The sequence below is a fragment of the Streptomyces sp. NPDC039424 genome (genome assembly GCF_055639495.1).
Genome location: NZ_JBVKAI010000013.1, coordinates 110,740 through 165,537, shown reverse-complemented (window position 1 = coordinate 165,537; position 54,798 = coordinate 110,740). Strand labels below are relative to the sequence as shown.

The following is a 54,798-nucleotide window of genomic DNA, read 5'->3' as shown; positions in this document are numbered from 1 at the left end:
GAGCGCGGGCCTCCGCATGACGGTGCGCGCCACCCGTCCCCACAGGGGTGCGCGGGCGGCGGAGCTCCGCGACTTCGTCCACGGCAGCCGCCCGCTGTTGACCCGGTGCCCCAGAACCTTCAGCAGGGCCGGCATCGCGAACAGGGTGCTCAGGGCCGCGATCGCGACGACGCCGACTCCGGCGAAGCCGAACGAGCGCAGGAAGTACTGCGGGAACACCAGGAGTGCCGCCAGGGCGGCCGCGACGGTCGCGGCGGAGAAGGCGACGGTGCGGCCCGCTGTGTGCACGGTGCGCCGGACGGCGTCGTCCACGCTCACCCCGGCCGCGAGTTGCTCCCGGAAGCGGCTGACCATCAGCAGGGCGTAGTCGATGCCCAGTCCCAGGCCCAGGGCGGTGGTGAGGTTGGTCGCGGTGTCGGCGACATCGGTGACGCTGCCGAGCAGGAAGAGCTGGGCGAACGATCCCATGATGGCGATCAGCGCGATGATCAGCGGCAGCAGGGCCGCGACCACACTGCCGAAGACGAACAGGAGCAGTACGAGAGTCAGCGGTATGGCGATCCCTTCGGCGAGGATCAGATCCTCGACCACCTGGTTCGACAGGTTTGCGCCCACGGCGGCACCCCCTCCGGCCTGGACGGTGAGGGTGTTCCTGTAGGTGCCGCTGTAGGTGTCGAGGATCCCCTTGGCGAATTCCCGCTGCTGGGTGGCGTCGCCTCTCACGTGGGCGAGCACCATGGCTTCGCGGCCGTCCTTGGAGAGCAGGTCGGGGCTGCTCGTTTCCCAGTACGAAACGACGTTGCTGAGCCGCTTGTCCTTCTTGAGCTCGGCCACCAGGGCTTGGCCGGTCTCTCGGGAGGCGGGGGTGTCGATGCGGCCGGCGGGGGAGCCGACCAGCAGAACGAGGTCGGTCTCGCCGCCGAACTTCTCGTCGATGACCTTCGATGCCCGGGTGGAGGGAGAGGCCGGGTCATCGAAGCCACCCCCCTTCAGCTTGTCGAAGGCGCCCGCTCCCACGACCCCCATAAGGGCCACGGCCAGGGCGGCGACGACCAGGACCAGCCGGGATCGGCGAATCGCCAATCCGGCCATACGTTCGAACACGGATAATCTCCTTCGAAGCTTCTTCTGGGCAAGACGAGGGGCTGGGCGGGCATGGGCCGACGCAGTGCGGCGCAGAGCTCCATCGCCCCGCCAGAGGGGGCACGGTGTCGCGCTCTTCATCGCCAGGAGACGACGCTACTCAGACGATCGGCTCTTGAGCAGGAGGAGATTTACCTGACACTGCTAGGTATTCAGAAAGTCGTAGGTTTCTGAGACCCCGTCGGATCGGCACCATAGGATCGCCGCATGTCCGCAGACGCGTCCGCGACGGTCCCGCCATCCCTGCGCCAGCGACGCCGGGCCGTCGCCACCCAGGAGATCGTGGCCGCCGCCGAGAAGCACCTCGCCGAGCACGGGCTGCACGCCCTGTCCCTGAGAGCGGTCGCCCGTAGCCTCGGTATGACCGTGCAGGGGCTCTACCACTATTTCCCGAACCGGGACGCCCTCGTCACGGTCCTCGTCGCCAAGGCGTACGAGGACCTGGCCGACGCCGTGACAGCGGCTGTCGACACGATGGCGGACGAACCGGCTGCTCTTCGGTTCATGGCCGCCGCCGAGGGCTACCGCCGATGGGCCGTTACCCACGCCGAGCGATTCCAGATGCTGTACGGGGCGCCGTTGCGGCACTACGAGGCACCGGCCGAGGGCCCGACCACTCAGGCGATGCGCCGGATGAGCGAGGTCTTCCAGCGCGAGATGTTCGGCGGGTTCACCACGTCACAACTGGCCGCGGCCGACACCCGGGTCCTCTCGTCAGCCCTCGAGGCGGATCTGGAACGCTTGTTTCCGCACGGCCCGGACACCCTGCCGCCTCCTGCGGCCGCCCTCCTCGTCAGCGCATGGGGGCACATGCACGGCATGGTCGTCCTGGAAGTCTTCGGACACACCACCTTTGTCGGCGAACACCAGGCCGAGATCTTCCACATGGCGATGCGGGACCTGTTCGAGGACGTTCATCGCCGGATCCCCGCACCGCCCCACGCCGAGCCTCGGTGAGAAACAGTCCCGGGCCTTGAGGAACCGCAGGAATCCCGCAATGACCTCGACCGGTACCCCGTCTTCGTCATGCAGCTCGACAACCGTCGAGCCGTCTTCCAGACTCCGCTGCTGTTCTGGCAGCGCGGCTACGCGGACTCCTTACTCGACGCCCCCGGGTCCGCCACCGGTCTCGGCCGCGGCTCCCTCTAGGGCACCTTCGGCACCAAGGACGCCCTGTTCCGCCAGTGCCTCGACCGCTACGCGGCGATCTACGGCGCACAGTACGCGCAGGCGCTGACGGCGCACCCTGGTGATCCGGTGCGCGCGGTCGAGGCATTCCTCGACGTCATCCATCTGTGGCAGGGCCTGTCGAAGCGGGCCGGGGATGTCGCTGCCGCTCACTGCGGCTGCTTGCCGACCGCAGTTCTCGAGCCCGAACCGGCCCTGCCGCCGGGTCCGGCGGCATCATCGACCAGGCCGGCCCAGCCCGCCGCCACGCGAAGAACCTCGTCGAGGCGGTGCACGCGGTGGCCGACTCCGGCCGCTCGCTCAACGCCGCGGCCGGCCAGCTGGGCCTGAACCGGTGCACCGTGGCAAGTACGCGCGGGCCGCCACCTGGCAGGAGTGCGTACGCCGGCCGCGGCCACGCAGGGCCTACGAGCCTCGATCCCAGCCTGGAGTCGGTGAGACCGTGGTCGGCTGGACCTGAGGGGATTTAAACCCCTGGCCCCCTCGAAGCGAACTACGGGCATGGTGGTCGCTGAGGTCTCCTGGGCTGGTGGGGCACCTGACTAGGGGCAAAGACGGTCAGCGCCGGTCGGTGGGGTTGCTGTACTTCGCTGCTGTACTCCGACGGTCCTGGGGGCGTCAACCAAGCCGTTTACGGGGGCCTCAGGTCCTAGGGCGTGTTTCGAAAGTGCTGGTCACAGCCATGCGTAGCGAAAGCACTGGTGCCAGCGCACCGGTTTCGACAAGCTGCGACACATGGACTGGACGCCCCTGCTCTCCACACTGACCGGTGCCGTCATCGGCATCGCAGCCACTCTGCTCGCCGATCGCAACCGGTGGCGGCGGGAGGAAGCCAGGCACGCTCTGGAAGTACGGCGCGAGGTCTACACGGAGTATGTTTCCGCCCTCAAAGCCGCGGGTGAGGAGATACGGGCCGTCGCCTTGGGCGATCACATGTCCGAGTCGGCACGCGACGCGGCGGTGCGGGAAGCCGTGCGCGGCACCGGCATCTACACGGCGAGCGAACGCCTCTGGCTCGTGGGCCCCCCGCAGGTCGTGGAGGCGGGGAACGAGGCGTTCCACCGCCTGCGCGCGATCCGCGACGCCTATGCCCGTGGAGTGGCTGTCGGCTCCGCGGACGACGCGCCCCTGATAGAGCGGCGGCGCAAGGCTATGGCGCAGATGCGTCGCCTCATGCGTGAGGACCTGGGCATCGGACCCCTCGGAATCGAGTGATGTGTCACCAGCCCCGAGCTCGTCCCAGCCTCGCGAGGTCCCCGCCACAGTGCAGGTCACAGCCATTCATTGATGGCCGCGACCAGCACGGTCGCCTCGTAGCGGCCGGTTGCAGCGACGTGGCCGACGGCTCGGGGGCCTCCGCGTCCTGCGGCGCTGATCAGGGATGGCACGGCTGTGGACAGGCCGAGGCCGAGCGCCATCCAGCCGATGAGGGCGGCCGGGGGTGAGTCGCTGAGGAGGCCGGCGCCGAGTCCTGTTGCTGCGAGTGCGGCACCTGCTCGGGCAACGACAGTGGGGCCGACGTGAGCGTTCAAGCGGTCACCGAAGAGGCGTCCTATGACCATGGCGGCGCTGTAGGCGGCGGAGGTTGCTTCGGAGGCGTGGAGGGTGCGGAGGTGGACCGCGGACCAGTCTGCTGCGGCGCCCTCGCCCAAGAGGCAGGCCGCGGTGCCGGGAACAGCGGCGATATCCCAGGCCGAGAGCGTGTCCGACGACGGCGACCGCGCCTCCATCAGCATCTGCTTGAACGTCTGCGTCCGGTGCGGTGCCAGCGCTCGCCAACGTAGCACCGCTCCCACAGATTGGTGCCCGTTCACCCAACGGCCGCCTCGACCCGCCGCTCGGAGTGCTCGGCGACGAGCTCGCCGTGTTGCAGAACCTAGCCCAAGCCCACGATTGTGGATCTGGACCGCCCGCCGACCTCCCGCGTCGGCACGTCGAAGCGCGTCACCTATCCCATCGCCGCTCCGCCCATGAGTCGGATGTGATCTGGCCCGGCACTGGCTTTGCCGTGCCAGCGCGCTCGCAGACAATGCCGTCGTCCTGCCCGCAGAGCTGGCTGGCGATCGCGGGCCGTAAGGCCAAGCGGAGCCGTCGGCCTGCCGGTTAGAGTCAGCGTTGCGGCTCAGGAAGCTCGCCAGGCTTGACCGGAACCAGCCGGACGTCGGTGTTCCCGCTGGCCTCGAGGGCTGCCTTGCGCCGCTCACCGCTGACCTTGTCATAGGCGATTGCGGAAGCCTGCGCCCTTCCGTCGACGTCTGTCCAGGTCAGCCCAAGATTCTGCATCGTCGTCATGTGCTCATCATCGTCGTTGGCACTGACAATGCCTGCGCGCGGTCCGGAGAGACCAAGCCGGATCGGGCTGACAGGCCCGACGGGTCGTGTGGGGGCAGGACCGGGGCGAGGCCGCCGCGTCGTGCCCGGCCGAGCGCGGCGCCCGGTGCCGGGAGGCGCCGGGGCAGCGGTTGTCGGCCGTGTCAGCGGGCCAGGGTGACGGTGACGGGCGCGTTGGGGCAGCCGGCGAGCACATCAGTGAGCGCCGCCTGCTCGGAGGAGTCGATGCTCAGGCCCCAGCGTGTCTTGTCGGCGACCCAGTCGGTGGCGTACTGGCAACGGTACCCGGGGGCCGGCGGGAGCCAAGTCGTTGGATCCTGGTCCGCCTTGGACCGGTTCGAGGCGGCAGACACAGCGATCAGGGCGCGGTCGTCGCCCGGGTCGTTGGCGTAGGCCTCCCGCTCCGATGGCTCCAATCGGAGGCGCCGGAGTCCCAGGTTCTCGGCGAGCGGGACCAGGTGGTCGATGTCCAACCCCGACGAGCCCTCGATATAGCGGTCGTCATAGGGCGAGTACCAGGAGCCGCCGCTCAGCGCACACCGCGCGCCCTGCACTGGTGCGCTCACCGCCTCGGCCTTGAGGACCTCGGCACGGGTGTTGCAGCCGTCCTTGTCGACATCAACCCAGTGCTTGAACGCGGTCCGCTCATACCCGGTGCGGTCCTCGGTGCGGACCGCAAGCTGATGGCGATCTTTGAAAACGGCCGCCCCTGCTCGCCCTCCCCACTTTGTTGCGGGCTTAACCAGGGCGGGTTGGCCAGCGAGGTTTGGGAGCGTCGCAGACTGTCAGGGGGTGGCCGTGGGCCATCGCGCGGCGATGCCTGACGAGCGACCTTGACGGGCGGCGTTCCCGCACCCTTGGGGGCGTTTCACGAGTGGCCTTCGCTTGCGGCGATGAAGCCCTGTGGAGATCACTTCCTGTGGGGGGCGTTCCCCGCGCGTGGGCGCGGGGAACGGGTGCGGGTCAGGGGGTGGCGGCGGCGTCCCACAGGTCGCATTTGTGTGCGGCCTCGGTCTCCGACGTTGCGGTATTGCCGCTCTGTGAGGCGGTCCGTAGCTGAAGCACTTCACCAGGCGTCGAGGTCTGGTCCGGCATGGCGGGCTGGCCGGGGGCGCTCGGGGCTGAACCGTGGATGAAGGAGCCCCAGTAGGCGGTCATCTGGTCGGCCAGGGTGCGCTGTTCGGTGTTGAGATGGGCGCTGATGCCGTATGGCTTGAACAGGTAGTTCAGTTCGGCCGCGTGCGTCGCGCCGAAGTCGAAGTCGGCGTTTTGCGGCAGGGAGGCGAACAGCGGGGAGGTGCGGTCGGCGAACTCGTACGCGTAGACCTGCCCGCGGCTGGCCAGGCGCGCGCTGGTACGCAGTGCAGGGCAGGCGAAGAGCTGGTCACCGAAGGCCGCGGCGTAGGCGTAGCCGGGGCGCTGGTAGGCACTGAGCGGGTAGCGCGCCAGGGCCTTGGCGCCGGTGGCGTCGCCGAAGGCGGACGTCAGAGCCTTGGGGTAGGAGTCGGAGGTCAGGGGGTTGCCCCAACGGTCGAAGCTGTCGTAGGAGAAGACCAAACCCTCGTGGCTGTTGGCGCCGTTGAGGACGGGAACGTGGGAGGCCCGGCCGGAGGTGAAGGCCTGCGCGGGCTGGAGGGGCAGTGCACGGCCGCCGACGGTGTAGTTCCAGGTCTCGAGGAATGTGCCGTTCTGTGCGTCGAGGATCGCCTTGGTCGGCTTGGCCCGCAGGCAATCGGTCACGGTCGCCGGGTCGATGCAGCCGAGCTTCTTGGCGAAGGTGATTCCGGTGGCGACGGCCTTCTCACGGGTGATGCCCGCGCAGTCGAAGTAGGCACCGCTCTGGATGATGGCCGCGCGGTACAGGCCCCGGCCGGCCGGGGAAGCGAGCTGGGCGCAGACCGCGCTGCCGCCGGCCGACTCGCCAGCCAGGGTGACCTGCCGTGGGTCACCACCGAAGGCTCCGATGTTCGACTGGACCCAGCGCAGCGCCTGCTGCTGGTCGAGCAGCGCGAAGTTTCCGGTGGTCCCGGGCAGGGTCAGGAAGCCGAGGGCGCCGAGCCGGTAGTTGACGGTGACCACGACGGAATTCGTTCGGCGGGCGAAGGTGTCGGGGACGATGTCGCGGGCGTCTCCGCCGATGTTGGCGCCGCCGTGGATCCAGACGAGAACAGGCAGCCGGGACGAGCGGGCGGCCGTGGGCGGCGTGTACACGTTCACGTCGAGGCAGTCCTCGGTGGTGTGCTGCTTTTCGTAGCCGGGCGCCCAGTAGGTGTTCTGCGCGCAGTAGTCGCCGTACTGGGTGGCATCCCGGACACCGCGCCAGTTCGCCGGGCGACGGGGGGCTTGCCAGCGCAGGTCGCCGATGGGCTTCGCGGCATAGGGGATGCCGAGGAACTGCCGCCCCCCGGCCGTGCTCTCCCCGCGGACCAGGCCCTGGTCGGTGCGGGCGAGGAGGGAGCGTTCGAAACCGGCCGTTGATCCGGCCCCGGTGGGCGTGCTCGCCAGAGCGGGGGCGCAGGTGAGCGCCAGGACGGTGGCGGTGAGCGTGATCAGGTTCCGGCGCAGTCGGCGCCAGGGTCTCAAGGTCTGGGGCATAGGGTCTCCCGGTGCGTGGGTGGCCCGGCGGGGACGGCTCGGGCACCGTGAGAGTAGGGGCAAAGTGGCATAGGTGACTAGTGCCATAGGTAAAAGGGGTGTAACCGCGAATGAAGCTGGAGCACGTGTTGCTGGGAATGGTGGCCATGCGTCCCTGCACGGGGTACGACCTGAAGCGTTGGCTGGACAGCGAGATGGGCCGGATGCTCCGCATCCGTACGCAGCAGAGCCAGGTGTACCGGACGCTGAACCGTATGTGCGCCGACGGCTGGGTCCGCTACGACGTGCAGCGCAATGAAGGTCGGCCGGATGCCAAGGTGTACTTGGCCACCGAAGCCGGCGTGCGGGAGCTGCGCGAGCGCCTTGCCATCCCGTACACGCCGTCACCCGATTTCGGCGACCCGGAGTTCTTGGTCCGCTACACCTTTGCGATCTTCCTCGACCGCGACGAACAGGTCCGCCTCGTGCAGACTGAACTCGACGCGCGCCTTGCACAGCTGGACAGGTTCCGGGCCCGGGAAATCCGCGATGAGCCCTGGCTGCCCGGCGTCGACCAGCCCCGCATGGCCCAGATCCTGGATCATGTCCACGACTACAAGGACCTCGCTCTGGACACGCACGTGCGCTGGCTTAAGCAGACACTGGCCGAGCTCACCGAGAAAGGGGGGTGACCTCGGCCGCCCGCAGGATCGGGACACTCGAGGAGAACCCTGCGTCGCGACACGGACCATCACCAGCAGCACGCTGCCTCTTGGGTGCCGGGCGGACCTGCCTCACGGAATCAGCCACGTCGCGCGGGTGGGGACCAAGAGCAGGTCTGGGGAGAGAGCCGAGCAAGGGTGGGGAATTTCAAGAATCGTCAACAAAGCCGGGCGAGGGCGTCGCGTACCGGCAGGGTGACCGCGTCGTCCGGCGCGGAGACGGCGGGGGCGGCGTGGGCAGTCGTGGGGAACAGCAGGGCGGCGAAGGCGGCAGCCGCAGCGGCGTAGTCCAGGCGCACGAGTGGACGTCCTCTCGAAGATCACTTGCAGTGCGTGATCTTCGTAGCGGCTCCGCCGCGCGGCACGCCCGAGGTTGGCTGTGCCTCACTCGATCAGACGGTCAGGCACACCCGCCCGCCTGGCTGTACAGGCCGGCATGAGCATCCTCGATACCTCCATAGCCGCGGCCTCACCAGCGTTCAGCGGCATCGCTGCCGGTGCGCAGCATGGAAGGCCTCCCGCGAGGCCAACAGGGCAGCCTGGAAGGCGAACGAAACAGCTGAATCCATCGCGCAGATCGAGCGGGACCGCTGGCACAAGGAACTGACACCCCAGCTCCGGATCAAACTCCAGGCCGAGCCTCATGAAGTGCTGTACGTGCGGTTCGACGGCCCGGCCAACCTCGGCGAGCTCCAGATCCAGCTGACCATCCGGGACGACACCGACCGTCCCCGACCCAACGACGACCGGCCGCACCTTGCCGGCACTCCGACGCCCGAGCAGATCGCGGAGGTCGTCTGGGGACCTTACCGATTTCGGCCCGGGATTGATCGCGCGGACGAGCTGGGCCGCTCGGTTTCGGCGTTTCCTCTTCTCCCCTGTGACCGCACTCGGTTGGCTCTCGCCCCCTCCCTGAGAGGTCGTTCTCTTTCCGAACCTCGTGTGTGACTTTTGCTGGTCAGACATGAGATCGCGGCTGTCGCGGAAGTCTCGGCTCGTTGCTGGCTGAGTCGTGGGGGTGGCGGATGCCGTCGATGCAGGCGGTGTTGGAAGCGCGGCAGAAGGCCGCGGCGGTGCGGGTGGAGGACCTCGGAGCCGAGCTGGAGCGGGTGCGGGTGGCTCTGGCGGAGGCAGAGGAGGTGCTCAGACGCCGGGTGATCGGTCTGGAGCAGTATCTGGAGGCGCTGGCCGAGGGGGATGCGCCCGCCGAGGCCGTCGTCGTGTCGCAGACGAAGCCGGTAGGCCCGCGCCGGGCGGTGCCACACCGCCAGGACGCGGCCGGAACCGAGGTGCTGTCGGTGGACTACCAAGCGTTGATGGCCGCCGCCAGGGAAGCGGGGGCCGATGTGCTGGGTGCCCGGCGGGGGCGGTGGTGCTGGGCTGGGACAGCGCCTCCGCCTCCCGTGTCGAGGGAGCGAGGGCCCGGCTGAAACGGCTCGTGGAACGGGGCTGGCTGGTCGAGGAGAAGCCAGGCAGGTTCACGCTGCCCGCGACGGAGCAAGACGCTGCTGGTGCTGGGCGGCCAGGCGGCGGCTCATGAGCATGGTCATCGACCACAGGACGACGGTCTCGCTGGTGTCGGCGCGCCGTTCGTAGTCACGAACCAGGCGCCGGCTGCGCAGGAGCCAGGCGAAAGATCTCTCGACGACCCAGCGGCGGGGCAGGACCTGAAATCCTTGGATGTCGTCGCTGCGGCGGACGATGTCGAGGGCGACTCCGAGGTATGGACGGTCCAGTCGGTGAGGTGGCCGGTGTAACCGCCGTCGGCCCAGACCCGCACCAGCCGCCGGAAATGCTTCTTCGCCGCAGGCAGCAGAATGCGGGCAGCGTCCCGGTCGGTCGTGGACGCCGGCGTGACCAGCACAGCCAGCAGAAGCCCGAGGGTGTCAGTGAGCAAGTGGCGCTTGCGCCCGTTGATCTTCTTCCCGGCGTCGAAGCCCCGCGAGGCGTGGGTAACGGTGGCGTCCGCCTTCACCGACTGCGAGTCCACGACGTCTGCGGTCGGCTCCGGACTTCGGCCCTCAGCGCCGCGGACGGCCTCGCGCAGCCGGTCATGCAGTTCGGCCATCAGCCCCGTGTCCCGCCAGCGGGCGAAGAAGGCGTGAGACGGGGGCGGGTTGCATGGGGCAGACCGCGGGGGATGAGGGACAAACAGCCAAGGACCGCGATCTGCTGTCGGCGTCGGCCGCTTTTGACGGCGACTCCTCCTGCATCGGCGCCGCGCGGCATCTGGCCACCACCTTCCTCACCAAGGTGCAGGCCGTGCACGGGCTGCCGGTATCGGAGCGGGCGATGGGCATGACGCAGCTGGTGGTCAGCGAACTGGTGACCAACGCGGTGAAGTACGCGCCGGGCCTGGTCATGCTCGATCTGCAGATCACCGAGGGCGCGGTGCGGGTGTCGGTGTGGGACAGCGATCCGGCCCTGCCGGACGTCGCCGCCACCGATCCGCAGCGGGTCGGCCGGCATGGTCCGGAGATCACCCTCGCCGTTAGCCAGGGCTATGGGGTCCACCGCGAGCCGGTCGGAAAACGCGTCACGGCGCTGCTCGCGCTGGCCGACGACCCCGGCGGAAGCATCGCCGGCCGCACTGCGCCATCGGGGGCCCGGAGGGGAGGCCAACCCGCATGACGGGCTCGATCCGGGGCAGGTGCACGGGATGGCGTCACCCCCGTCTGCACTCACCGCCCAGGTACGGCACGTCCTCAGCGAGGCCGGCTTCTAACCTGGTCGCGGAGACGGACGGCGGGATGCCGGGCCCGCGGGTGAGTGAGGTTCCCGAAGGGGTGCTGGTCCGGTGGGCGGCATCCGACGAATTCACCGCGCTGACCGCCAGCCAGCCGGGCCATGCATCGAACGACAGCATGCGGGCGGTGGTGCAGGCCGCGGTGTCGGGAATTCTCATGCAGCGGGGATACACCGTCACAGCAGCAGAAGAAGACGGCATTCTCGTTCTGTCATTCGCCGCGGCACCAACCCGGCAACGCTAGAAGCCATCCACAGACACGCAAGCAGGGCGTCTACACGGGCCGGGGAACGCTTGCTACGCGTTGGCCAGCCCCAAGTCAGGTGTCGGTGATGTGGTCGAAGCCGCGGAGTAGCGGTGTGACTTCCTGTGCGCACCGCACAAGGTGCACAGCCGCGTCGCCGGATTCTCCGCGACGTCCAGGGCGCGCATCCACTTGAGCGGCGGCGCGTCCTTCGGCGCTTCCTCACAGTCCCGCGCGTGCAGTACGCCCTGGGCGGGACCGCGCCCGCCGCGCCTTCTGCAGCACCCACCCCGAAGGCCGGCGCTCTCCGAGGACCTCGCGGACAGCCGACTGCGGGGACCGCTCCAGCCGCTCGCCGCTTGGCCGCGTCATCGGAGGGTGTGGTCACGACCCCACGGTAAGCACCGCCGCTGCCAGCTGATGGATGTCACCGCTCGGGCAGTTTGCGGCGCAGAAGGTCCATCGACTTCTTTACGTCTTCGAGCTGGCCACCGAGCACCCGCATACGCCAGTCCATGCGCTCCATCCGGGCAGCGACCGCCAGCGACGCGAACGCCTGCGCCAGCTGTGCCGCGCCCGCATCGCCCTCCATTGCCTTCTTGGCGTACCTAGCGGCGACCCCTTCGTACCGCTTCGCACGCTCCACCGCACCTTCGTGTTCGGTCATGCAACCCCTCCATCCCCGGGGGCCGGTATGTGACCGAGCACTGCGGCAGAGGGGCGGTTCGAGCGGAAGAAGCTTCCCGGCTTGGCACCTACCGTCGACTTCCTTCGAGCCCTTCTTCCGTGTCACTGCTGGGCGAGCTGTCAGCCGCTGACCGGTTCGCCCACGGCGGTGGGTTCTCGGTTCTCGTCGGCGGCGGCACTCTTCTTGCCGTAGCCGCGGTGGACGCAGAACAGTTGGTCTTTGCTGCCGTAGGGATCGCGGTAGACGATCAGGGCGGGGCCGGCGCCGCTGGCGTGTTTGGGGAATTCGGTGTCCGGGCTCCAGGTGGAGCCGTTGAAGGCCGTCCACCACAGGCTCTGGTCGTTGTTTCCGCGGTGAACGCAGTACAGCTTGCCCTTGAAGACGGCCAGGGCCGGTCCGGCGACGGTCGCCTTGCCCGGGATGAGGGTGTCCTGGCTCCAGTGGGTGCCGTCGAAAGTCGTGTACCACATGCTGGCGTCGCCGTTGCCCCGGTGGACGCAGTACAGCTTGTTGTTGTAGACGGCCAGCGCCGGGTTGGAGGACGTGGCGACGCGGGGAATCTCCTGGTCGGGGCTCCAGCTGGTGCCGTCGAAGCGGGTCCACCACACGCTGGCGCTGCCGTTGCCCTTGTGGACGCAGTACAGGTAGTCGCCGCAGACGGCCAGGGCAGGCCCGGTGTCGGTGCCGTGCCGCGGGAATTCCCGGTCGATTTCCCAGGCGCCGGTGGCGGTCCGGGGAGGTCCACCACAGGCTGTTGTTGCCGTTGCCCTTGTGGACGACGTACAGCTTGTCGCGGAACACCGCTGCCGCCGGCCCCGCGTCGCTGGCGTGCCGGGGGAAGGACTCGTCCGCGCTCCAGCCGTTGTTGGGCGTGTAGTTCGGCGGCGGGGCGGGGATGTAGAAGGTCTGCCACAGGCTCTTGTCGGAGCCGCCGCCGCGGTGGAGCGCCCACAGCTTGCCCCCGAGGATCGCCAGGGCCGGGTTGTCCTGGCTGGCGTGGAGGGGGAACCGCTGGTCCTCGCTCCACTCCTCCCCCGGCTTCCGCCCCTCCTCGAAGACCGTCCACCACGGACTGGTGTCCTCGTCAGGGGCTTTGGTGATCGGGCTGAGCATGCCCGGCGCGAACCACGGCGAGACGAGCCGGCAGCCGTACCCGGCGGAGACGGCCTTGATCAGCGCGGCCCGGACCTTGCAGTACAGCTCCACGATCTTGTTGAAGGGCGACGGCAGGATTTTGCCCGCGACATCACCGATCTGCTCACTGAATTCCGATGCCCTGTCGGCGGCCTCGGCGTTGAGGTGAAGCTCGAAACCCCACCAGTGCGTGTCCGGCCTGACCAGGGGCTCGCTGCTGGCCAGCTTCTTACGGGCGGCCAACTCCCTGAGGGCACGCTCGGCGCGCTCCAGGTCCTGCGCCGTCGGGACGGCGTGATCATGCCCCAGCCGGTGCTTCCTGCACCGAAACCGCTTCATCAGTGGCCATCTGCACTCCTGCCTGTCGATGCGATACGCACGCAAGGTGCCTGTGCTTGAGCGTTGCGGACCCCTGCGAAGCTGGTGAGCCCACCTCACCACACAGCGACATTAACTTAAAGTAGCTATTCGGATACCATCAGTGCCCGAAACGCGGGCCGAAACGCTTCAGCAGCCGGGCTACGCCCGGCCGCTCTGCCGCATGGCGATTTCCGCCCGCCCGCCTGGCGGAGGCGGGGGCAGGGTCATTTGCAGGCGGCCCGAGAAGCAGTGGTTCATCGACCTTTCCGGATGGACACCAGGTTTACGTGGCTTTGTAGGTGAGTTTCCGAACTCAGCAACATTGGTCACGAGGCAGGACCCTGAAGTGACTTCCAAAGTCGTCGACAAATGCATCCCGTACCCGCGTGCATAGCCAGGCGCTGCGCACCGACGACCCGATCGATGCGATCGGGGAGGAACGCGAGCTCGTCCTCGCGTCCCGCCGCTACGCGATGTTCGGCGACCATCGCGCCCTGCAGGGCACCGTCCTATGACCGCTGCTGATGAGCGCGGCCGGGGGACGCCGGCTACTGCCGCTGCCTGGCCAACTGGATCGCCTCAACCGCATCCTTGCCGTTTCTGATCGCAAGTACGTGTGGGACAACCACTCCGACACGGCCACCCTGCGCAACGACCACGACCGCTTCATCGACGACGCCTCCTGGGGCGGGCGCCACCACCACGGCGATGGCCGCCACCACTGACCCTGCTTCCCACACTCGCGGCACGAGAATCCACGGGATATGGCCCCGGCTGTTCGCCCGGCCGGGGCCATCCGGCGTTCAGAGCGCGTACTGGACGCCACGGACGCACCCCGGATCCATGCCGGCCCGGCATCATCCTCCGGTTCCTCGCCGGGCTGCGGGCTTTTGAGCTGGTTAGCCTCTTCTTCACTCTTCGTGCATCTGACGGGCCCGCAGGAACTGGTTACTCAGTGTGAGGTCTGGAGGGCTGCGCGGTTCCTGGCCTGCCGGTCTCGCGAACGCGTACGGTGATCCGCTTTGTGGTGGTGCTGCCATGCGGTGGGGGTTTGCGGGTCACCTCGCGTCTGTGCGGACCCCGCCGGGTTTGCTGCTGTCAGGTTTTGATGATGGCGGCGGGCAGGGTACCGGTGAGTATCGCTTCCTTCGGCAGGGTCAGACCGAACCGCTGTTCCAGGATCTCCATGGGGCGCCGCTTGTCGGCTTCCAGTGCGGCGACCAGCTCGGCGTTGTTCCCAAGGACATTGACGACTCCTACCCAGTCGTCGTTGTTGAGATCACACATCACTTCGTACACGCCATCGTGGTTGTAACGGAAATGCGGGGGAGGGACGTTCGGGTGCTCGGCCATGAAATAGAGCTCGTATGTATGCGCACCGCCGTGAGAGATCTCAGGAGTGTCGAATTGGCTGAGGGTCTCCTGCCAGGGGCCGTAGCCGATGGAGAAAGAAAGGTCACCGACCGATCCGTAGCGGACGCCCACGGTCGTGTCCACGGGCTTGCTGCGGTCGATCTGGAACAGGTCGGCTTCAAATGCTTCATGTGTGCGCAGGCCGATGAAGCGGGGCTCGGCATTAGGAACGAGCCGCCGTACGAGGTCTTCGGGATCGATACCGCGCGCGAATATGGTGCAGTAGCCGCCGGGGAGGGGAACCGGGTCTTCGAGCCACTGAAGGCCGTCGGTCATGAAGCAGCATCTCCTGTCAGGAAAGGAGCGGGGGCGGCGCCACCGTAGTCGATGCGCACCGCCCCCACAGGTTGTTCAGGTCACTTGACCGTGCACTTCACGGTCGCTGCGGTTGCGCTGCACCCGGAGAATTCGGGGGCGTAGTACCAGTAGGCGTCCTTTTCGAGCATCCGGTTCGGCTGCGTGAACTGCGACGGGAACGGCTGCATGGACTGCGTGTTCATCCAGTTCGACATGGTGGAGCGTCCGCAGACTTCCTTCCACGTTGGCGCAGCCTGGCGCATGTCGTCATAGAAGTGCCACACATCGGTCTGGGTGCGCTGTGAGTATGTCTGCACACACTGATTACCCGAAGAGACCGGGTTGAGTCCGTCGGGGGCCGGCATGCCGCCGCTGTTGTAGGTGGCGGCATAGGCGAACTCGTCGCACGACAGCGGGTCGTTCCCGCTGGGCGTGTTGCCCGGGAGGGTGGTCGTGTCGGGGTTGCCTGACTTTGCGGCCCAACTTGACGGACAGATCACGGCACGGTTCTGGGTCGGTGTACGCCCGGTGCTGGAGCCGCTGGCCGGCAAGTACAGCAGCGGCTTGCCAGCTGTCTGGCTTCCGGGGTGGTTGGGTAGCTTGGTCTGTGTCAGCCAGGCGTGTGCGACGGAAGCCGGGAACTTCTTGAAGTTCATGACCCAGGTCGGCTTGTAGGCGGAGAACACGCATCCCGGCGTAGCCGTGGCAACGGCATCGCAGCGGATGTCGAGATCAGGCACCGAGTTGCCGATGTCCCCGTCGGGGAAAGCGTCCGGCAGCTGATTGGGGACGGTGTTGTCCCATTTCCAGGTGAGCTGTACAGGAACGATGCCGCCGGCCTGTACACCGCTGACGGTGTGCGTGAACGTCGCGGTTGCCTCGTGGTAGTCAACGCCGGTCGTCGACCAGGTAGGAGGCGCCGACCACGTGGGGGCGCTCGTGGCGCACTGAGGGGCGCAGCTGAACTTGGGCCGCAAGGTGAGCGGTCCCCACTCCGAAGCCTCGCCGGCCGCGTCACGGAAGGACAGAGGCTTCAAGGTCCACTGCTGGGTGAACGTATTCGACTTGATGTCTGTCTTGATTTCGATCTGCGAGGCGAAAATAGCGCGACCCACCGGCCAGATCTCCCCGTTGGGAAGTTTGGAATAGATCGTGTTGGTGATTTCGTTCGCCTTTTTCACGCAGCCTTCGGTGCGCTTGATGTAGTCCTGGCCGACCGCCGCGCCGTCGCACCAGGAGACGAGGCTGGAGACACCGACGGTGCGCAGCCCCTTTGCCACCTGCGAACGCTCGTCAGGCGTCATGTCCGCAGGCCTGCCAACCGTGGCGCAGTAGATCCTGGCGCCTGTCTCCTTGCAGCCCTTGCCGAGTGGTGCCGGCAACTCGTCCCTGGTCAGCGAGCCGGGGTTGCCGGGGGATGAATTCACATGGTCGTTGGTGACCTGCGGCTTCTGATACTGGTCCAGGTCAACGGCCGGCGCGTCCTTGTTGGGCTCAGGCAAGGTGATGTCGACGGCGTGGCTGCGGATCGTGAACTTCGCCCACGGGGACCAGTCAGTCTCGTACAGGCCGCCATCGTAGGCGGAAGTACGGAACGCGTACGTCGAGCCGGGCTTGAGGTAGCCGTAGTCGATGGTGACGGAGGCTTTCTCACCGGACTTGACGTAGCCGGAGACGGGCATGCCGTACTGGTTCTTATCGGTGTCGAGGTGTGCCTTCGGCGAGCCGTCCGTGTTCACGGTCCACACGTCGAACGTCAGATCACTCTGGTCGCCATCTGGGTCGGTCACCGTGTTGCGCAGGGTCACGGTGGTGCGATCCACTTGCCATGTATCCCCCACCTTTTTCCATGCCGGGCCGGCCTCCGGGGTTTTGCCCGAGACGGGCCGCCCGCCGGCAGCCGCGAGGGCGTCGCCGTGGAGTTCGGGTCCTGCGGCCGGCGTCGCCGACGGCGGCAGATGCAGCCTGCTGGCCGTATTGGGCTCGATCGGGGCCGTCTCGGCAGAGGCCGGCATGACACCGGTCAGCGTCAGCAGCATCGCGCCTAAAGCCGCACGTAACCACCAGCGTTTATGTCGATGCACGAAGATTCGTGTCCTTCCCCGTAAGGGCTCAAACAGGTGTGCGATTGATCGCACAGGCGCAAGATCCTATGGAGGAAGATCATGGAAGTTGAAGACTATTTACAGTCACTTCATAGGCGACCCACAGAAGTCAGCTGCGATGTGCCGGCCACTCCCTCCGCGCACACAAGCTGACCGCAGGCAGCCGCCTCCGGGACGTTCGACCACTGCGCCGCCGATCCGCCACGCCGCCGCCGGCCGCATCGCGTCCTTTCCGGCGGGCAACTTGGCACCCTCCTGTTCACCGACCTGAACTGAATCGCCACCGTCCAGCCCTGTCTGGAGGACGCCCGGTTCATCAGGCGCACCCCACCCCTTGGATTGAGCTGCACCTCCGGGCGCGGACCCGCCAGGCATCCGGCCGCCACCGTGACTCCGGTACAAGGGAGGGTGTGCAGCTGACGATAGACACGCAGACCGATACCTACGAGCAGGCGATCGCGGCCGTGAAGGCCGCCTACGGCCTCAACCCCGCCGCCGTGGCGAGCAGTTGGCCCGATGCCCCCGCGGCGGTGCCCCGGCCGGGCCCGGAGACCCTGAGCGGTGAGGACCTGGGGCAGCGCTGGACGGAGCGGATGCTGTTCGACACCGTCGCCGCCGTGGTCCCCGGCGCCCGGGCCGTGCGTGACTGGGTGATCCCGTCCGCAAGCTGCCCCACCGTGTGAAGCACTCCCTGACCGAAGGCCGTGGGGGCGATGAGGACTCCGAAGGCCAGCCGAGGGGGTGGTGGACCTCGGGGATCCAGTCCAGTGGCCGGCACTCGTCGCCGCGGCGACGGGCATCTTGCAGGAAGGCGAGCCCGGTCTCCGTCACCGTCAGCGCATGCCCTGCCCGCAGCCGGGCCGCGGTGCGGTCCGCGATCAGCCTCGGCGGCCGCCGCTGGCGTAGCTCGGGCCATTCGGAGGCGACGTCCACGCCGTACTGCGTGGCGAACCACACCCGCGTCCGGCCGGCCTGCGGCAGAGTGACGCGGTCGATAAGCCCCTCGCCGCGCAGCTTGGCCAGGCGGCGCCGGGTCTGCTCGATCCGCACCTCGGGCGCGATCACCAGATGCATCTGTTCCGTCGTCGCCATCCGGTACTGCGCCAGTACGGCCAGCGCCAGCCGGTCCCCGCCGCCGGCGTCCACGTTCAGCATCGCCGCTGCTGCCCTTCATGTACGGAGCGGCGCCGGTCTTGTCCGGCGTCGCGCGTACCGTCCAGGCCAGCAGTCGGCCCCGACCACATGACCGACCACGAAGGCCCGACCAGCGTCACACTGTGATAACCCCGCCCCCGACCACGCCCGCAAGCCCTCCGGCATCCCCTCCCGCAACCCCACCGACAACTGTCCGCACACACCGGGCGCCTGACGGCATATCCGCAGGTCACTACGCCTTTCAGGCGTGGTCGGGTAGCCCGACATCCCCCTCTGCACCCCCACAACGACCCCCACCCAAGAAGGAAGAAGGAAGGGGAGGGCGGGGCGTGGTGAGGTGGAGCGGCCGGGGGATAGGGCGGTCCTCCAGGGGGTGTTGCGCGTCGGTGGGGCCTTCGCGCTCCGCGCCGGACGAGTTGGCGCACCGGAAGGATCCGGGCGTCAGGTGGGCGCAGCTGCCGGACAGACGTCAGGGCGAGGGCTGCGCCGCCTGCGGGGCTGGGCCTGTGTCGTCTTGGTCCTGGCCGTGCTCGTACAGGGCGCGGGCGTCGGTCACGGCGCGCTGCCGGCCGCGCTCGCCTGCCGGTGGTCGCCGCTGGCGGCGGCCGGTCGGTCAAGGCCCGGATCAGGAGACTGCCATCACGGCCCCTCGTAGGGGGCCGCGTGCCCGTGGGGGAGCGGATGTTCATGGCGCGGCACACCAAAAAGCACAGGAAGCACAGGAGCACGGCGTCCAGGAGGCGGCCCGCCTGTCCAAGGAGACGACCGGCCTGAGCCGTCCATGACTCGGACCGTATCTGACACGCTGGACGCGACTGGCGACAGACGGCCAGGGCTTGCGCCGCGTGGCAGCGAGCATGCGGCTGGGGATGCGGTGAGGGCCGGCGCTGGTGTGGCTGGGCTGGGGGTGCTCGGGGCGTATGCGGAGGTGTGCGATGCCCCGGACGATCTGGAGTGGTGCGATCAGCTTCGGTCTCGTGACCGTTCCCATCCACGTGGTGTCCGCTACCTAGGATCATTCGGTGCGCTTCCACCAGTTTCACCTTGCGGATATGTCGAGGGTCCGGGTGCGCAAGGTGTGCGAGCTGGAGGACCGCGAGGTCAGCCAGAGCGAGATCGGCAAGGGCTACGAGCTGACCAGGACGCAAGTCATCCCCATCACGGACGAGGAGCTGCGGAACCTGCCGCTGCCGACCGCGAAGGCGATCGAGATCGAGGCGTTCGTGCCGCTGGAGTCGGTGGACCCGCTGCGGATCGGCGAGGGCTACTACCTGCAGCCGGACGGCCAGGTCGCGGCGAAGCCCTACCAACTGCTCGTTCAGGCACTGGGCAGATCATCGAAGGTGGCGGTGACCAAGTACGCCTGGTCGGGCCGGGAGCGGCTGGGCCTGCTGCGGGTCCGCGAGCAAGTGCTGGTGCTGCATGCGATGCGCTGGCCGGACGAGATCCGCGATCCCTCGCAGCTGTACCCGCCGGCCGTCGACGTGGCCGAAGGGGAGATCGAGGGCGCGCTGGCGCTGATGGACACGATGTTCCGCGACGATCTGGCGGGTCCTGGGTTCCGTGACGAGTACACCGAGGCCCTGGAGAAGATCATCGAGGCGAAGCGGGCGGAGCAGCCGCTGCCCGAGACACCCCAGCAGGAGCCGCAGCCGGGCGCCGTACTCGACTTGATGTCAGCCCTGAAGGAGAGCGTCGCCAAAGCCGAGGCCTCCCGTAGCCGGGGTCCGGCGGAGGTGCACGAACTGCCAGAGACGAAGCCGCCCGCCAAGAAGCCCACGGCGAAGGCCAGCGCCGGCAAGACGGCCGCGAAGAAGGCGACGGCGCGCAAGCCCCGGCACAGCGCATAGCCGGACACTGGCGGGGCGATGATGGAGATGCGGGTCTCCGTCGTGGGATCCCCCGAGCTGGGACGGGGACCCGCGTCTGTCCAGCTGCCGCGCCGGCGCAGGTGGGCGGCAGCGCGTTCCTGTGCGGCTGGCGTCGCGTCTGACACGGAGGGTCGGTGACTGCCTTACGCTCGGATGCGAGCCAGTGTCACCTGGACCGGACGACTCAGCGACGGACGTGAATGCGCGCCCGGATCCTGGGCCCCCGGCCCTGCTGTTCAGGGACGGAGGGCTCACCTCTGGTCGGCGGTAGCCCGCGCCGGGGCGTCGGCTGCTCCGGTGGCCGGGGTTCTATCCGCAGTCGTTGCGGTTGATCTTCAAAGAGCGGGTCTGGTCGTTGAGGTTGTAGCCGCGCAGGTCATGGATGGAGCCGCCGCTGCGGGCTACGCAGACCCACCGGCCGGCGTAGTTCCTCTTCTCGTAGACGCGGGCGGTGCGGTCGGAGTTGTTCCTGATCGAGCTGCCGCGGTCGCGGATCGCGGCCGGCAGGTCTTTCACGCTGCCGTCGACCGCGCGCCGGACCCAGGGCTGGCCGCCGAAGTTGATCTCCGGGTAGATGCACACGTAGCCGGACGGGCAGTCGATGTCGGCGCGAGCCGTGCCGGGTGCGCCGGAGGCTGAGGTGGAGGCCGTCAGCGGGAAGAGACTCAAAGCGGCGACCGCCGCGGACCGCATCAGAGTTTTGATCATGTTCCAGGGATAGCGTTCTACGGGTAGCCGGACGGCCGGGAAGGCGACCAGGTTCACTCGCGTGGAGGTGCCCGGGGGAGTTGCCACGGGTCCAGGCGGTGAAGGGCCTTGACCCGGAAACGTGCTCACTCGATCGATCCACATCGCCCAAAATGCAAAGGGGTGGAGCGAAGAGCGACTCGGAGTCTTTTCAGCCGCGGGCCGAGGCAGGCCGCCAGTGCGCGCGTAGTCCCTCAGCTGCCGCGCTGGCCTGGGCCCCGCCCGCCTGGTAGGCCGCCTTCCACGCTTCAGGGTCGCTCTGCTCGGCGTCCAGGAGGCGCACCGCGGCCGGATCGGGGGCCAGGATGTGGGCACCGTCGGCCGTGGGGTGTGAGTGGTGGTGGGCGAGCGGGTCGACCACCACCACCGTGCGGGCATCGCCCGCCAGGTCGGTGTTGGTGCCGGCTCGCAAGGCGCCGTCCAGATAGCGGCGGCCGTCGATGGCGACAGGGGGCTCAATCCCAGGGAAAGCGCTGGACGCGGCGACCGCGCGAACCAGTGGGACGCCCGCGGTGGCGTCCCACACGATCGGCTCGCCGCTCTCGGCGTCAACGGCCGGGATCAGCAGAGGGCGTCGCGGCCAGCTGTCGGCGGCGATCAGTGCGGCGCGCTGGGCGATCAGCTGGTTCTCCGCCTCCGCGTCGACGGTTTCCAGGGCGATGCGGCCCACCCGGCGACGGGCGTCGGCAGGGTTCAGGCCCGGGTCGCTGAGGACGGCGAACACCGCCCCGGTCACTGCCGGGTCGGGGCGGTGCGGCGCGGACGAGGCGTTGGCGGAGGGCCGGACGGTGGCGAGGCGGGCGGGGTCCTGCCCGGTGGCGATGACTGCGCCGACGATCGCCCCGGCTGAGGTACCCACGATGAGGTCAGCCTCACCCAGGTCAACCCCGAAGCTGCGTAGGCCCACCGTCAGTCCGGCCGTCCATGCGGTGCCAAGGCGCCCGCCGGGCCCCAGGACCAGTGCCCGGTCGAGGTCGTGCATGCCGTCGGTCTTCATGGCTCTCCGTCCGTTATTGAAACGCCTGTGTCATATACTTGCACGGCGCTATCGCACGAGAGGACGGTGCACCGTGGGACGACCTTCCGATCCCGCCCGGCGTGACCGCGTTCTGGCGCAGGCCACCGACTACGTCCTCGCAGAGGGGCTGGCCGGGTTGAGTCTTCGCCCGCTGGCGGTGGCACTGGGTACCAGCCCGCGGATGCTGCTCTACGACTTCGGCAGCAAGCAGGAGCTGGTGGCCGCGGTTCTCGCCGAGGCGCGCCGGCGCGGCGCTGAGCGCCTCGCGCACGGCCTGCCGCCGAGCGGCGCCACCGTCCAGGAGCGGCTGGGCGGGATCTGGACGTGGCTGAGTGCGCCCGAACGCGCCCCGTTTGTTCGACTGTTCTTCGAAGTCCACGCCGACCTGCTGGCCCACGCCGAGCGCTACCCGGACCAGGCGGGGGCGGTCACCGACTGGTTCGGCCCACTGCGCACCGTCTTCGCCGACATCGCCACCGGGAACGACGACACCGCCACCCCCACCCTCGTCATGGCCGTCATGCGAGGCCTGCTGTTCGACCTCACCACCACCGGCGAACGCGAGCGCATCAATCTCGCCCTGGAGCAGTTCGCCGCCCTCCTGCAGGCGCCCACACCCTGACATCTCGGCGTGCCCCTCCCAGGAGCCGCTGCTGCGCTGAATTCCCCCCGGATCCGCTGCAGTTCACGGATGCCGGCGGATCGTCGCAGTACCCATCGCCATCACTCGATCAGAGATGACAGCTCTGCCTGACTCAATCCAGCGACCTGTCCGACTTTGCGTCACCACTCCGGCAATGTGCCGCCTTCCGGTGCGCGTCGGAGGCGTGCTGGGAGATGCCATGGTCGGATGTCCGCCAAAGCGGATCAAGCCCAGACTGGGCCCTCATCGACCTCGTTTCGAACGGGCCCGGGGCCGTCATCAGATGCTGATCCGCCGCAACCGCACGACCGGCGAACGCGCCTACTACCGCTGTTTCCTCACCCGAGCTGGTGCCCTTGGCCGAGCTGGTGCGGGTTGCCGGATCCAGATGGCGGATGGAGGAGACCTTCCAGAGCGGGAAAGGGCTGGCCGGGCTCGATGAGCACCAGGTCCGCCGCTTTCCCTCGTGGGCCCGCTGGGCCACCCTTGCGCTGCTCGCCCACGCCTTCCTCGCCACCGTCCGCGCCGAGGGATGCGCCCGCCGGCCCGCACCCGAGGGGCTGCTAGGCGGCAGGACAGATCGTCATGCATTCGGCCGCCTGAAGACGGGCTGCGCCCTTGGGCTGGGGTCAGCCGCAGGCTCACTGGGTGTCGGATGGCAGCGCTGGCTTTCTGCGCGATGCCGCCTGGCGCCGGCGGTGATCGCGCAGGGCGCCTGCCGCATGAGCGACGCAGCATTGGCCGTAGCCGTCACTGAGGGGCGGGCAAAACCGCGAATCGTCCAGTCCGGGAAAGCATGTCGCCGCCCGGGCTGCACTGAAGTCACCGTATTGATGGATAAATCCGGGCGATGGCACGAACACTGGACTGGCCACGAGGAGGTGCCCTTGACTCTTGATAACGCATCAGGAACGGTCCTCGTAGATCAGACCATGATCGCCGATGCCGCCCGCCTGCTGCAGAACGTCCCGCACGGTCAAGCCTTCGCAACCTACTTGGTGGACACGGGATTCGACTCCGTGTTGGCCGCGCAACTGGAGGACCGGCTCCGGGCCGTTCCGGTGACGAACGCCGAGCGTCTGGCAGATCTATCCGCCCTCTGCGACGCGTTGCTGCTCTACGACAAGTTGTACATCCTTCGCTGCGAGACCCCGCCAGACGCTGAGGAACTGGAACTTCGCCGCTCCTTGATCAACCTGGGCATCGTCGAGGAGATCGACGTTGCCGAGCATGGTCCAGCCATCGCGAGCGAACTCGTACTGTTCCTCAACGCGATGGAAGGCGAGAGCGTCTCTTCGTTGTTGGAAGACATCGCGGCGGTCGTGCAGGACAGCCTCGCCGAAGAGGACGAGACTGGGACGTACAGCAGGACCACCAGCATGATCGACGCGTTCCGTGACGGCATGGAGGGCCGCCACTTCGTCCGCGGCGACCTCGCGGAGGACTCCCTGACGGCGATCGTGCGCACGATCATCGCCGATGTCCAGTTCTTCGGCAGCGGCTCCATGTTCAGGGCGGTGTCGACGCTTCGCACCTTCGTCTACTGGCGCCTGGCACCCCGGCTGGGTCTGTCCATGTACCCGTCAAGTCGAAGGCTCCCGTCCTACAGGGCGATCACACAGTACGTCGACCGCTCCCTGCGGGAGCAGGCGTACGGCGCGGTCGCGGAGCGGTCCGCCCCACCGTGGACGAGGTGTACGAGACCGAGGCGACGCTGCCGATCTATCTGCCGCCGGGCGCCGCCGTCTTCCTGGACACCCTTCGTGAGCTCCGATCGGTGCCAGACAGCCTGCTCTCGGTGCGCAGGCGTTACCAGGGCCTGCGCGACGCGTTCCGCAAGCTTCAGGAGGACTCAGCCGCCTCACGGACCCTCGGCGAACGGCACCGCAGCCGGCAACGGTTCGCTGCAGTGTTGGAGGAACTCCGGAGGCCGGACGGCGCCACCTCCGCCGTCCTGGAGACTTCGATCGGTCTGCTGCCCGACGTCGTCAAGGCCACAGCGAACCCTCTCAACGTGACGGGCTACGGCGAGAACCTGATCCGCAGACCGGCGACCTGGATCAAGGACTGGTGGCGCAAGCGTCCCTACCGGCTTGCCTTCCAACTCCCGGACCACCTGCTGGAGATCGCGAACTACCAGCTGCTGCTGCACGAGGCCACCGGAGTGCGCATCACGGAGGCGGAGATACAGGCACAGATACTTGAGGACGAGGGCCACTACCCGCCGGCCCGCCGCCCCGGCCCTGTCGCGGGCGCCGACGGCGCGAGTTCATGACAGGAGCGTCGAACGCCGGGCCGGGCTAGCGACCGCGCCGCAACCGGACGATCTTCGCGCCTGGCGAGGTGGTGCACCTAAGCGAGTCGAGTCTGGCACCGGACGACTACCCCGCGTTCAGCGCGGGCCACCGCGTCGCCTGCTGGCACCGCTCCGCGGTGGTCCACAAGGACAACGGACAGCCGGCTCCTTGCTGCGCCGTCGCCCTGGCTTCGGGGCGGCGCGCTTCTGCCGAGCTGGACTCGTTGCCGTGCCCGATTGGTGTGGTGCGAGTACCGGCTCGTGAGGACGGGCAGGGTGAAGTCGGCACGGTGGCCCAGGTGTTGACCGGTCCGGGTGGTACGTGCCGACATATCTCGGGGAGGGGAGGCATGGGGCTGTTCACGCGGAGCACACCGGACGGCGACAGTGACAGTGAGCGGGGAACGTGGCTCCAACAGGCGCCAACCGGCGACGTCGTTTTCGACGGAGTGGAGTTCCTCGGCGGCTACGCGGTCCTGCGCTGGGATACCGACCGAGGCGGCGTGGGACTGGTGCATTCGCTGACCGCCGGCAACGCCAGCTGCAAGGTGGTCGTTCGCGCCCTGCGTCACCGTCACGGTACGCGTCTTGGCGACCGGTACGCGTGCGTGCTGGCGGCGCAGACCGCAACGCAGGTGACCCAGCCATACGTCCCCCAGCTCCTCGCCTACGACATCGGTGCATCCGGCAAGCAGTACGAGACGACCTGGGCCCAGCTGGCGGCAGCGCTCGGGCAGCCGGCACCGTACTGGTTCCACGCACTGCGCGACCATGACGCGATCGCCTCTTGGCGCCCGGGTTCCCCACCGGCGGCGGTACCGGCCCGGGACATCGCCACCCCCATCACGGCGCTCACCGAGCTCGCCGCCGACGAGCCGGACGGCTCCCCGGCAGCCGAGCTGTGCTGGTACCTCGCCAGGGAAATCCGCCGCCGCGGCCACACCGAGGTCACCCGCCAGATCGCCGAGCTGCGCAAGAACGCGGCCGACGGCGGCGACGGCGCACACCTCGTCCTCGGCGCGGTGCCCGCCCCGCTGCTACGCCCCGACCCGCAGGAACCGACGGAGATGGTCCGCCGCGCCGGCTGGCTGAGCATCACCGAGCGCCGCGACGTCCTCGCCCACCGCGTCGCAGACTTCGCCCAGCGCTGGGACGGCGGCCAGGACTGGCACACCGGCGCCGTCACCGACCTGGATCCCACCTCCTGCGCCATCGCCCAGGAATGGGCCCAGCGCCTGGTCCCCGCCGTTGATGACCAGCCGCCCACCGTCCTGGAAAAGGTCCTGCTGCACAACGCCGGCGACGCCGACACCGACGTCCTCCTGCACGACCCGGTCACCAGCCTCCCCGTAGTGCACCGCGCCCCGGGCAGCCTCAACGCCGCCCTCTACACGTACAGCCTGCAGTGCCTGCCCACCCGCTCGCCGCTCGCCGCCGTCGTTCTCAGCGGCGGCGGCCACACCTGCTGGGTCCGCACCCAGGACGGCACACTCTGGCTCGCCCCCGAGAGGGAAGGCTGGGGCATCGGCTTCGGCTACTCGGGCAGCGGCTGCCACACCCTCGCCCGTCTCGTCGACGTCCTCCTCGACGACATCTCCGCCCCCGCCGTCCGAGCGGCAGATCCTGCTGCACGGCGCGGTCTGTTCGAACTGCTGCGTGACACCCCCGATGACCAAACGACCACTTACACCCGGGCCCAGTTGCTCGCCGCCCGGGCTGGCTGACGACGCACGGCCTGTGCGGGTTCCGCGCACCGTCCTGAACCGGGGGCGGCCATGGCATGTCCAACCCCGGTTTGGTGCGAGGAGCGGTCAGGAAGAGCCTGGCGGGCAACTGACGCTGCTGCGCTCCCTGGAACGGTGGCTTCCGGGGGCGTTGCGTCGACGCACTGCTCGTCGACGCCGGTCACAGCAGTGCACTGGCGAACCCCGTGCACAGTCACGAGAATGGGGCACGGTTGGGCGCCCGGGAGCGTGCTCTCGCCCTCGGCCCCCGACCGCAGCCCGCCCCGGCAACGGCCCCGCCGCCGCACACCCAGCAGCCCGGCACCCAGCACACACCGGGCCGGACCACAGGAGGAGTAGGGCGACTACATGTGGGCTGAGTACGCGAAGGACCCGCAGATGCATGCCAACATCGGCGTCCGACTCCGGGGCCTGTAGACGCCATCAGCGCGGTATGCGCGTGTTCCTCGACGCGGAGCAATCTAAGTTTCCGCGGTTGACCGAGGCCGAACTTCTTCGCCAACACCCCCGACATCCTGCCCGCCTACCTCCAGCACGGCGGGCAGCCTGCGTTCGAGGTGCGGGCCGTGCTGGCCGCGCCCATCTCCCCCCCCGTCCGGGGCATCTACAGCGGTTACGAGCTGTGCGAGAACAGAGGGCAGCGAGGAGTACCTGGACTCGGAGAAGGACCAGCTGAAACCCCGCGGCTGGGAGGCCGCCGACCGTACGGGCCGTACCATCGCGCCGCTCATCACCAGGCTGAACACCGTCTGGCGGCAAAGCCCGGCTCTGAGGCAGCTGCGCGACCTGCACTTCCACCACGCCGAAAAGAACGCTGTAACTGCCTGCTCGAAGCGGAGCGGATCGAACACGGTTCTGGTGGTCGCCAACCTCGGCCCGCACCACACCCAGGAGGCCGCGGTCTCGTTGGACATGCCTCAACTCGGGATGGGCTGGCACTGGTTGGTGCCGGTGCGCGACAAGCTCACCGGCGAGTCCTACCACTGGGGCAGCGGCCAGCCGCGCCTTGCGGCCAGGCCTACAACATGCATGCACTGCATGCATTACACGGTAGAGGGATCATCCATGCTCACACTGTCCGAACTTGCCTCGCTAGTCATCCTGCTGTGGCTCCTGGTGTGCCTGTTGTTCTCCGGAGCCGTCGCCTACGTTGCGCACAGGCACCCACAGCTGGTGCAGGCGATCCAGGTCGGCCTGGGAGTGCTGACCTTCCTGGCTAGCTCACTCAGCATCATCGTCGCCACCCGCTGACCTGTGCTTCTGCGCCGCTGGGGACTGAGAGCAACCACCGCCCACACATCTCCCAGCGGCGCCAGCAATCCAGCCACTCAGACTTCGATGAGAAATGCTCAACCTTCACTGCGGTCACAGGCGCCCCCGCCTGCTGCGCCTGTCCGTACGCCTGTGGTGGCACCCCTACTGGGATACCGTCCGCTCGGCGCCGGCGACACGCACCGAGCCGGCAGCTGGCCCGCACCCAGTGAGCAGCATGGGCCGCATGAGGGCCCCGCCCGGACGCCGCACGGCGCCATGAGCCGGGGTTGCGGCAAGGGTTGCGCTAGGAAGCGTTTGAGATGTGGTCACAGCGACTGCCGTATCAGCGTGAGCTGGACGGTCGCCTCGTAGCGGACGGCGAGCTTGTCGTACCTGGTGGCCACGCCCCGAGCCTGCTTGAGCAGCCTGATCCGGCACTCGACCTTGTGCCTGCGCTTGTAGACCTCGCGGTCGAAGCCGGGCGGGCGACCACCTGCCGAGCCTCGGCGGAGCCGATGGCCAGGCCTGGTCGCGCTTCTCCGGATCGTGTGCGGGACTTGGCGGCGGCGCAGGTAGGCGCGGATCGCGCGGGAGGAGTACGCCCGGTCGGCGATCACACGAGAGGGCCGGGTGCGCGGGCGTCCGCCGCCTGTCCGCGCGACGCGGATCTGGTCCATGAGGCGGGTGAACTGCTGGGCGTCCCCGCGCTGTCCGCCGGTGACCGTGACGGCCAGGACGTGCCCGGATGCGTCCGCGGCCAGGTGAAGCTTGGTGGTCAGGCCGCCGCGTGACCGCCCGAGACCGTGGTCGTCCGGCTCCGCCGCCAGGTAGTCCGGGCCCGCCCTGCCCGGATCGTGAGCCCCTTTTTCCCTGCCCCGGCGGCGTGCTGGTGGGCCCGACACACCGTCGAGTCGATGGAGACCTCCTATTCGATCACGCCGTCCGCATCGGCCTTGACCTGGAGCTCTTCCAGGATGCGGGCCCAGGTGCCGTCGATCTGCCAGCGTCGGAAGACCGAGTGGCCGTCTCCCACGGCCCGTACCGCTCGGGCACATCCCGCCACGGCGAGCCGGTCCTGGCCCGCCACCAGATCCCGTCTAAGACCGGCCGCCGGTCCCTCGGCGGCCGCCCCATCCTCAGTATCGGCGGCATTAGCGGCTCCAGCCGTTCCCACTGTTCGTCTGTCAGATCTTCACGAGCCACACCAAGATCGTTCCGCGGACAAGATCAACATTTCAAGCGACCCCTAGACACCCCAGGCCAGCTGGGGCAGCGAAGAAACGGGTATCGGCCTCTGCTACATGGTTGCCGGGCACGAGCGTTCCGCAGCCACGACTGTGACCACCGTGGGCTGGCAGGGGCGGTTTCAGGACACCACGGGAGCGTTGTCCGTGACCTCGCTCAGCCGGACCGTGCACAGCCCGCGGAGCTCGTGCTTTACCTCCGTCACCTTCAGCTGGGTACCCGGGGTAAGGATGTATTCCTCCTCGCCGGTGAAGGCGGAGAAGTTCTTGATCCCGACCGCCCGGGCAGGCGTCACCTCGAAGAGGGTCCGCTTGCCGCGACTGCCCAAGAACGCCCTGGCCACCTTCAGCTCGGAGGTACACGAGGAGACGCCCCACCAGGTCACCGTCCGGCCCACCGGGTACTGCGTCCGAAGGTCCAGCGACACCCCGCGCCACAACGGCTGCGTGTAGGCCGGCAACTGCGAGACCGCCCAGAACAGCAGCCGCAGGTACGGCAGGTAGGGCGTAACCCTGGTGCGGTCAGGGGAGCGCAGAACGCTGTTGATCTCGCGGTAGAAGGCTGACTCACAGGTGTAGAGGTGGAGCGCGGCGATTGCGTCGGCGGACAGGCCGTCGCCAGCCGCCTGGTCGGCACGCAGCTTGCCGAAGTCGTGGGAGCGCTGGCTGTGCCCGGCGATCCCTGACAGTGCCGCGGAGACGGGGGCGACGGCGTCCTGGAAGTTCATCAGCGGGGTGTCGAAGACACCGGTGATCGCGGGCAGAACCAGGCCCTCGTCCTTGACGCTGGTGAGGCGCTCGAGGTACAGCTGGTGCAAATTCATGGTCGACTCGATGAAAGCGCCCATGCGCGCCGAGACACCCCCGTCCGCACCGCCCACGCCGGCCGCCGGCACGTTCCACCCCTTGCTCGGCAGCCAGTCGATGGGGTCGGCGCCCAGCGAGGTCAAGGCGCCGTTGACCTGGGTGAAGTGGTCGCCCTCGCAGAAGATGTCGCCCTGTGCCGCCGGGTTCGCGTGGTCGAGGTGCCGGACCTCGACGTCCGGGTACTTCTGCTGGAGCCGCAGGACGACCCGCTTAAGGCTGCGGGCGTGCGCCCCCCACCACGCGAAAACGACCCCGCGGTCCTCCTCGGTCGCGTTCTGCTTGGCCTTGAGGATCTCCTCGACGATCCGCTCGGCGACCGGCCGCCAGAACGCCGTGTGCTGGTCGGCACCCATCGCCCCGTCGCCGCTCGCGGTCAGTGACGCGTTCAGCAGGAGCACGCCCTGCGTCAGCATCGCCTGGAACCACTCCGGCGGCTGGACCGTGTCCCGCTCCTTCAGCAGCGCCCGCACGTCGGCGATCGGGGTCTTCTTGGCGATGCCGTACTTCCACATCGCCGCCGCCTTGATGAGACACCGGATGCTGACGACCCGGCCGAACTGGCTGTCCTTCCAGTCGCTGAAGGTGTTGTCGAACATGGCTATGCCGGTGGCGCTTTCCGGCCGCGGGTACGGGTTCTGACCGAAGACCACGACCTTCCACTTGTGCGGCGGGTTCGGCTTGAGCGCCTGGAACGTCAGCTCGCGGACTGGGACCACCTCGTGGCTGCGGTCCTTCCCGATGAACCGTGCGGCGTCCGGCTGCGCCTCGATGACCGGCTTCAGCAGCGGGAGCCAGGCCTCCCCGCCGCCGTGGAAGAGCTCGGTCAGGGCGAGGGGATCGTTCGCATCGGGATGGGGCTGCAGCGGCTCGCCCGGAGCTGGGACGCCGGTCGTTGATCCAGTCATGGCGGAGGCGCTTTCGCTCGTCGTGGCAGAAGGAGAGCAGGGGGCCGCGGAGGGAGCGGGAGCGGCAGTTTCGGGTGCCGGCGCGGGGGCGACGGGCGTGACGGCCGCCGGCGGCACGATGCGCACCCGCCGGTCGACGGGCGCTTTCTCGATCCCCTGAAGCTGGGAGATGATCGTGGACCGCAGCTCGTCGTCGTCCTCGAACCAGTGGTCGTGGAAGAGCGTGTAGCCGGTCCACATCAGATTGGCGCACACCCGGGCCGGCACCTGGCCGGTCTGCGCTCCCATCCCGACCAGCGCCACGGACCGGATACTGCCCGGCTTCTTCCGGTTCTGCCGGTGGACGGCCTGGAAAGCGGCCGCGCAGGCCAGCGCCACGTTCAGGGTGGCGCTCACGTTCTGCGAGGACCGCACCATCGTCGGCGTCGATATCAGGTACCGGGGGACGGTTGCGCCGGACGGGACGCAGACCGCGCTGCCCACCGGCATGGGACCGGCGAACCGGTCGCGGATCGCCCGCTGAACGCGCACCTGGATGCCAGACCCCAGGTACCGCTTGATGACGGCGTCGACCCCGCCGTCCATCCGCCCCCGGGAGTTCGTGGGGGTGACCCAGGCGTCGACGTCCTCGTCGAGGATCGAGCCCTTGCGGATCTCGATGCCGGGGGTGTCGGCGAACGCGGCGCGCCATGCCTCCACTACACGCTCGTTGAGGTCCGTCAGCACCACCCTGAGCGCGGGCAGCACACTGCTCTCGGTCATCGTCCACTCCTGTCGTGCAATAGCGGTTCCAAGACCCCGAATGTATCGCCCACCACTGACAACACAGCCCCGAGAAAGAACCGGTGACCTGCCGTCATGCTGCGCAGTTGTCGTAGGCACCGGCAGCTGGAGCCGCGGCACGTCACTCCCCGCACGGGCGGGGCCCCGCCGCCGGCGCGGTCGCGCGGCCGGGGGCCCCCGTGCGCGGGGCGCGCCCCCTCTCAGCCGACGGTAGGCCGATCGCCGCCCGGGACCAGGCGTGCGTGCCGACCCCGGGGCAGGACAGCAACCACTCGTACAGTCCCAGCCGGTGAGACGCGGTCAGAATGTCCTCGAGCGGCGAGCGGAAGACGGTGCAGTCGTCGAAAGTGCACGAGCAGCACCCAGCAGCGGAGGTCCAGTCGCCAGGGACGACCCATACCGGGTGCCGCCATGCGCTCCGGTCCTGCGTGCTTGCCCTGCTGTGTGAGCCTGGTGCATCGTGAAAGCTGCACGTGAGATGGTCTGGTGTGCGTAGGCGTCGGGCGGCTCGGGCAGGTCCGGGGCGGTAGTCGAGCGACAAGATCATCCGTCAGCGGGTGACTTCCCGGTTCGTCAGCACGAGCAGTGCTCGCACCAGCGCGGTCGCCCACTTCGGGTCGGTGCGGACCTTGCCGAGGACGCGCCAGTTCTTCAGATGGGCGAAGCCGTGCTCGACCGGGGCCCGCACCGCGGCTAGTGCCTTGTTGGACAGCTTCTGACCGCGGGTCAGGGGCCGGTTGCGGGCCGCCTTGTAGCCGCAGATCACCGCCGGGTCGGCGTCAGGAGGACCGTCGTCGAGGCCGATGAACCCCAGGTCGGCGATGGCGCCGAGCCCGGCGGCCGGCAGGCGGGCGGTGATTTTGTCGTGTCGGCAGGCGGTGATCTCGGACGTGCGTCCGGGCCGCACCGCGGAGATCCACACCAGTCGGCCGCGGTCGTCGGTGAGTGCGATCACGAGCAGGCCATGGCATTTGTGCTTGCCCGAGTAGTTCGGCCGGTTGTCCGTCCCGGCGCGACGGCGGGTGCGTATGAGGGAGCCGTCCAGCAGGACCACGCCGCCGCCCTTGCGGGCGATCTTCTTCAACGCGCGGTCCAGGCGGGGGGCGCGGCCGGCCAGCAGGCCGACGACCTCGCGCACCCACCGGCTCACCGTGGTGCGGTGCACTGCCGCCGGCCAGATCGCCGGGCCGCTGGTCACAGCGCAGCACCGCCAGCACGATGCCGGCGATCTTTCCGGCGGGCAGGACCCGCCACCGGGAGCCGATCTTCTTCAGGTGGCCGCGTATCAGGTCGGCGAGATAGTTCAAGGTCGCGCTCGACAGCGGCAGGCGGGCAGTGTAGACAAGGCCGCCAAGGCCCTCGGCGAGACCGTTGTTTTTCTTCACACCAAACTCAACTGCCGCCGGGGCCACATCAGTTACGGCGCACCCCGCGCGGCTACGGACGTGCGCTGAACCGCCCGTCGCCCCGCTTGTGCAACCAGCCGCGGTCGGCGAGCTTGGTCATCTTCGCCCGCAGCGGCTCCGGCTTGCCGCGCACCGAGGCGTCCAGGCCCAGCCGCTCGCCGACCACCCTGACCTGCACCGGGCCGTCGGCCTCCCACACGATCGCCAAAATCGTGCGGTAGTCGCCGGGCAGCGCGCCCTCGTCCTCAGCCTCACTGCGGTGCGGAATCAACAGGACTGTCCGACCCGCCACCCGGGCGGGAGTCGGGGCGACGGCAGCGGCGTTCTGGTCCGCGGCCCGGTCCTGCTCGGCCAGCCGGTTCAAAACCCGCTCGGCGACGATCAATTCCTCCCGCTCGGCCTGGACCTCCTGCAGCTGCTTGGCCAACTCCGCCGCGAGTGTGTCCAGTTCACCCCGGCGAGCCGTGATCCGCTCCAGCTCCCGCATCCCCACGCACTCCCACGGTCTCCCGACGTACCGGTGTGGTGACGGATCGTAAGAGCGGCAGCACGGTCACCGCAGCCGAACCTGACAGCACCCCGGCCGACATGTCAGACGATCTTCACCGTGGACACCGGCCGACGATCAGCGCGAGCATCCCGCCCACCCACACCAGTCCCGCGACCTGCGAACTTCACGATGCACGGGTCTCAATCTCCCGCTACTGCGCATCCGCCAGTTCGCGTCGCCGCAACGACCCCCATGCCCAGCCCCGACCCTGATCCAACCACCCAGCAAGAGCCATCAGAAACGACCTAACGGGCTGAGTCCGGAGTGCGCTGCGGAGCAGCCAGGACCCAGGCGGCGAAGGCCTCGACGCCGTCCACGACTGCCTCGAAGCGCGGGGAGTGGAACAGGTCGAACGCGTGCTGCCCGCCGGGCAGTTCGGCGTAGACCACGGTGCTGTCCGAGGCGCGGCGCAGCCGGTCGACGAAGTTCCGGGCGCCCTCGACGGTCGCCAGCGCGTCCTTGGTGCCGTGGGCGATGAGGAACGGTGGCGCACCGGAGTTGAGGTACCCATACGGTTGGTTCGGGGACGGCGTTGCGTCGGGCTCCTCGCCGAAGAAGTGGCCGTAGTAGCCATAGAGGCAGATCGCCGCGGTGACCGAGGTGTCGGCCGACTCGAATCCGGGCTGGAACACCGGGTCGTTCGGCGTGAGCGCGCACAAGGCCGCCAGGTTGGAGCCGGCGGAGCTGCCCGCCACGAACAGCTTCGACGGGTCGGCGCCGTACTCGGGGGCGTGCTCGCGGACCCAGGCGATGGCCTTCTTGGCGTCGATCTGGTGGCCGGGGAAAGTGGTCTGGGGCCGCAGCCGGTAGTTGGCGCTGATGCATACCCACCCCTGGCCGGCGAGCCGGTAGAGCAGGGGCCGTGCCTCGCGGTTCTTCGCTCCACTGGTGTAGCCGCCGCCGTGGAAGTAGATCAGGACCGGCGCGTTCTGCGGTGTGTCGCGGCGACGGTAGATGTCGAGCAGATTCCGGCGGCCGGCGTCCCCGTAGCTGATGTTGGGGATCCGCTCCACGTCGCGCTGCCGCATCAGGCCCGGCAGCAGCAGGATGCGGGCCCAGGGCCGGTGGCGGCGCAGCGGTGCGTGCACACGATCCCGCCAGTCGGCGCCGAGGCCCTGCTCAAGAGCCCGCCCGACCGCCTGATCCGTCCGCAGGCCCCGCCAGGCGGACACGGCCATCCCGGGGATGGTGGCGAAGGCCACCGCGGCCGTCACCTTGCTGGCCGGTGACTCCAGATCGCCTTGGGCGGCGGCCAATGCCGTGGAGGTCACTACGGCAAACATGCCCAGGAATGGCACCTCGTTGAGGACCATCCCGAACCAGAAACTCAGGGACGCCAGTGGGCGGGGCCGGCGTGGCGCGACAACGGAGAAGAAAGTGCACCAGGTCAAGAGCGCGGTCGTCGCCACGTATCCCATCGGCATGTCCATGAACGTACCACCGTCAACTCCGAGAAATTTCCTGGGACTTCCCCACTCACCCCCGCCGCCGCAGGTCACTCGTTAGTGAAGATCCAACGAACCCGGTTCAACATCAGCGCACACACGCATTCTCGGCAAGGTCCGCACCGACCCGAACTGGGAGACTGCTCTGGTGAGGGCCCTGCTGGTCCTCCCGTGCGGCGGCTTCCTGACGAGGAGCCGCGGGGGCGAGAGCGGAAACTTCGAAGTCGTCATACCGTTGACCGCATCCTCCGCGGAACCCCGCAGCGGTCGAACGGCCCCTGGGTATCAGGCACACCACCACTGCAGGTGGGGCAGGGGCAGCGCCCACCGTCCAAGGTCGAACCCCTGCAGGAGCAGAACGCCACCTCGTCCGCCTCGCTGGAGATCGCGTGGCCCAGCGCGAGCAGCCGCAGCAGCGGGCCGTCGGCGAACAGCGGGTTCCCCGATCGTGAGTGGGCCGACGCGGCGGCCACAGCAGACGTGCCTGCTTGGCGATTTCCTGCACCAATGGGGGCCTGCCGTACGGCAACCAGATCGGCGCCCACGACGCCGTGCTGCTTGCACAGCCGCCAGTGCTCGTGAATTGGATGGCGGCGCGGATGTTGCCGCAGTCGCCCTTGTGAGCGTTGAAGGAGTAGCGGCCCCGTGCGGAGCACCGTCGGGCATCGCGGATTACCTGCCATTCGGCGAACGGGCGGATGAGCGTAACGTGGTGGGAAGGGAGGCTGGTAAGGGTCCGTGCAAGGTAAGGAGGGCGAGGTTCTCGTCGCGCTTCGGAAGGATGCCTGCGGTCACCAACAGGCCGCGCACGTAAGCGGTGGCGGCCTGTTGCCGCACGGCGCCGGGCGTACGGCCAGCCAGTCAGGTCGTCGCCTCGGTGGACCAGGTCGAAGGCCACGAAGTGCGCCGGCCGCTCCCGCGCCGCCTGAGCGGCAGCCGCCCCGCGCCGGGCAAGCCGCTGTTGCAGCCGCTCGAACGCCAGCCTGTCCCGCTCCCACACCACCAGCTCGCCATCCAGCCCAGTGTCCTCCGGCAGCTGCGCCAGGGCCGCCGCCCGGATCTCGGGGAACGAGGCCGTCATGTCCGTGCCGCGCCGTGAGCGCAGCAGCACCCGCCCGCCCGCGTACACGGCGAGTTGGGCGCGGTAGCCGTCCTTCTCCAGACTGAGCTATGTCTCATGAGACATCTGCGCGCCCCTTTCGTCGGGGTTCGTTCTGCCCATTGTTCGGTGCTTCCGGTGTGCCGGTGGGTGTATTGCTCCGGGGGTGGGGGAGGCCGGTATGCCACGCGGCTGCTGCGTCAGGAACCCAGGCATGTGTACCCGGTTGGGGACGAAGCGCCGGCCTGTGTAGTCCGGGCCCAGCCCGGTCGGGGACGCCGTGGGCCTCAGGTCCTGCGTCGGGCATAAGAGCCGACACGTACCGACCTCAGGATCCGGTAACGGACACATGGCGAGCCAACTCGGCGGCCAGACGTCGCATGACCGTGCGGTTGGCGCGCCGCATCGTGGCCCGGACGACGGGTGCCAGCAGACGGTCGGCGACCGGGGCGCGCACCCAAACGTATGTGAACGCCACGTGGCTCCCGCCGGCCCGCTGCGGTTCGATGGTGTAGGTGCCCTGGGCCAGGCGTCGGCCGGCCGCGCTGATGTTCCGCTCGACGATGCGCCGCGGCGGGTCGGCTTTGACGACCTCGATGGTGACGTCGGTCTTGGTGCCGCCCAGCGCGGCTGTGACCGTGGCGCACGCACCGATGCCGCGGCCAGGGCCGCTGTAGCGCCAGTCGATCAGGTAGTGGTTGGTGAATCGCTCGTGGTGAGCCATGACGTCGAGGAAGTCATAGACCTGCTCAGGCGTCTGCTGTACGTCGATCGACACGGTGACAGACTTCATGTACCAGACGGTACACATGGCATGTACCGATTGGTACGCTCGCGACGTGGTGAATACGGACGGCTCGCATCCCGAGGGCGAGGGCGCGCCAGTCGCGGACGGGGGCCGACGCGCTCACCTGGTGAACGCGGCCGTCGACTACGTCGCGGCACACGGCCTCACGGACCTGAGCCTGCGCGGCCTGGGCACCGCGATCGGCGTCAGCCACCGCATGCTGATCCACTACTTCGGCTCCAAGGAACAGCTGCTCGCCGAGATCGTCCGGACGTCGGAGCAGCGCCAGCGTGATCAGCTGTCCCGGCTCCGCCTGGAATCCGGTCTCTCGCCCGCCGATGCTGCGCGGCTTCTCTGGCAGCAGCTGGCGGACCCCCGACTGGCTGGTCAGGAGCGGCTCTTCTTCGAAGTCTGCGGGCAAGCGCTGCGGGGCCGCCCCGAGGCCGCCCCGGTCCTCGAAGGGCTCGTGAACGACTGGCTGGAGCCGCTCGTGGCCGCCGAGGTCGCCGCAGGGGCGGACCCTGCCGTGGCCCGGAACCGGGCCAGGCTGGGGCTCGCCACTGTTCGCGGTCTGCTGCTAGACCTGCTCGCCACCGGCGACCGCGCCGGCGTCGACGCGGCGATGGGGGAGTTCCTCCGGCTCTACTACGGCTCGAAGTGACGGAGTCACGGATCAGGCCAAACGGCTGGATCATACGACGACCATCGTGCGAACAACAGTCGCCGAGGTAGACGAACGCCTCGACCTGCTTCGCAGGCTTACTGAGACAGATGCGAGGCGTCTGGAGAACCGTCCCACTTCGGCTCCGCGGCCCACCCAGCGGGCAAAGCAGAGCTGTCCATGGCCACTGTCAGCATCAGCTCAGGCAAAGACCACGTCATGCGGTGATGCCTTCCACGCCGACCACCAGCAGCAGGGCGACCAGCGCCCAGCCATACCGTTCGACGCTGACATGGGCTTAGTCGAGGACCAAGCGCCGTGTCCCGTTGTGAGTAGACGCGCTCGTCCAGGGACGGTGTTCAAGTGGTTACGCACAGCTGTCGTCATGTGCTAGTTGTGGGATCTTGGTTGTCAGCACGGGGGAGGAAGTCGGGTGGCGGATTCCGGAGTGCGGCGGGCGTCGCGCGCACAGGACGCGGTGCGGCTGCTCTTCCTGTTGGATCACTGCGGCGCGCCGCGCGGCGATGACCAGGCTGGGCAGGAGCCGCAGGGAGCGGTTGCGGTGATCCGGGGGCAGAAGCGGCTTCAGGCGTTGGATTTTTGGCTGCGGAATCCCGACTATCTGGCTGATGAGCTGCTCAACCAGGTCGAGGCAGGCAACGTCGACGACACTGCGGGGGCGCTAGAGCGAGCTGGTGCCCTTCTGGAGGGAGATGAGCCGGAGATCTCCCGCTATCCGATGCTGCGCTGGCGGTTCGGCGCTTGGGAGGCACTGGACGATGCATTGGGCCTTTTGTACGCGCACGGCCTGATTGACATCGTGGCAGTGGGGGAGCCACCGATGAAGGTGGACCGGTGGGACTACTACCTGCTGCCCGCTGGCCGCGACCTAGCGGGGGAGCTGCGGACCACTGCCTCGGACCTGGTCTGGTAAGACGAACGCGCGGCGGTCGTGCTGGCAGTGGCGGGGCAGAGCAGCGGCAGCCAGCTGAAGGCCCTGCAGTACGCGCAGGCGGAGCACGAGCGCACGGTGTGGAAGGCCAGCATCAGCGGTATCACCGACCGCGTGCGGCAGCGGCTTGCGCAGATCACGGAGCAGAAGGCGGGAGCAGGCCGATGAGCGACTTTGTGGAGACGGTAGCCCGCCGGGCAGGTATCGAGGCAGGGCTGGCAGGAGAGATCCTGGCCCGGCACGGAGTGCGCGAGAGCGGCATCCTGCCCCGTCCGCGACAACTGCTAGTTAAGCGCCTGGCCTTCACCGGTGAAAAGAGCGGCAAATCTACCGGCACGGTGGACTTCTCTTGGGACCTGGGACCCGGCCTGTGGGGCGTGACGGCGGACAACCTGCGAGGCAAGAGCAGCATTCTGGAGATCATCTGGTGGTGCCTGCGCGGCTCGGACGCTCTGCAGGCCGACGTGCCGGAAACCCGGTGGGCCTCGTCCACGACGATCAGGTCCCAAGCCGCCAAACCCGCAGCGTGCGCCCGCTCCAGCGTGCCCAGACCGAGGCTGGCATACGTGGCGTACACGGTCACCTTGTCCAGGCCCCGGGTCCACTCCACCAGCTCGTCCACGTCCGTGGTGTTGGGGAAGGACACCTCCTCACCCCGCAGCGAGGACACCTCGATCATCGGGCCCCGGCGGCCGCCCTCGCGCCACGCGGTCTCCGTCTGGGCGAGCAGGTCCAGCGAGGGCACCAGCACCAGCACACGGCCCGCGTGGAGCTCCTCCGCGCTGCGGACCGCGACCAGGGTCTTTCCGGACCCGGTCGCCATGATCACCTGCGCCCGTAGCCCCCGTTCCGGTACAAGCGTTCGTGCAGGTGGTTCCAAAACGCGAAGCACCGCATCGATGTCTTCTCTTTGATGGGGCCACAGATCCACGTGGGCGAGTCCTTGTCCGTAGGGAGGGAGCTGATGTGGGGACGTCCTAGTTCCGAGTCCTTGCGGCCTCCTCCCGCAGTTCTTGGAGCGGACGTCCGCTGGGAACATGGGTGTGATGCCGGGTTCCCCCGGCACCCGCTGGCCGCTGTCCTCACACGGACGGATGGGCCAAGGAGACTCGTCCCAGCAGGTTCGCGGGAACCGGCGGCGCCGCACCGTTACCCCGGCCGGTCAACGATTTGGCGCAGCAGCCCGCGCACAGGCAACGGCACGCCAGTGTGCGGGCGTGATGACGCGCGCCCAGACGATCTTCCCGCCCGCCGGAGGGGGCAGGGCGTAGCCCCAGTGACTGGCCGGCGCACCCACGATGACCAGTCCGAGCAGGTTGCCGGGTGTATGCGGGGCGAGATGGGTTGCCCGCCCCTGGGGGGACTGGATTCATCCTCGGTCGGCGAAGTCGCGGATGGTCGCGGTATCCGGCTGGACGGTCCAGGTCCCGCTGCCTGGCGGGGTCTCCTTCGAGCGGGTCTTGAGGTTTTCGACGTGCAAGGTCAGTGGCCATTGCGTCGTGTACTGCGACCAGCGCACGCCGCCGAGGTCGATGCCGGCCAGGTCGGCGGTGCGTAGGTCGGCTGTGGTGAAGTCGTTCAGGAACGTGCGCACAGAGGCCTTGTCGAGGGTGGGTGTCTTCTGGCGGAGGGCCGCGCCGATGGCTCGGCAGACTTCGTTGGTACGGATGACGACGATGACGCGGGCGTGGGCCTGGGGAGTGGATTGGGCGTGGGCGCGGTCACGCCCACGGGTGAGCTTGCGGCTGAGGTCGTGGGCGCGGCCGAGAACGCGGGTGAGGTCCTGGGCGCGCTCGCGGGCGCGATCGTAGTTGAGGTCCCGGTCGTGAGTAATGTCGAGAAGGTCGGCGAGGTTGCGGGCGAGGTCTCGGGAGTCGCTCGGGCGGACGTGGGCGCGGTTGAGGCTGCGGGTGAGGTCGCCGGTGAGGTCGCGGGCGCGGCCGAGCTCGCCGGCACGGTCGAGATCACCGTCAAGGGCGTGGACGAGGTCGCGAGCGAGTTCGAGGAGGGTGCCGAGAGTGCGCAGGGGGTTGGGCTCGCGGGAGAGAGAGTAGTAGCGGTGGCGGGCGAGCGCCTGGATGGCTGCCTTGATGTCAGGGCGGTTGCGCAGGGCCATCCGTTCCGCCGGGCTGACTGAGTGAAGGAATTCCTCAGTGCTGCCTTGATTGTTCATCAGGCCATGGCCGTTGTCCAAGCTCATCGGTGGCCGTTGAGGTGTTTTGGGCAGGATGGTGGCGAGGCCTGCTTCGGTGTCGAGGATGCTGTCGAGGTCGTCGACGGCCGTGTCATGGCGGGAGAGGAGCAGGATCTCGCGCAGGCCGGCTTCGACGTCGAGAGCCCCGTCGAGCACGTTGGTCAGAATGTCGTCGTGCTGCTCGAGCCACTGCGCCACGCCCTGAGTTTGGGGGTCGTGGTCCGGGTGGTGGTTCACTGTTCCTCCTCCCGTGCCTTGAGGTAGGCGGCTGCGGTGCGGCGGGCTTTTTTAAGGTTGGCGCGTACGGTCTCGGAGGTCAGGGCGAGGTGGTCGGCGATGTCGGTGGGGGTGAAGCCGGCCAGGGTCCACGCCAGGACCTGACGCTGCCTCGGCGGAAGGCTGCGCAGCAGCGGCAGTACATCGTGATTCGTCTCCCACTCGGCGATGGCGTCCGGGCGCGCCAGCAGCGCCGTCGGCTCCGGCACCTCATCGACCGGCTCCTCCGCAGCGGATGCGATCTTGCGGACCAGCGCGCGGGAGGCCACCGTGTACACCCATGCCCGCGGTACGCGCAGGTCGCGCCAGCGCTGGTAGGCGGCGGTCATAGTGTCCTGGGCGATGTCTGCAGCCAGCTGCACGGCTGCGCCCTGATTGATGAGGAAGCCCACCAGCGGGCGGATGGTTTCCCGGTAGAAGGCAGAGAACTCCTCGTCCGCCTGCTGCCGTAACTGATGCCGTTGTTCGAGCGGGCTGGGGCCCGCGGATGCGGTCGCGGGGGAGTCGGGGCTGTCCGCTGGCTGGCGGTCGCTCATGCTGCCGGGTCCTCCTCCCGTACCGGAGCAAGGTTGATCTTCACCCGCAGGCGGTAGCCGTTGCCGCGCTGGTCGTCCAGCTCCAGTCGACCACCAGCGGTTACCGACTCGGCGACACCGAGAAGGTACTGATGCCGGTCCTGTTCTCGACGAGCCCGCCAGTGCAGGCGTAGCCAGAGTCCCAGCAGTGCACATGCCTTGCCGGTGATGACCGACCCGATGGTGATCACGGCCGTTGTTGTATCCATCAACGTCCCCTCCTCTTCCGCAAGCGACTACGGCAGCCTGCTGGAATGAAGAGGCTGCACGGACCTTGATCGTGAACTGCTGTCTTGCAAGTCGTGCAGAGCGTGGTTGTGGTTCAGGAAAAGCAGCGGCCTCGTACGCCAAAGACAGCGCTTCGACAGGGGTTCAGGAGGCATTGCGACCTGGCGCACGGAAGTTACTGACTTCGGCTCGTCGGGGTGAATCTTTGCGAAGCCCCTGATGGGTGTGGGTGGGTGGCTGTATCCGTGCGGTGTGAGATATGCGGATGGGGGCGGGCTGACCCCTGCGGGACGTCGGCGCCGGGAGTCGGTGCGGATGCAGGCGGCCGAGTGGTTCGAGCAGGAGATCAAGCCGTCGGAGGTCGCTCGGCGGCTACGGGTGAGCGTGAAGTCGGCCTACCCCTGGCACCAGTTGTGGCGGGACGGTGGTCGTGAGGCTCTGACTTCCCGCGGCCCGAGCGGATCCCGTTGCCGGCTGTCCCCGCGCTGTCTGGAGAAACTGGCCGCGTACCTCGATGAGGGCCCGGCCGCCCACGGCTGGGTGGAAGACCAGGTGTGGACCGCATCGAGGGTGGCCACGCTGATCGGCAGGAAGTTCCACGTCTCCTACAGCGTCTCCGGCGCCACGCGGCTGATGCACCGGCTCGGCTTCAGCCCGCAGGTCCCCGCACGCCAGGTCGCCGAACGCGACGAGCAGGCCGTGACCGCGTGGAAGGAGGCGACCTGGGCGGAGGTAAAAGAGCCCGGGCGGCCTGCGGGGGCTACATCTGCTTCGAGGACGAAGCAGGGTTCACCCGCAAGCCGCCCCGGGGACGAACCTGGGGCCGGCGCGGCCGCACCCCGGTCGTGACCGTCAGCGGGCGCCGCTCGGGACGCTTGTCGGTGGCCGGGCTGATCGCGATACGGCCGGGCTCACGCACCCGGCTGTGCCACCGGCTGCGCACCCACCGAGCGGGCAAAGGCGCACGCCGCAGCATGGGCGAGCGGGACTTCATCGCACTCGTCGACGTCGTCCACCAACTCGTCAAGGCACCGATCGTGCTGGTCTGGGACCGTCTGAACACTCACATCTCCCACGCCATGCGTGCGCTGACCGCCGAGCGCGAGTGGCTGACGGTGTTCCTGCTGCCCGCCTACTCGCCCGATCTCAATCCCGTCGAGTGGGTCTGGGCACACGTCAAGCGCAGCCTGGCCAACCTTGCCGTCGTCGCCCTGGACCGGCTCGAAGCCCTCGTGCGCAACCGGCTCAAGCGCCTTCAGTACCGACCCGACACCCTCGACGGTTTCATAGCCGGCACCGGCCTGACCCTCGACGAACCCACGTCACCTTTAACTGGCTCTAACAAAAGCCGTTGATCATGTGACTGTCGGCTTGTCCGCTCGTTAATGTGGTCGTGGGGAAGAGACAGTCGCGGCCTTGGCTCGTGTCGGATGAACTGTGGTCGCTGATCGAGCCGTTGCTGCCGGAACCGGCTCCGAAGCTGGTCGATGGTCGGCCACGGGTGCCGGACCGGCAGGCCCTGTGCGGGATCCTGTTCGTGCTGCACACCGGCATCCAGTGGGAGTACCTGCCGCAGGAGCTGGGCTTCGGCTCGGGCATGCCCTGCTGGCGGCGCCTGGCCGCGTGGAACGAGGCTGGCGTGTGGGACAAGCTGCATCTGGTGCTGCTGAAGCGGTTGCGGTCGGCGAAGAAGCTGGACTGGTCGCGGGCGGTGATCGACTCCTCCCACGTCCGGGCGGCCCGGCGGGGCCCAAAAGCGGACCCAGCCCGGTCGACCGCGCTCGGCCGGGCAGCAAGCACCACATCCTCACCGACGGACAGGGCATCCCGCTCGCGGTGTCGCTGACCGGCGGCAACCGCAACGACGTCACCCAACTGCTGCCGCTGCTGGACAAGGTTCCGGCCGTGGCCGGTGTCGTCGGCCGGCCACGGCGGCGCCCTGACGTGTTGTTCGCAGACCGCGGCTACGACCACGACAAGTACCGCCGCCTGCTCTGGGCCCGCGGAATCCGCCCCGTCATCGCCGAACGAGGACAACCACACGGCACGGGCCTGGGCACCTTCCGCTGGGTCGTTGAGACGACATCCACGAGGCGTTCCTCGGCCTCGCCACCTGCCTCATCACCCACCGCCACGTCCAACGCCTTTGTTAGGACCACTAAGAGCCGAAGTCAGTAATCACTGCCGGGTCAGCGAGTCCAGGAGTTCACAGCCATGCAGCCAGGGGCCCAGGCCGCTGGCGGAGTTGAGGTGTCCGCAAGCGCCCGCCAGGTGCCATCGCGCCTCCCACCGCGCCGCGAAGTCGACAGCCGCTTCGGGGGTGCAGTACGGGTCGTTGGTGCTGCCCACCACCAGGGCCGGGCATGGCAACGGTTGTGCGGACACCTCGATGAACGTCGCGGCGGCCTGGCGGGGGAATGCCGGCCCGTGCGGGTTGGGCGGTGCGACCAGCAATGCACCGCCTACCGGGCTCGACGGGTTCTTGTTCAACCAGGTGGACGCCGCCCAGCAGCCCAGGCTGTGGGACACCAGCACAACGAGGCTGTCCTGCCGGGAAGCCCCCTCGTACGCCGACTGGACAGCGTTGACCCAGTCATCCAGATCGGGGTCGGACCAGCAGGCAGGGGAGATCCTCACTGCTGAGGTGCCCCACTGCCGTTGCCACAAGGTCTGCCAGTGCTGCCCGTCCGAGCCGTCGATAACGGGGATGATGACGTACGCGACCACTGCCTGCCACCGTTTCATTCGTCGGCCCTTACCAACCTGGGGGCATCTGGCACAGATTCTGCTGGAAGCAACGGAACGATGGTGTCGGCGCAAGTGATCTCAAAGAAGATGGTGCGGACAACGATGGAATCACTCGACCAGATCGACCGGGACATCCTCACCTTGCTCCAGGGCGATGGTCGGTTGACCGGCGCCGAGGTGGGGCGCCGCGTTGGGCTCTCGCAGCCCGCGGCCAGCGCGCGCATCCAACGGCTGGAGAAGAGCGGCGTCATCACCGGCTACCGGGCCGTTGTCAACCCTGCGGCACTTGGTCTGAACATTCACGCAGTCATCCGGCTGCGCACCACGCATGCGCAGCTCTCTCGCGCCCTGGACTTCGCATCCCGGACACCTGAGGTCGCCTCCACCCTGAGGATCACCGGGGAAGACTGCCTCATCCTCGACGTCCACTGCCCGCAGGCGGGACGGCTCGAAGAAGTTGTTGACGCTCTCGCGCGCTACGGTCCTGTCACCACATCACTGGTACTCCGTGCCTACCCGCCGAAGCCACTGACCGACGCCACGTCAACAACGTCATGACCCGCAACACCTAGGGCGCACGGGAAACACGGGCTGGCTGGAAGGCGTCCATGGCTCCGGCACCCTTGCCAGGGAGGCGATGCCCGCGGTCAGCAGGGCGAAACCGAGGCTCGCGATCAGGCGGGGGCTGGCGGTGTCGGACCGCTTCCCCACCAGATGAATGAGTCCAAGGGCTCGTGGCCATGGGCCGCCGGCGAGTGGTGGCACATGTCGCTGCCCTCGCTCGCCCGGTGCCTGTAAGGCGTGCCCGTCGTCCTGGCGGTCGAAGGAGGCCAGGTGAGGCGTGTGGAGCAACTCGGCGGACGCCCGGGTCGGGGCCCCAACTGGGAATAGCCTTGAGTCTCCAGTGACTGGAGACAGCAGAGTTGGGGACATGGACGTTACGACCCTCTACTCGATCGGGGAGCTTTCCCGGCGGAGCGGCTTGCCCGTGAGGACCATCCGGTTCTATTCCGATTCGGGGGTGGTAGCGCCAACCACCCGAAGTCCCGCCGGTTATCGGCTCTACGACCTCGACGCTTTGCTTCGTCTGGAGCTCCTCCGCACACTGCGCGAGCTGGGCATGGACCTGGCCACCATTCAACGGGTACTGGACCGCGAGCTCTCGGTGGCGGAAGTCGCTGCGGCGCACGCTGACGCCGTGGACGTCCAGATCCGTGTGCTGCACTTGCGTCGGAGCGTTCTGCGAGTCGTGGCCGGACGGGGGTCCGATCCCGAGGAGACCAAGCTTATGCACAGGCTCACGCAGCTGTCCGGTGAAGAACGCCGACGTTTGATCGACGATTTCATCGATGGCACCTTCGGAATAGTGGATGCCGACCCAGCCGCGGCGGCCATGGTTCGCGCTGCCACTCCCGACCTCCCTGATGATCCGTCCAGCGAGCAGGTCGCCGCGTGGGTGGAACTCGCCGAGCTTGTCAGCGACGAGGACTTCCGGGCCCGGATGCGCCGGACGGGCATGTTCCAGGCCGCCGGGCGCATGCTCGACATCGAGAGCGAGGCCGGCGAGGAACTGATGAAGTTCACTCGTCAGAAGGTGACCGAGGCCATGGAGTCGGGCATCGACCCGCTCAGCAACAGGGCCGCACCCGTCATCAGCGACCTTGTACACCGCTTCGCCGAGGTGTTCGCGCGCACTCCTGACGCGGAATTCCGGGACTGGATGGCCCAGCAGTTCGAAGAGGCGCACGATCCCAAGGTGGACCGGTACTGGCGGCTGGTTTGGATCGTCAACGGCTGGCAGGTAGTACCGAGCCTGATCCCGGTGTACCCCTGGCTCATCCAGGCCCTGCGAAATGACCACGACGCATAGTCACTACCAGAACACGTGGTGGGCCGCTCGTACCACATCCGCTAGGTTCACCGCATGGAACCCTCATCGCTTCTCGGTCACCTGCGCAGCGAGCTGGACGCCTTCCGGGACTGTCTCGACGGCGACCTGACCGCCCCTGTCGTGCACTGCGGTGATTGGACGCTGCTGGAACTCGCAGGGCACTTGGGCGGTTCGAACCTCTGGGCGGCGGTCGCCGTCAATGAGAAGCGCGGCGACTACGAACCTCCGGCCGCACCGGGTGAGCGCGCCGCCCTGGTGCGGTGGTTCGACGAGACGTCGCGGAGCCTGTACGAGGTGCTCGACACCGATCCGGCCACTCCCGCGTGGACGTTCCACCCGCCGCATAACGTCGGCTTCTGGCAGCGGCGCCGGTGCCTGGAGGCGCTCGTTCACCGCTGGGACGCCGAGCTCGCGGTGGGCAGCCCGCGACCGCTCGACGCGGAACTCGCCGGCGAAGGGGTGGCCGAGGTCTTCGACACGATGGCGCCGAGGCAGATTGCCCGCGGACGCGCCCGGTCACCCGAGGTCGCTCTGCGTCTGACCGCCACGGACACCGGCGCCGTCTGGGACTACGGCCCTGGTGCGCCTGTGGCCGAACTCGCCGCGTCGGCCGAAGCGTTGCTGCTCATGCTGTGGGGCCGGGCGCCCCTCGACAGCGGGGCGTTCGTCTGGAGCGGGGACGGGGAGGCGGGGCGGCGGATCCTGCGGGGGCCGTTGACCGCCTGATGCGTGGCCTGGCCGCGGGGGCGGAAGGGGCGCGGCGTGACCCGCCGCGTACCTGACGGTCGAGCGGCGCGGCGGTGGCAGCGCTGCCTCACTTCGGAACGGTCGCGCCGCCGTCGAAGCCGTCGCGGTTACGGGCGATCTCCGCTTGATGGTCCTGGACCCAGCGCACCATGTGCGTGACGGTGTCGCCGAGCGATCGGCCCAGCGGGGTCAGTGCGTACTCGACCCGAGGCGGTACCTCGGCGTAAGCCGTGCGCGTGACGAGGCCGTCGCGGGTGAGTGAGCGGAGTGTCTGGCTCAGCATGCGCTGGGAGATGCCGGCGATCCGCTCGTGCAGGGCCGTGAAGCGCAGCGGTTCGTCCGCGAGCGTGGTGATGACCAGGATGGTCCACTTGTCGCCGACCCGGGCGAGCACGTCACGTACGAGTTCGATGGTCGTCGCGCACTCCGGCGTGACCCCGTCAGCCACCAGCTGGGAACGCAGCGCAGAGCTCATCCGTCTGTTCCCTCTATGTGCGTAGCTGACATGAAAGTGCGTGAGCGCGGGCCCTTGAACGCGGCGGCCGCGCCCACGTTACATACAGATCATCCATGGGCGTCTGCCCCCCCGATCCACCGCGATGCCACAGGAGAGAAACCATGGCCTGCAAGGATGCCGTTGCACACGACACGTTCACGATTGAATTCCATCTGGCCGCACCCCCCGGCACGGTCTTCGATGCCTTCGCCGACACGCCGAGGCGACGCCGGTGGTTCAAGCTGCCGGGCCGGCAGTTGTCGTACGACCACGACTTCACGGTGCACGGAGGCGAGTCCGCGACGAGCGTCTTCACTGTGCCGGACGCTGCGCCGGAGCAGCTCGCGTACGTGTCCCGGTATCTCGACATCGTGCCGGGATCGAGGATCGTCTACGCATACACCTCTCGCGTGGACGGCGTCCCGCGCTGGAGCTCGCTGGTGACCGTCGAACTGGAGCCGGAAACCGACGGCACCCACCTGCGATGGACCGAGCAGGCGGCCTTCCTGACCCGGTCCGCCGAACCCGAGCACGACCTTCCCCATCTGCGCGGTGCCACCCGCCTGCGGCTGAACGGTCTCGCGGCAGCGTTGTGACCGCCGTGCGACCGCGTGGCGGTGCCTGGATCACGTTCGGCCTGCAGCTGTCGCCGGTCTACAGGAGGACGACGCACCCTCGCCGCTCCAGTTCGGTCAGCAGCGACGGGGAGGGCTCGCAGGTGTTCCAGCGCAGGTCCAGCTTCTCCAGCGCGGGCATGTCGGCGACCCAGTCAGGCAGTCGCGTGATGCGGTTGCCGCGCAGGTCGAGCTGGCGCAGTCGGGGCAGTTCGGCCAGCGAGTGAGGCAGTTCGGCCAGAGCGTTCTCCCGCAGCTCCAGGCAACGCAGTTCATGGAGCTCGGCCATGGACGCCGGGAGGCAACGGATCGCGTTGCCCTGGAGCCAGATCTCGCGCAGGCGGCGGAGCCGGCCGATGCTGTCTGGCAGCGTCGTCAGCTGGTTGTGCTGCGCCCGGAGCTCGATCAGGCCGGTCATCCGGCCGACGGCCGCGGGCAGGGCGGTGAGCTTGTTTTCGCCGACGTTGAGGTACCGCAGCCTCGTCAGGTTTCCCAGGGCGTCGGGGATTTCGGTCAGGGCGTTGTCGTGCAGGTAGAGGAAGCCGGTGAGGTCGGCCAGGTCGCCGAGCTCGTCGGGCACCGAGGCGAGATGGTTGTGGCCGAGGTCCAGGGTGGTCAGTCGGTGCAGCCGTCCGATCTCGGGTGGGAGGTGTGTGAGCCCGTTGTCCGCGAGGATCAGTATCTCGAGCTCGGTGCGCTGCCAGATCGACTCGGGCACCTTTCCCAGTTGTTGACGCCATAGGTTCAGCACGTGCGGCACGGCGCGGTCCCTTCCTTGGTGTGCCGACAGGTCAGGCGAAGAATCGCAGCAGATGCCCTGCGACCGCTTCCGGCTGTTCTTCCGGGATGTAGTGGCCGCTACCCGGCACCTTGAGTACCGTCACGTCCGTGCCCTTCCTCTCCAGCACCGCGCTCAGCAGCCGGTAGCCGCCTTCGCCGCCGCCGAGCGCCAGCAGCGGTGCGGCCACCGGGGCATACGTTTTCTCGTCCTCGATGTCCTGGCCGAACGCCCGGTACCAGGCGCCTGCCGCACGGACGGCGTCATCAGTGGAGTAGGCGTACGCGTAGACGTCCCGGTCGTGGTCACTGATGGCTCCGGGCTGCTCGGCGAGGTAGTCGATCATCCAGTCGACCAGAGGGCGGGCGCGGCCGGCGAGCAGGCGTTCCGGCAGGCCCGGAACCTGGTTGAAGGCGAACCACCACAGGTACCGGCCGGGCGCCGGTTGATGTCTCCAGCAACCTGCTGACGCCCCGGCACGGGCAGCAGTGTGTGCGCGTTGAACCGCTCGTCGGGATGGGCGATGTCCAGCAGGGCGATCCGCCGCGTGCTCGCGGGGTGGTTGGCCGCGAAGGCGTGAGCGACCATCCCGCCGATGTCGTGACCGGCGATGTTCACCCTGTCGTGGCCCAGGTGGCGCACCAGCTCGTGGATGTCGCGAGCCATGGTCTTCTTGTCGTAACCGCTGTCGGGCTTGTCCGAGCCGCCCATGCCGCGCAGGTACACGGCAATGACGCGGTGGTGCTCCGCCAGCGCCGGCATGACCTTGTGGAACAGCCACCAGGTCTGCGGCCACCCGCCCAGCAGGACGAGCGGTTCGCCCCGGCCCCCGTCACGTAGTGGAGGCGGACCCCGTTCACCTCCGCATGGCGGCTGACGAACCCGCCCTCCAGCGATCGCGCCAGCTCCGCGTCGGACACCGCCCCGTACATACGACTCCCCTTCGTAAACGTACGAACGTACGGGATTTCCGTACGTCAGCCGCCCGCTTCCCCGGGCTCCTCGCCGTCGTGCTCCACAGTGCCGACGAGTGCCCGGGACCGGCGGACGGCCCCTGACCTACCGGCGAGGAGTCACGCCTGCTCCGGCACGGTGGCCCGCGCCCCGGAAGCCGCCAACAGGCCCAGCGACTCGCCCAGTTGCTGACGGGCCTCGCCGACCGTGCTCCGGTCCACCGGGATCTTCGCGCAGGCCGACTCCACGATGTCGGCGCCGGTGTAGCCCAGCACTGCCCGGAGCGTGGCCTCAGCGCCCTCGCCGCGGCCCGGGGCGGCCGCGTTGATCCAGGCGGTCGGCTTGTCGCAGATCTCGGTTCCGCCGACCGTCCAGTCGAGCAGGTTCTTGAACGAGCCCGGCAGTGTGCCTGCGTACTCCGGCGTGCAGATCAGGATCCCGGCCGCCCCGCCGATCGCCGCGCGCAGCGCGGCCACGGGAGCGGGTAGAGGGTCGGTGTCGGCATCGGGGTTGAAGTACGGAAGCTCCGCCAGGCCGTCGTAGACAACGGCGTGAACGTTCACTGACGGCGCCACGGCCTCCGCGGTGCGCACGACCGCCTCGTTGTTGGAGTCGGCTCGCAGGCTCCCCGACAGCAAAAGAATCAACGGCACGGCAGACATGTGCTCAACCTACTTCCTGCTTCCCCGGGTCGTGACCGGGTGCTGATGAACGCTCTTGAGAAAACATACGGTCGACTGTACGTTCTTTTTCCATGACGTATCCCGTCTTCACCGAGTCGACCGACCCGTTCTGCCTGAACCAGGCGGATGCCGTGGCAATGCTGACCGGGGCCCCGTGGGGCAGGTACGCCGTCATCGGCGACAGCCTCTCCGCGGGGACCGGCGATCCCACCCCCGGCTACCGGCACCAGGGATGGCCGGACCGTGTCGCCGATGTCCTGCGGTCTCTCCGGCCGGATCTGGAGTACCTCAATGTCGCCGAGACCGGTGCGACAACCGCCCGGACGCTCGAGAACCAGGCGGCCCGCGCGGTCGAGTTCTCCCCGGACCTGCTCCACCTGCCGTGCGGGGCCAACGACATCGCGCGGCTCAAGCCGGACTTCGCAGAGATAGAGCGAACGCTCCGTCGGATGTACGACGTGGCGAAGGGGACCGGCGCCCTCCTGGCCACCTTCACGCTCGGCAGGGCGTACGCACTCCCGGTCTTCCCCGACTGGCCGGAGCGGATCGCCGCGGTCAACGAGATCGTGCGCGGTCTGGCCGCCGAACACGAAGCCATCGTGGTGGACATGTGGGATCACCCTGTCAACGACCGCCGGAACCTGCTCAGCGAGGACGGTCTCCACTTCTCCACCTCGGGGCAGGCCGTGATGGCGGCCGAGGTGGTCAAGAAGCTGGCCGATTTCCTGGGGGAACACCGCATCGGTCCCCCTTCCGCCTCTGCCGAACAACCGACCCTGACGAGCAAAGAGGTCTCTTATCGTGGCAAGTAGTCAGCAGGCAGCTACCCAGCCCTTAGTGGCAGCGAAAGCTGACGCTGTTCCGTGGATGACGATGACGGTCGTCCTGGCCGCCCTGTTCATGGCGGTCCTCGACTCGTTCATCGTCGTGGTCGCCGACCCCTCGATCGTGGCGGACCTGCACGCCTCCGACAGCGATGTCCAGTGGGTTCTGGCGGGCTATCAGCTCAGTTACGCGGTATTCATCATCACCGCGACTCGCCTGGCCGACCTGGTGGGCCGCAAGCGGATCTTCCTTCTCGGGGTGGCTCTGTTCACGCTGGCGTCAGTCGCCTGCGCGCTGTCGCCGAACGCGGGCAGCCTGATAGTCGCACGTGTCGTCCAGGGCCTGGGGGCCGCCCTGATGGTCCCCCAGGTGTTCGCGTTCGTCACGGTGCTGGTGCCGGCGGCGAGGCGGCACAGCGTGTACGGCGTGGTCGGCATCGTCATGGGCATGGCCACCATCGGCGGACAGGTCATCGGCGGACTGCTGATCGGCGCCGACCTGTTCGACTCCGGCTGGCGCATGGTGTTCTGGGTGAACGTGCCGATCGGAATCGCCCTGATCCTGCTCGCCGTGCGCCACGTGCCGCGGACCGCCTCAGCCTCCACCCGCAAGCTGGACATGCCCGGCGTCCTGGTCCTCAGCGCGGCCCTCTTCCTCCTGGCGCTCCCGCTGATCCAGGGGCAGGAGGCAGGCTGGCCAGGATGGGTCTGGGCCTGCTTCGCCGGCAGCGCGGTCGCGTTCGGCCTGTTCGTCTCGATCGAGCGGCGCCTGGAACGGCGGGGCGGCGATCCGCTGGTACCGCTGACGCTGTTCCACCAGCGCTCGCTCTCGATCGGGCTCGTCCTCGTCCTCGCTCTGTACGCGCTGATCTACTCGTACTACCTGGCCCTGTCGGTGACGATGCAGCAGGGCCTCGGCATGTCGGCGCTCGGCGCTGGCCTGGTCCAGGCGCCGGCGGCCACCGCGTTCTTCGTGTTCAGCATGGTGGCGAGCCGGATCATCCCGAAGTACGGGCGACGCGTCCTCGAGGTCGGGGCGATCATACTGGCGTCCGGGTATCTGGCCACCGGCCTCCTGCTGGTGTCCGGCCCCCGGATCACACCGCTGCTCGTGATCCCCACCCTCGTTCTCCAGAGCGTCGGTGGCGGACTGGTCATCACACCGGCCCTCAACACGGTGCTGAGCCGCGTCAAGCCCGAGTCGGCCGGTGTCGCGTCAGGGGTCCTGTCCACGGCCCAGCAGGTCGGCGGAGCGCTGGGCGTCGCTGTCGTCGGAGCGGTCTTCTTCAGTTCCTTCCATCCAGCGGCAGTCGGCAGGGTCGCCGCGGCCGGACACGCCTTTGCCCTCGCATCCTTCGGGGTGTTGGTCTTCGCCGTCATCGCGGGCTTCGCCGTCTTCCTCCTGCCGAAACGGCCGCCGACCGAGTCGTGAGTACGAGAACCCAGCGCAAGTGTCGTCCGGGCAGGCCGCCTGCCCGGACGACACCCGGCCACTCCTCCTGAACCCGGCTCGCCGACGCGCTACTCGGGGGCCGCCAGCAGGCCCTCGACAATGCGCCGGACCTTGCTCACCGCGCTGTCGTCCCCGAGCCGCAGAGCCATGTTGGCGGCGCACAGCACCGCATCGATCTGGAAGACGGCGAGTTCGACGTCCAGGTCCGCGATCTCACCGTGGTCGATGGCATGCCGCAGTTCGCCAGAGATGACATCGAGCCACTCCTGCTGGTCGCGGAAGAGCGCGTCATGGACGGGCCCGGACCTGCCGTCGTACTCCGCGAGGTTCGCGGCCCGGAAGCATCCACCCTCGAACAATGGGGTCGTGGCGTAGACGACCCACGCGTCGAGCAGCGCGCGCAGCCGTGCGACGCCGTGCGGCGCGGACCTGGCCGGCCGGATGACGTTGTCGATGAACATCTCGCGAGCGAAGTCGATGGCCGCCAGCTGCAGCGCCTCCTTCGTCTTGAAGAGCGTCTGGATGCCCGCCTTGCTGTGCCCTGTGTCCGCGGCCAGACGGCCAAAACTGACCCCTTCGAGACCGTCGAGCGAGGCGATGTCGACCGCCCGCCTCAACACGGCCTTCCGGGTCCGGGCACCGCGCAGGAGCCGTTTGTCGGTGACATCAGCCATGGCACTACCCATACGGTCGATCGTATCTCAGGCAGCGGGCGACTTCACGCTCACCCGTAGCCGCCGAGCGACCTCCGACGGCTTGATCTCCTGCTCGAACCACTCGGCCGCCTGCATCCGCACCGACTCCCGGCGCCGACGTCCCGCAGGGGTCAGCCCGCCCCCATCCGCATATCTCACACCGCACGGATACAGCCACCCACCCACACCCATCAGGGGCTTCGCAAAGATTCACCCCGACGAGCCGAAGTCAGTAACGCGGAAACAGCAGATCACCAGGTAGTCGGTAGTGGCTGGGTCTTCCCGAGTGCTGGCACGCCATCCGTGCCTGCCTCGTAAACCCGGTAACAGATGGCTTCGCCACTCCGCCGGCGCCTCCCGCCGTCGGCCGACGGAACCTTCCACCAGGAAGGGCGTGAGTGTGCCGTCCGAATCAAGTCCGTACGGCCACAACCTTCCAGTCCACCAGAAAGGCAAGCCTGCGGCGTCGATGGTGCCGGGGCCAGCGGCCTGCCGGTAGGCGGTTTCGGCCCCCTCACGGACCCCAGCCTCGTCCCGCATGCGGGCCAGCCGCCTCACTCAGGACGTAGGGGACGGCGTCGGCGGGCGGCCGAGCCAATGGCACTGTCACGTTGGCTGACCGGTGGGATGATCTTCTGGTTGATCGTGCTGGAGGGGCTGTCTGTGGGGTCCGTGTCGCTGTCGTACAAGGGGCACCGGTACCCGGTCGAGGTCATCTCCCACTGTGTGTGGCTGTACTTCCGCTTCCCGCTGTCATTGCGCGAGGTCGAGGAGTTGATGTTCGAGCGCGGGATCGTCGTCTCCTGGGAGACGGTCCGTCGCTGGTGCGCCAAGTTCGGGCAGGCTTACGCCAACGCGCTGCGCCGCCGGCAGCCTCGGCCTGGGGACAAATGGCACCTGGACGAGGTCTTCATCAAGATCAACGGGCGGTTGCAACACCTGTGGCGGGCCGTCGACCAAAACGGCAACGTCCTGGACATCCTGGTGCAGAACCGCCGGGACAAGGCCGCGGCCAAGCGCTTCTTCCGCCGCCTGATGAAGAGGACGGGGGCGGTGCCGCGGGTGATCGTCACCGACAAGCTCCGCTCCTACGGCGCGGCCCACCGCGAGGTCATGCCCTCCGTCGAGCACCGCTCACACAAAGGCCTGAACAACCGGGCGGAAAACAGCCACCAGCCCACCAGACAGCGCGAACGGGCGATGAAAGGCTTCCGCTCCACGGGCGGGGCCCAGCGGTTCCTGGCCGCGTTCAGCGGTATCTCGCCCCAC

At 68.4% G+C, this 54,798-nt stretch carries 54 protein-coding genes and 12 pseudogenes (2 of these 66 cut by a window edge); 31 read left to right on the top strand and 35 right to left on the bottom strand.

From position 1 onward, the window contains the following. Positions 1–1,104, bottom strand: partial view of an MMPL family transporter gene (locus tag ACZ7L0_RS29035; RefSeq protein ID WP_471245478.1) — the beginning only. The gene continues 1,137 nt to the left of window position 1, outside the view; 1,104 of the gene's 2,241 nt are visible here — the first part of the coding sequence; it begins with the start codon at positions 1,102–1,104; its stop codon lies beyond the left edge, outside the window. A 246-nt stretch (positions 1,105–1,350) separates the two neighbouring features. Here ACZ7L0_RS29035 and ACZ7L0_RS29030 point away from each other — a divergent pair, with 246 nt between their 5' ends. The 3 genes from ACZ7L0_RS29030 to ACZ7L0_RS29020 all read left to right on the top strand — a co-directional run bounded on the left by ACZ7L0_RS29030 (position 1,351) and on the right by ACZ7L0_RS29020 (position 3,546). Then, positions 1,351–2,100 carry a TetR/AcrR family transcriptional regulator gene (locus tag ACZ7L0_RS29030; RefSeq protein ID WP_471245477.1) on the top strand — a complete coding sequence of 250 codons (750 nt, stop codon included), beginning with the start codon at positions 1,351–1,353 and terminating at the stop codon, positions 2,098–2,100. A gap of 69 nt (positions 2,101–2,169) precedes the next feature. After that, on the top strand, positions 2,170–2,292 hold the full coding sequence (locus ACZ7L0_RS29025; protein WP_471245476.1) for a hypothetical protein: 123 nt from the start codon (positions 2,170–2,172) through the stop codon (positions 2,290–2,292). 774 nt (positions 2,293–3,066) lie between these two features. Continuing rightward, positions 3,067–3,546 carry a hypothetical protein gene (locus tag ACZ7L0_RS29020; protein WP_471245475.1) on the top strand — a complete coding sequence of 160 codons (480 nt, stop codon included), beginning with the start codon at positions 3,067–3,069 and terminating at the stop codon, positions 3,544–3,546. A 56-nt stretch (positions 3,547–3,602) separates the two neighbouring features. Here the strand turns inward: ACZ7L0_RS29020 and ACZ7L0_RS29015 are convergent, their stop codons facing one another. From ACZ7L0_RS29015 to ACZ7L0_RS29000, 4 genes are all read right to left on the bottom strand, one after another. Next, positions 3,603–4,067 carry a hypothetical protein gene (locus ACZ7L0_RS29015; protein WP_471245474.1) on the bottom strand — a complete coding sequence of 155 codons (465 nt, stop codon included), beginning with the start codon at positions 4,065–4,067 and terminating at the stop codon, positions 3,603–3,605. Positions 4,068–4,440: 373 nt separating this feature from the next. Beyond that, a complete protein-coding gene (locus ACZ7L0_RS29010) occupies positions 4,441–4,623 on the bottom strand; it encodes a hypothetical protein (RefSeq protein ID WP_471245473.1) in 183 nt (60 codons plus the stop codon). A gap of 182 nt (positions 4,624–4,805) precedes the next feature. Next, complete coding sequence (locus ACZ7L0_RS29005) at positions 4,806–5,228, bottom strand: HNH endonuclease family protein (protein WP_471245472.1); 423 nt, start codon at positions 5,226–5,228, stop codon at positions 4,806–4,808. Between the two features lie 397 nt (positions 5,229–5,625). Beyond that, positions 5,626–7,257, bottom strand: a complete 1,632-nt coding sequence (locus tag ACZ7L0_RS29000) for a carboxylesterase/lipase family protein (protein ID WP_471245471.1) — start codon at positions 7,255–7,257, stop codon at positions 5,626–5,628. 110 nt (positions 7,258–7,367) lie between these two features. Here ACZ7L0_RS29000 and ACZ7L0_RS28995 point away from each other — a divergent pair, with 110 nt between their 5' ends. After that, complete coding sequence (locus ACZ7L0_RS28995) at positions 7,368–7,928, top strand: PadR family transcriptional regulator (protein WP_471245470.1); 561 nt, start codon at positions 7,368–7,370, stop codon at positions 7,926–7,928. Between the two features lie 188 nt (positions 7,929–8,116). Here ACZ7L0_RS28995 and ACZ7L0_RS28990 read toward each other — a convergent pair whose 3' ends face one another. Next, complete coding sequence (locus tag ACZ7L0_RS28990; protein ID WP_471245469.1) at positions 8,117–8,257, bottom strand: hypothetical protein; 141 nt, start codon at positions 8,255–8,257, stop codon at positions 8,117–8,119. A 34-nt stretch (positions 8,258–8,291) separates the two neighbouring features. On the opposite strand from ACZ7L0_RS28990, the gene ACZ7L0_RS28985 reads away from it, so the two are divergent. Together ACZ7L0_RS28985 and ACZ7L0_RS28980 are read left to right on the top strand one after the other, a co-directional pair. Further along, entirely contained in the window at positions 8,292–8,906 is a 615-nt protein-coding gene (locus ACZ7L0_RS28985) for a hypothetical protein (protein WP_471245468.1), read from the top strand. Positions 8,907–8,992: 86 nt separating this feature from the next. Next, positions 8,993–9,498, top strand: a pseudogene (locus ACZ7L0_RS28980) (hypothetical protein). On the opposite strand, the gene ACZ7L0_RS28975 reads toward ACZ7L0_RS28980, so the two are convergent. Both ACZ7L0_RS28975 and ACZ7L0_RS28970 read right to left on the bottom strand, forming a co-directional pair. Then, positions 9,437–9,622: a transposase gene (locus ACZ7L0_RS28975; RefSeq protein ID WP_471245564.1), complete on the bottom strand. Its 186-nt coding sequence runs from the start codon at positions 9,620–9,622 to the stop codon at positions 9,437–9,439. The pseudogene ACZ7L0_RS28980 and the gene ACZ7L0_RS28975 overlap by 62 nt on opposite strands. Positions 9,623–9,762: 140 nt before the next feature. After that, positions 9,763–10,026: pseudogene (locus ACZ7L0_RS28970) on the bottom strand (transposase); the annotation flags it as partial. Between the two features lie 53 nt (positions 10,027–10,079). On the opposite strand from ACZ7L0_RS28970, the gene ACZ7L0_RS28965 reads away from it, so the two are divergent. After that, the gene (locus ACZ7L0_RS28965; protein ID WP_471245467.1) at positions 10,080–10,589 is read left to right on the top strand and encodes an ATP-binding protein; all 510 of its coding nucleotides are present in this window, start codon (positions 10,080–10,082) and stop codon (positions 10,587–10,589) included. A gap of 134 nt (positions 10,590–10,723) precedes the next feature. Then, a complete protein-coding gene (locus tag ACZ7L0_RS28960; protein ID WP_471245466.1) occupies positions 10,724–10,948 on the top strand; it encodes a hypothetical protein in 225 nt (74 codons plus the stop codon). Between the two features lie 75 nt (positions 10,949–11,023). On the opposite strand, the pseudogene ACZ7L0_RS28955 reads toward ACZ7L0_RS28960, so the two are convergent. The 3 genes and pseudogenes from ACZ7L0_RS28955 to ACZ7L0_RS28945 form a co-directional block, all read right to left on the bottom strand. After that, a pseudogene (locus tag ACZ7L0_RS28955) lies at positions 11,024–11,284 on the bottom strand (DUF6233 domain-containing protein); the annotation flags it as partial. Between the two features lie 91 nt (positions 11,285–11,375). Continuing rightward, positions 11,376–11,615 (bottom strand): hypothetical protein, encoded by a 240-nt coding sequence (locus ACZ7L0_RS28950; RefSeq protein ID WP_471245465.1) that lies wholly within the window; start codon positions 11,613–11,615, stop codon positions 11,376–11,378. Between the two features lie 140 nt (positions 11,616–11,755). Then, positions 11,756–12,244: a hypothetical protein gene (locus ACZ7L0_RS28945; RefSeq protein ID WP_471245464.1), complete on the bottom strand. Its 489-nt coding sequence runs from the start codon at positions 12,242–12,244 to the stop codon at positions 11,756–11,758. 488 nt (positions 12,245–12,732) lie between these two features. On the opposite strand from ACZ7L0_RS28945, the gene ACZ7L0_RS28940 reads away from it, so the two are divergent. The 3 genes and pseudogenes from ACZ7L0_RS28940 to ACZ7L0_RS28930 all read left to right on the top strand — a co-directional run. Then, on the top strand, positions 12,733–12,939 hold the full coding sequence (locus ACZ7L0_RS28940; RefSeq protein ID WP_471245463.1) for a hypothetical protein: 207 nt from the start codon (positions 12,733–12,735) through the stop codon (positions 12,937–12,939). Positions 12,940–13,516: 577 nt separating this feature from the next. Next, entirely contained in the window at positions 13,517–13,645 is a 129-nt protein-coding gene (locus ACZ7L0_RS28935; RefSeq protein ID WP_471245462.1) for a hypothetical protein, read from the top strand. 90 nt (positions 13,646–13,735) lie between these two features. Beyond that, positions 13,736–13,855, top strand: a pseudogene (locus tag ACZ7L0_RS28930) (lamin tail domain-containing protein); the annotation flags it as partial. A gap of 373 nt (positions 13,856–14,228) precedes the next feature. Here ACZ7L0_RS28930 and ACZ7L0_RS28925 read toward each other — a convergent pair. Both ACZ7L0_RS28925 and ACZ7L0_RS28920 read right to left on the bottom strand, forming a co-directional pair. Then, a complete protein-coding gene (locus ACZ7L0_RS28925) occupies positions 14,229–14,819 on the bottom strand; it encodes a hypothetical protein (RefSeq protein ID WP_471245461.1) in 591 nt (196 codons plus the stop codon). An 80-nt stretch (positions 14,820–14,899) separates the two neighbouring features. Continuing rightward, entirely contained in the window at positions 14,900–16,879 is a 1,980-nt protein-coding gene (locus tag ACZ7L0_RS28920; RefSeq protein WP_471245460.1) for a hypothetical protein, read from the bottom strand. Positions 16,880–17,355: 476 nt separating this feature from the next. On the opposite strand from ACZ7L0_RS28920, the gene ACZ7L0_RS28915 reads away from it, so the two are divergent. Continuing rightward, positions 17,356–17,628: a hypothetical protein gene (locus ACZ7L0_RS28915; protein WP_471245573.1), complete on the top strand. Its 273-nt coding sequence runs from the start codon at positions 17,356–17,358 to the stop codon at positions 17,626–17,628. Positions 17,629–17,743: 115 nt separating this feature from the next. Here ACZ7L0_RS28915 and ACZ7L0_RS28910 read toward each other — a convergent pair. Continuing rightward, a pseudogene (locus ACZ7L0_RS28910) lies at positions 17,744–18,019 on the bottom strand (replication-relaxation family protein); the annotation flags it as partial. A gap of 1,016 nt (positions 18,020–19,035) precedes the next feature. On the opposite strand from ACZ7L0_RS28910, the pseudogene ku reads away from it, so the two are divergent. Beyond that, positions 19,036–19,950, top strand: a pseudogene (ku, locus tag ACZ7L0_RS28905) (non-homologous end joining protein Ku). A 330-nt stretch (positions 19,951–20,280) separates the two neighbouring features. On the opposite strand, the gene ACZ7L0_RS28900 reads toward ku, so the two are convergent. Next, a complete protein-coding gene (locus ACZ7L0_RS28900) occupies positions 20,281–20,679 on the bottom strand; it encodes a peptidase inhibitor family I36 protein (RefSeq protein ID WP_471245459.1) in 399 nt (132 codons plus the stop codon). Positions 20,680–20,869: 190 nt separating this feature from the next. Beyond that, on the bottom strand, positions 20,870–21,715 hold the full coding sequence (locus tag ACZ7L0_RS28895) for a patatin-like phospholipase family protein (RefSeq protein WP_471245458.1): 846 nt from the start codon (positions 21,713–21,715) through the stop codon (positions 20,870–20,872). A 73-nt stretch (positions 21,716–21,788) separates the two neighbouring features. Between ACZ7L0_RS28895 and ACZ7L0_RS28890 the strand changes: the two genes are divergently transcribed. From ACZ7L0_RS28890 to ACZ7L0_RS28865, 6 genes and pseudogenes are all read left to right on the top strand, one after another. Next, positions 21,789–22,358, top strand: coding sequence for a TetR/AcrR family transcriptional regulator (locus tag ACZ7L0_RS28890; RefSeq protein WP_471245457.1), 570 nt, complete (start codon positions 21,789–21,791; stop codon positions 22,356–22,358). Positions 22,359–22,612: 254 nt separating this feature from the next. After that, positions 22,613–22,942: pseudogene (locus ACZ7L0_RS28885) on the top strand (IS701 family transposase); the annotation flags it as partial. 324 nt (positions 22,943–23,266) lie between these two features. After that, on the top strand, positions 23,267–24,397 hold the full coding sequence (locus tag ACZ7L0_RS28880; protein ID WP_471245572.1) for a hypothetical protein: 1,131 nt from the start codon (positions 23,267–23,269) through the stop codon (positions 24,395–24,397). Further along, positions 24,394–24,654 (top strand): hypothetical protein, encoded by a 261-nt coding sequence (locus ACZ7L0_RS28875; protein WP_471245456.1) that lies wholly within the window; start codon positions 24,394–24,396, stop codon positions 24,652–24,654. The genes ACZ7L0_RS28880 and ACZ7L0_RS28875 overlap by 4 nt, the downstream gene beginning before the upstream one ends. A gap of 371 nt (positions 24,655–25,025) precedes the next feature. Further along, complete coding sequence (locus tag ACZ7L0_RS28870; RefSeq protein WP_471245455.1) at positions 25,026–26,399, top strand: hypothetical protein; 1,374 nt, start codon at positions 25,026–25,028, stop codon at positions 26,397–26,399. 503 nt (positions 26,400–26,902) lie between these two features. Continuing rightward, positions 26,903–27,410 (top strand): annotated as a pseudogene (locus ACZ7L0_RS28865) (alpha-1,4-glucan--maltose-1-phosphate maltosyltransferase); the annotation flags it as partial. A 590-nt stretch (positions 27,411–28,000) separates the two neighbouring features. On the opposite strand, the pseudogene ACZ7L0_RS28860 reads toward ACZ7L0_RS28865, so the two are convergent. The 7 genes and pseudogenes from ACZ7L0_RS28860 to ACZ7L0_RS28830 form a co-directional block, all read right to left on the bottom strand. Then, positions 28,001–28,877: pseudogene (locus ACZ7L0_RS28860) on the bottom strand (IS5 family transposase). Between the two features lie 163 nt (positions 28,878–29,040). Then, positions 29,041–31,452, bottom strand: a complete 2,412-nt coding sequence (locus ACZ7L0_RS28855; RefSeq protein WP_471245454.1) for an ADP-ribosyltransferase domain-containing protein — start codon at positions 31,450–31,452, stop codon at positions 29,041–29,043. 571 nt (positions 31,453–32,023) lie between these two features. Continuing rightward, positions 32,024–32,671, bottom strand: a complete 648-nt coding sequence (locus tag ACZ7L0_RS28850) for a transposase family protein (protein WP_471245453.1) — start codon at positions 32,669–32,671, stop codon at positions 32,024–32,026. 239 nt (positions 32,672–32,910) lie between these two features. Then, positions 32,911–33,366, bottom strand: a complete 456-nt coding sequence (locus tag ACZ7L0_RS28845) for a hypothetical protein (protein WP_471245563.1) — start codon at positions 33,364–33,366, stop codon at positions 32,911–32,913. Positions 33,367–33,674: 308 nt separating this feature from the next. Next, the gene (locus ACZ7L0_RS28840; protein WP_471245452.1) at positions 33,675–34,712 is read right to left on the bottom strand and encodes an alpha/beta hydrolase; all 1,038 of its coding nucleotides are present in this window, start codon (positions 34,710–34,712) and stop codon (positions 33,675–33,677) included. Between the two features lie 250 nt (positions 34,713–34,962). Further along, positions 34,963–36,036: an ATP-dependent DNA ligase gene (locus tag ACZ7L0_RS28835; protein WP_471245562.1), complete on the bottom strand. Its 1,074-nt coding sequence runs from the start codon at positions 36,034–36,036 to the stop codon at positions 34,963–34,965. Between the two features lie 265 nt (positions 36,037–36,301). Then, positions 36,302–36,766, bottom strand: coding sequence for an SRPBCC family protein (locus tag ACZ7L0_RS28830; protein ID WP_471245451.1), 465 nt, complete (start codon positions 36,764–36,766; stop codon positions 36,302–36,304). A gap of 46 nt (positions 36,767–36,812) precedes the next feature. Between ACZ7L0_RS28830 and ACZ7L0_RS28825 the strand changes: the two genes are divergently transcribed. The 3 genes from ACZ7L0_RS28825 to ACZ7L0_RS28815 all read left to right on the top strand — a co-directional run bounded on the left by ACZ7L0_RS28825 (position 36,813) and on the right by ACZ7L0_RS28815 (position 38,541). Next, positions 36,813–37,421 carry a TetR/AcrR family transcriptional regulator gene (locus ACZ7L0_RS28825; protein ID WP_471245450.1) on the top strand — a complete coding sequence of 203 codons (609 nt, stop codon included), beginning with the start codon at positions 36,813–36,815 and terminating at the stop codon, positions 37,419–37,421. 433 nt (positions 37,422–37,854) lie between these two features. Then, positions 37,855–38,355: a hypothetical protein gene (locus ACZ7L0_RS28820; protein ID WP_471245449.1), complete on the top strand. Its 501-nt coding sequence runs from the start codon at positions 37,855–37,857 to the stop codon at positions 38,353–38,355. 18 nt (positions 38,356–38,373) lie between these two features. After that, positions 38,374–38,541: a hypothetical protein gene (locus tag ACZ7L0_RS28815; protein ID WP_471245448.1), complete on the top strand. Its 168-nt coding sequence runs from the start codon at positions 38,374–38,376 to the stop codon at positions 38,539–38,541. On the opposite strand, the gene ACZ7L0_RS28810 is transcribed toward ACZ7L0_RS28815, so the two are convergent. From ACZ7L0_RS28810 to ACZ7L0_RS28795, 4 genes are all read right to left on the bottom strand, one after another. Further along, on the bottom strand, positions 38,510–39,412 hold the full coding sequence (locus ACZ7L0_RS28810) for a DEAD/DEAH box helicase family protein (RefSeq protein WP_471245447.1): 903 nt from the start codon (positions 39,410–39,412) through the stop codon (positions 38,510–38,512). The two genes, ACZ7L0_RS28815 and ACZ7L0_RS28810, sit on opposite strands and share 32 nt — an antisense overlap. A gap of 330 nt (positions 39,413–39,742) precedes the next feature. Further along, positions 39,743–40,765, bottom strand: a complete 1,023-nt coding sequence (locus ACZ7L0_RS28805; protein WP_471245446.1) for a hypothetical protein — start codon at positions 40,763–40,765, stop codon at positions 39,743–39,745. 35 nt (positions 40,766–40,800) lie between these two features. Then, the gene (locus ACZ7L0_RS28800; RefSeq protein WP_471245445.1) at positions 40,801–41,379 is read right to left on the bottom strand and encodes an RNA polymerase sigma factor; all 579 of its coding nucleotides are present in this window, start codon (positions 41,377–41,379) and stop codon (positions 40,801–40,803) included. After that, positions 41,376–41,627 (bottom strand): hypothetical protein, encoded by a 252-nt coding sequence (locus tag ACZ7L0_RS28795; RefSeq protein WP_471245444.1) that lies wholly within the window; start codon positions 41,625–41,627, stop codon positions 41,376–41,378. Before ACZ7L0_RS28795 ends, ACZ7L0_RS28800 begins: the two co-directional genes overlap by 4 nt. A gap of 271 nt (positions 41,628–41,898) precedes the next feature. On the opposite strand from ACZ7L0_RS28795, the gene ACZ7L0_RS28790 reads away from it, so the two are divergent. After that, positions 41,899–43,001, top strand: a protein-coding gene (locus ACZ7L0_RS28790) for an IS630 family transposase (protein ID WP_471245443.1) whose coding sequence is annotated in 2 segments (ribosomal slippage) — positions 41,899–42,400 and positions 42,400–43,001 — 1,104 coding nt in all. Because the reading frame shifts where the segments join, the coding sequence is not laid out codon by codon here. 38 nt (positions 43,002–43,039) lie between these two features. Beyond that, positions 43,040–43,731: pseudogene (locus ACZ7L0_RS28785) on the top strand (IS5 family transposase); the annotation flags it as partial. 93 nt (positions 43,732–43,824) lie between these two features. Here the strand turns inward: ACZ7L0_RS28785 and ACZ7L0_RS28780 are convergent. Next, positions 43,825–44,373, bottom strand: a complete 549-nt coding sequence (locus tag ACZ7L0_RS28780; protein ID WP_471245442.1) for an RBBP9/YdeN family alpha/beta hydrolase — start codon at positions 44,371–44,373, stop codon at positions 43,825–43,827. A 123-nt stretch (positions 44,374–44,496) separates the two neighbouring features. Here ACZ7L0_RS28780 and ACZ7L0_RS28775 point away from each other — a divergent pair, with 123 nt between their 5' ends. From ACZ7L0_RS28775 to ACZ7L0_RS28765, 3 genes are all read left to right on the top strand, one after another. After that, positions 44,497–44,952 (top strand): Lrp/AsnC family transcriptional regulator, encoded by a 456-nt coding sequence (locus ACZ7L0_RS28775; protein WP_471245441.1) that lies wholly within the window; start codon positions 44,497–44,499, stop codon positions 44,950–44,952. Between the two features lie 373 nt (positions 44,953–45,325). Continuing rightward, positions 45,326–46,264, top strand: coding sequence for a helix-turn-helix domain-containing protein (locus tag ACZ7L0_RS28770; protein WP_471245440.1), 939 nt, complete (start codon positions 45,326–45,328; stop codon positions 46,262–46,264). Between the two features lie 54 nt (positions 46,265–46,318). Further along, positions 46,319–47,011: a maleylpyruvate isomerase family mycothiol-dependent enzyme gene (locus tag ACZ7L0_RS28765; protein ID WP_471245439.1), complete on the top strand. Its 693-nt coding sequence runs from the start codon at positions 46,319–46,321 to the stop codon at positions 47,009–47,011. 88 nt (positions 47,012–47,099) lie between these two features. On the opposite strand, the gene ACZ7L0_RS28760 is transcribed toward ACZ7L0_RS28765, so the two are convergent. Then, positions 47,100–47,507 carry a winged helix-turn-helix transcriptional regulator gene (locus ACZ7L0_RS28760; protein WP_471245438.1) on the bottom strand — a complete coding sequence of 136 codons (408 nt, stop codon included), beginning with the start codon at positions 47,505–47,507 and terminating at the stop codon, positions 47,100–47,102. A gap of 143 nt (positions 47,508–47,650) precedes the next feature. On the opposite strand from ACZ7L0_RS28760, the gene ACZ7L0_RS28755 reads away from it, so the two are divergent. Further along, positions 47,651–48,124, top strand: coding sequence for an SRPBCC domain-containing protein (locus ACZ7L0_RS28755; RefSeq protein WP_471245437.1), 474 nt, complete (start codon positions 47,651–47,653; stop codon positions 48,122–48,124). 58 nt (positions 48,125–48,182) lie between these two features. Here the strand turns inward: ACZ7L0_RS28755 and ACZ7L0_RS28750 are convergent, their stop codons facing one another. From ACZ7L0_RS28750 to ACZ7L0_RS28735, 4 genes are all read right to left on the bottom strand, one after another. Beyond that, on the bottom strand, positions 48,183–48,902 hold the full coding sequence (locus ACZ7L0_RS28750) for a leucine-rich repeat domain-containing protein (RefSeq protein WP_471245436.1): 720 nt from the start codon (positions 48,900–48,902) through the stop codon (positions 48,183–48,185). Positions 48,903–48,933: 31 nt separating this feature from the next. Next, positions 48,934–49,266, bottom strand: coding sequence for an alpha/beta fold hydrolase (locus ACZ7L0_RS28745; RefSeq protein WP_471245435.1), 333 nt, complete (start codon positions 49,264–49,266; stop codon positions 48,934–48,936). Beyond that, the gene (locus tag ACZ7L0_RS28740; RefSeq protein WP_471245434.1) at positions 49,263–49,682 is read right to left on the bottom strand and encodes an alpha/beta fold hydrolase; all 420 of its coding nucleotides are present in this window, start codon (positions 49,680–49,682) and stop codon (positions 49,263–49,265) included. Before ACZ7L0_RS28740 ends, ACZ7L0_RS28745 begins: the two co-directional genes overlap by 4 nt. Positions 49,683–49,993: 311 nt before the next feature. Beyond that, positions 49,994–50,536 carry an NADPH-dependent FMN reductase gene (locus ACZ7L0_RS28735; protein WP_471245433.1) on the bottom strand — a complete coding sequence of 181 codons (543 nt, stop codon included), beginning with the start codon at positions 50,534–50,536 and terminating at the stop codon, positions 49,994–49,996. A gap of 92 nt (positions 50,537–50,628) precedes the next feature. Here ACZ7L0_RS28735 and ACZ7L0_RS28730 point away from each other — a divergent pair, with 92 nt between their 5' ends. Then, complete coding sequence (locus ACZ7L0_RS28730) at positions 50,629–51,369, top strand: SGNH/GDSL hydrolase family protein (protein WP_471245432.1); 741 nt, start codon at positions 50,629–50,631, stop codon at positions 51,367–51,369. 55 nt (positions 51,370–51,424) lie between these two features. Next, a complete protein-coding gene (locus tag ACZ7L0_RS28725; protein WP_471245431.1) occupies positions 51,425–52,813 on the top strand; it encodes an MFS transporter in 1,389 nt (462 codons plus the stop codon). Positions 52,814–52,902: 89 nt separating this feature from the next. On the opposite strand, the gene ACZ7L0_RS28720 is transcribed toward ACZ7L0_RS28725, so the two are convergent. Both ACZ7L0_RS28720 and ACZ7L0_RS28715 read right to left on the bottom strand, forming a co-directional pair. Continuing rightward, positions 52,903–53,520, bottom strand: a complete 618-nt coding sequence (locus tag ACZ7L0_RS28720; protein WP_471245430.1) for a TetR/AcrR family transcriptional regulator — start codon at positions 53,518–53,520, stop codon at positions 52,903–52,905. 27 nt (positions 53,521–53,547) lie between these two features. Continuing rightward, positions 53,548–53,688, bottom strand: a pseudogene (locus ACZ7L0_RS28715) (IS630 family transposase); the annotation flags it as partial. 468 nt (positions 53,689–54,156) lie between these two features. Here ACZ7L0_RS28715 and ACZ7L0_RS28710 point away from each other — a divergent pair. After that, positions 54,157–54,798, top strand: a pseudogene (locus ACZ7L0_RS28710) (IS6 family transposase); its annotated part runs 72 nt beyond the window's last position; the annotation flags it as partial.

Excerpts from the sequence above, each read along its gene's own strand:
- ACZ7L0_RS28870 (WP_471245455.1), top strand. The coding sequence starts at position 25,026 with ATGGGGCTGTTCACGCGGAGCACACCGGACGGCGACAGTGACAGTGAG.
- ACZ7L0_RS28730 (WP_471245432.1), top strand. The coding sequence starts at position 50,629 with ATGACGTATCCCGTCTTCACCGAGTCGACCGACCCGTTCTGCCTGAAC.
- ACZ7L0_RS28845 (WP_471245563.1), bottom strand. The coding sequence starts at position 33,366 with ATGCGGGAGCTGGAGCGGATCACGGCTCGCCGGGGTGAACTGGACACA.
- ACZ7L0_RS28995 (WP_471245470.1), top strand. The coding sequence starts at position 7,368 with ATGAAGCTGGAGCACGTGTTGCTGGGAATGGTGGCCATGCGTCCCTGC.
- ACZ7L0_RS28775 (WP_471245441.1), top strand. The coding sequence starts at position 44,497 with ATGGAATCACTCGACCAGATCGACCGGGACATCCTCACCTTGCTCCAG.
- ACZ7L0_RS28830 (WP_471245451.1), bottom strand. The coding sequence starts at position 36,766 with ATGAAGTCTGTCACCGTGTCGATCGACGTACAGCAGACGCCTGAGCAG.
- ACZ7L0_RS28895 (WP_471245458.1), bottom strand. The coding sequence starts at position 21,715 with ATGAAGACCGACGGCATGCACGACCTCGACCGGGCACTGGTCCTGGGG.
- ACZ7L0_RS28755 (WP_471245437.1), top strand. The coding sequence starts at position 47,651 with ATGGCCTGCAAGGATGCCGTTGCACACGACACGTTCACGATTGAATTC.
- ACZ7L0_RS28840 (WP_471245452.1), bottom strand. The coding sequence starts at position 34,712 with ATGTTTGCCGTAGTGACCTCCACGGCATTGGCCGCCGCCCAAGGCGAT.
- ACZ7L0_RS28725 (WP_471245431.1), top strand. The coding sequence starts at position 51,425 with ATGACGATGACGGTCGTCCTGGCCGCCCTGTTCATGGCGGTCCTCGAC.
- ACZ7L0_RS28770 (WP_471245440.1), top strand. The coding sequence starts at position 45,326 with ATGGACGTTACGACCCTCTACTCGATCGGGGAGCTTTCCCGGCGGAGC.
- ACZ7L0_RS29030 (WP_471245477.1), top strand. The coding sequence starts at position 1,351 with ATGTCCGCAGACGCGTCCGCGACGGTCCCGCCATCCCTGCGCCAGCGA.
- ACZ7L0_RS28965 (WP_471245467.1), top strand. The coding sequence starts at position 10,080 with ATGGGGCAGACCGCGGGGGATGAGGGACAAACAGCCAAGGACCGCGAT.
- ACZ7L0_RS28720 (WP_471245430.1), bottom strand. The coding sequence starts at position 53,520 with ATGGGTAGTGCCATGGCTGATGTCACCGACAAACGGCTCCTGCGCGGT.
- ACZ7L0_RS28810 (WP_471245447.1), bottom strand. The coding sequence starts at position 39,412 with ATGTTCCCAGCGGACGTCCGCTCCAAGAACTGCGGGAGGAGGCCGCAA.
- ACZ7L0_RS28795 (WP_471245444.1), bottom strand. The coding sequence starts at position 41,627 with ATGGATACAACAACGGCCGTGATCACCATCGGGTCGGTCATCACCGGC.
- ACZ7L0_RS28925 (WP_471245461.1), bottom strand. The coding sequence starts at position 14,819 with ATGACCGACGGCCTTCAGTGGCTCGAAGACCCGGTTCCCCTCCCCGGC.
- ACZ7L0_RS28900 (WP_471245459.1), bottom strand. The coding sequence starts at position 20,679 with ATGATCAAAACTCTGATGCGGTCCGCGGCGGTCGCCGCTTTGAGTCTC.
- ACZ7L0_RS29000 (WP_471245471.1), bottom strand. The coding sequence starts at position 7,257 with ATGCCCCAGACCTTGAGACCCTGGCGCCGACTGCGCCGGAACCTGATC.
- ACZ7L0_RS29025 (WP_471245476.1), top strand. The coding sequence starts at position 2,170 with ATGCAGCTCGACAACCGTCGAGCCGTCTTCCAGACTCCGCTGCTGTTC.
- ACZ7L0_RS28765 (WP_471245439.1), top strand. The coding sequence starts at position 46,319 with ATGGAACCCTCATCGCTTCTCGGTCACCTGCGCAGCGAGCTGGACGCC.
- ACZ7L0_RS28735 (WP_471245433.1), bottom strand. The coding sequence starts at position 50,536 with ATGTCTGCCGTGCCGTTGATTCTTTTGCTGTCGGGGAGCCTGCGAGCC.
- ACZ7L0_RS28855 (WP_471245454.1), bottom strand. The coding sequence starts at position 31,452 with ATGACCGAGAGCAGTGTGCTGCCCGCGCTCAGGGTGGTGCTGACGGAC.
- ACZ7L0_RS28760 (WP_471245438.1), bottom strand. The coding sequence starts at position 47,507 with ATGAGCTCTGCGCTGCGTTCCCAGCTGGTGGCTGACGGGGTCACGCCG.
- ACZ7L0_RS29010 (WP_471245473.1), bottom strand. The coding sequence starts at position 4,623 with ATGACGACGATGCAGAATCTTGGGCTGACCTGGACAGACGTCGACGGA.
- ACZ7L0_RS29020 (WP_471245475.1), top strand. The coding sequence starts at position 3,067 with ATGGACTGGACGCCCCTGCTCTCCACACTGACCGGTGCCGTCATCGGC.
- ACZ7L0_RS28745 (WP_471245435.1), bottom strand. The coding sequence starts at position 49,266 with ATGATCGACTACCTCGCCGAGCAGCCCGGAGCCATCAGTGACCACGAC.
- ACZ7L0_RS28950 (WP_471245465.1), bottom strand. The coding sequence starts at position 11,615 with ATGACCGAACACGAAGGTGCGGTGGAGCGTGCGAAGCGGTACGAAGGG.
- ACZ7L0_RS29015 (WP_471245474.1), bottom strand. The coding sequence starts at position 4,067 with ATGCTGATGGAGGCGCGGTCGCCGTCGTCGGACACGCTCTCGGCCTGG.
- ACZ7L0_RS28920 (WP_471245460.1), bottom strand. The coding sequence starts at position 16,879 with ATGCTGCTGACGCTGACCGGTGTCATGCCGGCCTCTGCCGAGACGGCC.
- ACZ7L0_RS28740 (WP_471245434.1), bottom strand. The coding sequence starts at position 49,682 with ATGCCGGCGCTGGCGGAGCACCACCGCGTCATTGCCGTGTACCTGCGC.
- ACZ7L0_RS28800 (WP_471245445.1), bottom strand. The coding sequence starts at position 41,379 with ATGAGCGACCGCCAGCCAGCGGACAGCCCCGACTCCCCCGCGACCGCA.